Origin of the sequence: Delftia tsuruhatensis NBRC 16741 (assembly GCF_001571325.1) — a bacterium.
Classification (GTDB): Bacteria; Pseudomonadota; Gammaproteobacteria; order Burkholderiales; family Burkholderiaceae_C; genus Comamonas; species Comamonas tsuruhatensis.
Map to the genome: position 1 here is coordinate 1 of NZ_BCTO01000010.1, position 57141 is coordinate 57141.

The 57141-nt window shown below is 62.1% G+C and carries 47 protein-coding genes (1 of these 47 only partly in view); 31 read left to right on the forward strand and 16 right to left on the reverse strand.

All coding sequences use genetic code 11. The annotated features are described in order from the left end of the window. The first annotated feature begins 68 nt into the window (after positions 1-68). The 10 genes from DTS01S_RS03100 to DTS01S_RS03145 all read left to right on the forward strand — a co-directional run bounded on the left by DTS01S_RS03100 (position 69) and on the right by DTS01S_RS03145 (position 11715). On the forward strand, positions 69-2165 hold the full coding sequence (locus tag DTS01S_RS03100; protein ID WP_016450909.1) for a hydantoinase/oxoprolinase family protein: 2097 nt from the start codon (positions 69-71) through the stop codon (positions 2163-2165). Further along, complete coding sequence (locus DTS01S_RS03105; protein WP_043790064.1) at positions 2162-3952, forward strand: hydantoinase B/oxoprolinase family protein; 1791 nt, start codon at positions 2162-2164, stop codon at positions 3950-3952. Before DTS01S_RS03100 ends, DTS01S_RS03105 begins: the two co-directional genes overlap by 4 nt. Before the next feature lie 8 nt (positions 3953-3960). Then, entirely contained in the window at positions 3961-4338 is a 378-nt protein-coding gene (locus DTS01S_RS03110; protein ID WP_061287393.1) for a hypothetical protein, read from the forward strand. Continuing rightward, positions 4335-5432 carry a CobW family GTP-binding protein gene (locus tag DTS01S_RS03115; RefSeq protein WP_061287328.1) on the forward strand — a complete coding sequence of 366 codons (1098 nt, stop codon included), beginning with the start codon at positions 4335-4337 and terminating at the stop codon, positions 5430-5432. The genes DTS01S_RS03110 and DTS01S_RS03115 overlap by 4 nt, the downstream gene beginning before the upstream one ends. A gap of 46 nt (positions 5433-5478) precedes the next feature. Continuing rightward, a complete protein-coding gene (locus DTS01S_RS03120) occupies positions 5479-6477 on the forward strand; it encodes a Bug family tripartite tricarboxylate transporter substrate binding protein (RefSeq protein WP_061287329.1) in 999 nt (332 codons plus the stop codon). 72 nt (positions 6478-6549) lie between these two features. Continuing rightward, positions 6550-7668 (forward strand): porin, encoded by a 1119-nt coding sequence (locus DTS01S_RS03125; RefSeq protein WP_046239867.1) that lies wholly within the window; start codon positions 6550-6552, stop codon positions 7666-7668. 131 nt (positions 7669-7799) lie between these two features. Further along, on the forward strand, positions 7800-8780 hold the full coding sequence (locus DTS01S_RS03130; protein WP_061287330.1) for a quinone oxidoreductase family protein: 981 nt from the start codon (positions 7800-7802) through the stop codon (positions 8778-8780). Then, positions 8777-9772 (forward strand): LysR family transcriptional regulator, encoded by a 996-nt coding sequence (locus tag DTS01S_RS03135; protein WP_061287331.1) that lies wholly within the window; start codon positions 8777-8779, stop codon positions 9770-9772. The genes DTS01S_RS03130 and DTS01S_RS03135 overlap by 4 nt, the downstream gene beginning before the upstream one ends. Then, complete coding sequence (locus DTS01S_RS03140; RefSeq protein ID WP_061287332.1) at positions 9769-10659, forward strand: DMT family transporter; 891 nt, start codon at positions 9769-9771, stop codon at positions 10657-10659. Before DTS01S_RS03135 ends, DTS01S_RS03140 begins: the two co-directional genes overlap by 4 nt. An 84-nt stretch (positions 10660-10743) precedes the next feature. Further along, on the forward strand, positions 10744-11715 hold the full coding sequence (locus DTS01S_RS03145; protein WP_017405831.1) for a LysR family transcriptional regulator: 972 nt from the start codon (positions 10744-10746) through the stop codon (positions 11713-11715). A gap of 48 nt (positions 11716-11763) precedes the next feature. Here the strand turns inward: DTS01S_RS03145 and DTS01S_RS03150 are convergent, their stop codons facing one another. The 6 genes from DTS01S_RS03150 to DTS01S_RS03175 form a co-directional block, all read right to left on the reverse strand. Continuing rightward, positions 11764-14031 (reverse strand): xanthine dehydrogenase family protein molybdopterin-binding subunit, encoded by a 2268-nt coding sequence (locus DTS01S_RS03150; protein WP_061287333.1) that lies wholly within the window; start codon positions 14029-14031, stop codon positions 11764-11766. A 14-nt stretch (positions 14032-14045) separates the two neighbouring features. After that, positions 14046-14519, reverse strand: coding sequence for a (2Fe-2S)-binding protein (locus DTS01S_RS03155; protein ID WP_016450919.1), 474 nt, complete (start codon positions 14517-14519; stop codon positions 14046-14048). Between the two features lie 218 nt (positions 14520-14737). Continuing rightward, positions 14738-15940 carry a c-type cytochrome gene (locus DTS01S_RS03160; protein WP_061287334.1) on the reverse strand — a complete coding sequence of 401 codons (1203 nt, stop codon included), beginning with the start codon at positions 15938-15940 and terminating at the stop codon, positions 14738-14740. A 12-nt stretch (positions 15941-15952) separates the two neighbouring features. Next, entirely contained in the window at positions 15953-16774 is an 822-nt protein-coding gene (locus DTS01S_RS03165; RefSeq protein WP_016450923.1) for an ABC transporter ATP-binding protein, read from the reverse strand. Then, positions 16768-17823, reverse strand: a complete 1056-nt coding sequence (locus tag DTS01S_RS03170; protein WP_061287335.1) for an ABC transporter permease — start codon at positions 17821-17823, stop codon at positions 16768-16770. The genes DTS01S_RS03165 and DTS01S_RS03170 overlap by 7 nt, the downstream gene beginning before the upstream one ends. Continuing rightward, positions 17820-18926 carry an ABC transporter substrate-binding protein gene (locus DTS01S_RS03175; RefSeq protein WP_013800720.1) on the reverse strand — a complete coding sequence of 369 codons (1107 nt, stop codon included), beginning with the start codon at positions 18924-18926 and terminating at the stop codon, positions 17820-17822. Before DTS01S_RS03175 ends, DTS01S_RS03170 begins: the two co-directional genes overlap by 4 nt. A 218-nt stretch (positions 18927-19144) precedes the next feature. On the opposite strand from DTS01S_RS03175, the gene DTS01S_RS03180 reads away from it, so the two are divergent. The 7 genes from DTS01S_RS03180 to DTS01S_RS03210 all read left to right on the forward strand — a co-directional run bounded on the left by DTS01S_RS03180 (position 19145) and on the right by DTS01S_RS03210 (position 26008). Continuing rightward, positions 19145-20560 carry an O-acetylhomoserine aminocarboxypropyltransferase/cysteine synthase family protein gene (locus DTS01S_RS03180; RefSeq protein WP_061287336.1) on the forward strand — a complete coding sequence of 472 codons (1416 nt, stop codon included), beginning with the start codon at positions 19145-19147 and terminating at the stop codon, positions 20558-20560. A gap of 35 nt (positions 20561-20595) precedes the next feature. Continuing rightward, positions 20596-21699, forward strand: a complete 1104-nt coding sequence (locus DTS01S_RS03185; RefSeq protein ID WP_046237929.1) for an isopenicillin N synthase family dioxygenase — start codon at positions 20596-20598, stop codon at positions 21697-21699. Between the two features lie 47 nt (positions 21700-21746). Then, entirely contained in the window at positions 21747-22559 is an 813-nt protein-coding gene (locus DTS01S_RS03190) for a MetQ/NlpA family ABC transporter substrate-binding protein (RefSeq protein WP_012207412.1), read from the forward strand. Between the two features lie 13 nt (positions 22560-22572). After that, the gene (locus DTS01S_RS03195) at positions 22573-23739 is read left to right on the forward strand and encodes a methionine ABC transporter ATP-binding protein (protein ID WP_061287337.1); all 1167 of its coding nucleotides are present in this window, start codon (positions 22573-22575) and stop codon (positions 23737-23739) included. Next, positions 23717-24382: a methionine ABC transporter permease gene (locus tag DTS01S_RS03200; protein WP_013800725.1), complete on the forward strand. Its 666-nt coding sequence runs from the start codon at positions 23717-23719 to the stop codon at positions 24380-24382. Before DTS01S_RS03195 ends, DTS01S_RS03200 begins: the two co-directional genes overlap by 23 nt. 111 nt (positions 24383-24493) lie before the next feature. Continuing rightward, positions 24494-24982, forward strand: a complete 489-nt coding sequence (locus tag DTS01S_RS03205) for a VOC family protein (RefSeq protein WP_012207409.1) — start codon at positions 24494-24496, stop codon at positions 24980-24982. Positions 24983-25069: 87 nt separating this feature from the next. Beyond that, positions 25070-26008: a CysB family HTH-type transcriptional regulator gene (locus DTS01S_RS03210; RefSeq protein WP_013800726.1), complete on the forward strand. Its 939-nt coding sequence runs from the start codon at positions 25070-25072 to the stop codon at positions 26006-26008. Between the two features lie 21 nt (positions 26009-26029). On the opposite strand, the gene DTS01S_RS03215 is transcribed toward DTS01S_RS03210, so the two are convergent. From DTS01S_RS03215 to DTS01S_RS03235, 5 genes are all read right to left on the reverse strand, one after another. Continuing rightward, entirely contained in the window at positions 26030-26521 is a 492-nt protein-coding gene (locus DTS01S_RS03215) for a GNAT family N-acetyltransferase (protein ID WP_012207407.1), read from the reverse strand. A 72-nt stretch (positions 26522-26593) separates the two neighbouring features. Then, on the reverse strand, positions 26594-27694 hold the full coding sequence (locus tag DTS01S_RS03220; RefSeq protein ID WP_061287394.1) for a bifunctional nicotinamide-nucleotide adenylyltransferase/Nudix hydroxylase: 1101 nt from the start codon (positions 27692-27694) through the stop codon (positions 26594-26596). Between the two features lie 46 nt (positions 27695-27740). Then, entirely contained in the window at positions 27741-29441 is a 1701-nt protein-coding gene (locus tag DTS01S_RS03225; protein ID WP_061287338.1) for an NAD+ synthase, read from the reverse strand. Positions 29442-29490: 49 nt separating this feature from the next. Further along, positions 29491-30690: a nicotinate phosphoribosyltransferase gene (gene pncB, locus DTS01S_RS03230; RefSeq protein WP_012207404.1), complete on the reverse strand. Its 1200-nt coding sequence runs from the start codon at positions 30688-30690 to the stop codon at positions 29491-29493. A 56-nt stretch (positions 30691-30746) separates the two neighbouring features. Next, on the reverse strand, positions 30747-31571 hold the full coding sequence (locus tag DTS01S_RS03235) for a cysteine hydrolase family protein (RefSeq protein WP_061287339.1): 825 nt from the start codon (positions 31569-31571) through the stop codon (positions 30747-30749). Positions 31572-31883: 312 nt separating this feature from the next. Between DTS01S_RS03235 and DTS01S_RS03240 the strand changes: the two genes are divergently transcribed. The 11 genes from DTS01S_RS03240 to DTS01S_RS29385 all read left to right on the forward strand — a co-directional run bounded on the left by DTS01S_RS03240 (position 31884) and on the right by DTS01S_RS29385 (position 46721). Continuing rightward, a complete protein-coding gene (locus tag DTS01S_RS03240) occupies positions 31884-32255 on the forward strand; it encodes a DUF2304 domain-containing protein (protein ID WP_061287340.1) in 372 nt (123 codons plus the stop codon). Beyond that, a complete protein-coding gene (locus DTS01S_RS03245; RefSeq protein ID WP_061287341.1) occupies positions 32252-33721 on the forward strand; it encodes a mannose-1-phosphate guanylyltransferase/mannose-6-phosphate isomerase in 1470 nt (489 codons plus the stop codon). The genes DTS01S_RS03240 and DTS01S_RS03245 overlap by 4 nt, the downstream gene beginning before the upstream one ends. Before the next feature lies 1 nt (position 33722). Further along, the gene (locus DTS01S_RS29350; RefSeq protein ID WP_082774878.1) at positions 33723-34802 is read left to right on the forward strand and encodes a glycosyltransferase; all 1080 of its coding nucleotides are present in this window, start codon (positions 33723-33725) and stop codon (positions 34800-34802) included. A 135-nt stretch (positions 34803-34937) separates the two neighbouring features. Then, positions 34938-35756 (forward strand): ABC transporter permease, encoded by an 819-nt coding sequence (locus DTS01S_RS29355; protein ID WP_074931594.1) that lies wholly within the window; start codon positions 34938-34940, stop codon positions 35754-35756. Then, positions 35746-37131 (forward strand): ABC transporter ATP-binding protein, encoded by a 1386-nt coding sequence (locus tag DTS01S_RS29360; protein ID WP_074931597.1) that lies wholly within the window; start codon positions 35746-35748, stop codon positions 37129-37131. The genes DTS01S_RS29355 and DTS01S_RS29360 overlap by 11 nt, the downstream gene beginning before the upstream one ends. A gap of 1 nt (position 37132) precedes the next feature. Beyond that, a complete protein-coding gene (locus DTS01S_RS29365; RefSeq protein WP_082774879.1) occupies positions 37133-41950 on the forward strand; it encodes a glycoside hydrolase family 99-like domain-containing protein in 4818 nt (1605 codons plus the stop codon). A 35-nt stretch (positions 41951-41985) separates the two neighbouring features. Continuing rightward, complete coding sequence (locus DTS01S_RS30280) at positions 41986-43326, forward strand: hypothetical protein (RefSeq protein WP_139223785.1); 1341 nt, start codon at positions 41986-41988, stop codon at positions 43324-43326. A gap of 28 nt (positions 43327-43354) precedes the next feature. Then, a complete protein-coding gene (locus tag DTS01S_RS29370) occupies positions 43355-44449 on the forward strand; it encodes a DegT/DnrJ/EryC1/StrS family aminotransferase (protein WP_074931603.1) in 1095 nt (364 codons plus the stop codon). After that, a complete protein-coding gene (locus tag DTS01S_RS29375; protein WP_074931605.1) occupies positions 44449-45405 on the forward strand; it encodes a glycosyltransferase family 2 protein in 957 nt (318 codons plus the stop codon). Before DTS01S_RS29370 ends, DTS01S_RS29375 begins: the two co-directional genes overlap by 1 nt. Continuing rightward, positions 45383-46342 carry a WxcM-like domain-containing protein gene (locus DTS01S_RS29380; protein ID WP_074931608.1) on the forward strand — a complete coding sequence of 320 codons (960 nt, stop codon included), beginning with the start codon at positions 45383-45385 and terminating at the stop codon, positions 46340-46342. Before DTS01S_RS29375 ends, DTS01S_RS29380 begins: the two co-directional genes overlap by 23 nt. Then, positions 46332-46721: a GtrA family protein gene (locus tag DTS01S_RS29385; RefSeq protein WP_254787880.1), complete on the forward strand. Its 390-nt coding sequence runs from the start codon at positions 46332-46334 to the stop codon at positions 46719-46721. The genes DTS01S_RS29380 and DTS01S_RS29385 overlap by 11 nt, the downstream gene beginning before the upstream one ends. A gap of 14 nt (positions 46722-46735) precedes the next feature. Here DTS01S_RS29385 and cysN read toward each other — a convergent pair whose 3' ends face one another. Together cysN and cysD are read right to left on the reverse strand one after the other, a co-directional pair. Then, positions 46736-48625: a sulfate adenylyltransferase subunit CysN gene (gene cysN / locus DTS01S_RS03285; protein ID WP_061287349.1), complete on the reverse strand. Its 1890-nt coding sequence runs from the start codon at positions 48623-48625 to the stop codon at positions 46736-46738. Next, positions 48625-49563: a sulfate adenylyltransferase subunit CysD gene (gene cysD / locus DTS01S_RS03290; protein ID WP_217649256.1), complete on the reverse strand. Its 939-nt coding sequence runs from the start codon at positions 49561-49563 to the stop codon at positions 48625-48627. The genes cysN and cysD overlap by 1 nt, the downstream gene beginning before the upstream one ends. Positions 49564-50139: 576 nt before the next feature. On the opposite strand from cysD, the gene cysQ reads away from it, so the two are divergent. Continuing rightward, on the forward strand, positions 50140-50943 hold the full coding sequence (cysQ, locus tag DTS01S_RS29390) for a 3'(2'),5'-bisphosphate nucleotidase CysQ (protein WP_074931613.1): 804 nt from the start codon (positions 50140-50142) through the stop codon (positions 50941-50943). Then, positions 50936-51718 carry a sulfite exporter TauE/SafE family protein gene (locus tag DTS01S_RS03305; protein ID WP_061287353.1) on the forward strand — a complete coding sequence of 261 codons (783 nt, stop codon included), beginning with the start codon at positions 50936-50938 and terminating at the stop codon, positions 51716-51718. The genes cysQ and DTS01S_RS03305 overlap by 8 nt, the downstream gene beginning before the upstream one ends. Positions 51719-51721: 3 nt before the next feature. On the opposite strand, the gene DTS01S_RS03310 is transcribed toward DTS01S_RS03305, so the two are convergent. The 3 genes from DTS01S_RS03310 to metK form a co-directional block, all read right to left on the reverse strand. Further along, positions 51722-53566: a glycosyltransferase gene (locus tag DTS01S_RS03310; protein WP_061287354.1), complete on the reverse strand. Its 1845-nt coding sequence runs from the start codon at positions 53564-53566 to the stop codon at positions 51722-51724. Positions 53567-53578: 12 nt separating this feature from the next. Next, positions 53579-55585 (reverse strand): tetratricopeptide repeat protein, encoded by a 2007-nt coding sequence (locus tag DTS01S_RS03315; protein ID WP_061287355.1) that lies wholly within the window; start codon positions 55583-55585, stop codon positions 53579-53581. Positions 55586-55820: 235 nt separating this feature from the next. Then, positions 55821-57002 carry a methionine adenosyltransferase gene (metK, locus tag DTS01S_RS03320; protein WP_017403953.1) on the reverse strand — a complete coding sequence of 394 codons (1182 nt, stop codon included), beginning with the start codon at positions 57000-57002 and terminating at the stop codon, positions 55821-55823. A gap of 135 nt (positions 57003-57137) precedes the next feature. Here metK and DTS01S_RS03325 point away from each other — a divergent pair, with 135 nt between their 5' ends. Further along, positions 57138-57141 carry the beginning of a lysophospholipid acyltransferase family protein gene (locus DTS01S_RS03325; RefSeq protein WP_034364844.1) on the forward strand. 848 nt of this gene lie beyond the right edge of the window, so the window shows 4 of its 852 coding nt (coding positions 1-4); the start codon lies at positions 57138-57140; its stop codon lies beyond the right edge, outside the window.

Consider the following 57141-nt stretch of genomic DNA (forward strand, 5'->3'; position numbering starts at 1 on the left):
GGGGCACGCCGGTTTCAAGGACTGTGGGCGGCGCATGGCGCTGTGAATAACTGTCTCCGGAGAATTTCATGGATAACCAACAAGCGATTTCGCAGCGGCCCCGGCTGCGCATTGCCGTCGATATCGGCGGCACCTTCACCGACATGGCGGCGTTCGACGAGGCCAGCGGCCGGCTGCTGTTCGGCAAGGCCCTGTCCACGCATGGCGAGCTGGTCAACGGCATCCAGGCCACGATAGACAGCGCGGGCATCGACTGGCGCGACGGCCATCTGTTCCTGCACGGCTCCACCATTGCCATCAACACGCTGCTGGAGCGCAACGGCGCCCACACCGCGCTGCTGATCACCGAGGGCTTTCGCGACATCTACGAGATCGGCCGCGTGAACCGGCCCGATGCCTACAACCTGTTCTTCAACAAGCACCAGCCGCTGGTGCGGCGCTCGCTGCGCCATGAGGTGTCCGAGCGCCTGCGCGCCGACGGCAGCCTGCACAAGCCGCTGGACGAGGCGGCCGTGCGCGAGCTGGCCCGCGAGCTGGCAGGGCAGGGCGTGGAGGCCGTGGCCGTGCTGCTGCTGCACTCCTACCGCAACCCGGCGCACGAGCAGCGCGTCAAGCAGATCCTGCAGGAAGAGATGCCGGGCGCCTTTGTCTGCGCCTCGCACGAGCTGTCGCAGGAGTACCGCGAGTTCGAGCGCGTGTCCACCGCCGTGGCCAATGCCTATGTGGGGCCGCGCGTGTCGCAGTACCTGGGCCAGCTGGAGAACCACCTGGGCGGCAAGGGCTTCGAGGGCGACTTCTACATCGTGCAGTCCACGGGCGGATTGTTCCCGGTCGAGCATGCCAAGGTGGGCTGCGTGCGCATGCTCGAATCGGGTCCGGCGGCCGGCGTGATCGGCGCCCAGGCCATCTGTGCGCAACTGGGCATGGGCGACGCCATCGCCTTCGACATGGGCGGCACCACGGCCAAGGCCGGCGTGATCAGCGAGGGCCGGCCGCTGACCACGGGCTCGGCGCTGATCGGCGGCTACGAGCAGGCCCTGCCGATACAGATCCCGATGATGGACATCCACGAAGTGGGCACGGGCGGCGGCTCCATCGCCCGCGTGGAGACGGGCAACGCGCTGCGCGTGGGCCCGCAGAGCGCCGGCTCCATCCCCGGCCCCGTGGCCTATGGCCGTGGCGGGCTGGAGCCCACGGTGACCGACGCCAACCTGGTGCTGGGCCGGCTGGACGCGGAGCATTTCCTGGGCGGCGAGCTGCAGCTGGACATGGACGCCTGCCAGCGCCAGATGGCCGAGCGCGTGGCGACCCCGCTGGGCCTGGAGCCCACCGAGGCGGCCGACGGCATCCTGCGCATCGCCGTGACGCAGATGTCGCATGCCGTCAAGGCCGTGACCACCGAGCGCGGCCTGGATGCGGGCAGCTTCACCATGGTCGTCTACGGCGGCGCGGGGCCGCTGCACGCCTCGGCCATTGCGCGCGAGATCGGCATCCGCAAGGTGCTGATTCCCTATGCGCCCGGCTATTTCTCGGCCTACGGAATGCTGTTCTCCGACCTGCGCTACGACTACGTGCGCTCGGTGTTCCGCAAGCTGGGCGAGGTCTCCTTCGAGGAGATCGAGGCCGCCTACCAGAGCATGGAGGACGAGGGCCGCGCCGCGCTGGCGCAGTCCGGCATCGCGCCGGACGGCATCGTGATCGAGCGCGCCGCCGACATGCGCTACGTGGGCCAGGAGCATGCGGTGACCGTGGACCTGCCCATGGCCTTCTTCGAGGGCCGGGACCGCTCGGCCATCAAGCGCCAGTTCGACGAGCTGCACAAGGTGCGCTACGGCACCTCGGCCCCGCAGGAGCCGGCCGACCTCGTGAGCCTGCGCGTCACCGTGCTGGGCACGATGAAGAAACCGCCCAGGCACAGCGTGGAGCGCGGCAGTGCCGAGCCCAGCCGTGCCTCCGTGCGCACGGTCAAGCCCGTCTATTTCCGCTCCAGCGGCTGGGTGGACACGCCGGTGCATCTGCGCGAGCGCCTGCTGGCGGGCAACGAGATCGCGGGGCCCGCGCTGATCGAGGAACACGCATCCACCACCGTCGTGCAGCCCGGCGACCGGCTGCGCGTGGACGAACTGGGCAATCTGCAAATCGACATCGGGAGCGACCGCACATGAACCACCCCACTGACTCCAGGCCCGTCGATCCGGTCACGGTCGAGATCATCCGCAACGGCCTGTACGCCGTCACGGAGGAGATGAAGACCAACCTGACGCGCACGGCCTACAACCTCATCATCTACGAGGCGCTGGACTTCACGGTCGGCCTGTTCACGCGCGAGGGCGACACGGTGTCCATCGGCCTGGGCCTGCCCATGTTCATCCGCGGCATGTCGGAGACGGTCAAGGCCAAGATCCGCCATTTCGGCTACGAGAACATCCTGCCCGGCGACATCCTGGTCACCAACGATGCCTACACCACCGGCAGCCACCTGAACCACTTCACGTTCACCATGCCGGTGTTCCATGAGGGCCGGCTCGAAGGCTTCACCTGCTGCATGGCCCACTGGCTGGACGTGGGCGGCACGCTGGGCAACGTCACCACGGACATCTTCAGCGAGGGGATACAGATCCCCATCATGAAGTACCAGCGCCAGGGCGAGGTCAACCAGGACCTGATCGACATCATCGCGATGAACGTGCGCCTGGCCGAGCGGGCCCTGGGCGATCTGCGCGCGCAGATCACGGCCATCACCACGGGCGAGCGCCGCTATGTGGAACTGCTGCAGCGCTATGGCGTGGATGCGGTCAACGGCGCCATCGCGCAGATCATGGATTCCAGCGAGGCCGTGGCGCGCAAGAACACGCTGTCGATTCCCGATGGCGTGTACGAGGCCGAGTCCTTCATGGACGACGACGGGCTGGACATCGGCAAGCGCATTCCCATCCGCGTCAAGGTCACGGTGCAGGGCGACGAGATGACGGTGGACCTGTCGGATGTCTCCAAGCAGGTGCGCGGCTTCTACAACTCCGGCTTCACCACGGGCATCGCCTGCGCGCAGGTGGCCTACAAATGCCTCACCACGCCGACCGACTACCCGGTCAACGACGGGAGCTTCCGGCCGCTCAAGGTGATCATGCCCATGGGCACGGTGATCAGCGCCGAGAGGCCCTATCCCATGCGCGTGTGGATGACCTTCCCCATGACGGTGATCGACACCATCTTCAAGGCCCTGGCGCCGGCGATTCCCGACCGCTCCATCGCAGGCCACCATGCGGACCTGGTGTTTCCCAACATCCATGGCATCTCGCCCGAGGACGGGCGGCTGTTCATCGTCGGCATCGGCCCGCTGGGCGGCGGCTGGGGCGCCAAGAGCCGCGAGGACGGCGTGTCCGTCACCGTCTGCATCAATGACGGCGACACCCACAACAGCCCCACCGAGCAGCTCGAGGCCAAGTACCCGGTGCTGGTGGAGAAGTACGAGATCCGCCAGGACTCGGCCGGCGCGGGCCAGTACCGGGGCGGCCTGGGCGCGGAGATGGTGGTGCAGGCGCTGTCGCCCTTCACTGTCACCACGCGCATCGACCGCGTGCACTGCAAGCCCTGGGGCCTGGAGGGCGGCGGCGATGCCATGGGCAACGGCCTGGCCGTGCGCCACAAGGGCGAGTGGAAGACCGACCACGCCAACGCCAAGATCTTCAACGTGCGCCTGGAACGCGGCGATGCCTACCGCATGCTGTCGGGCGGCGGCGGGGGCTTTGGCGACCCGCTGGCGCGCGAACTGGACAAGGTGGCCGAGGACGTGCGCGAAGGCTATGTGAGCGCCCAGGTGGCCCGCGAGGTCTACCGCGTGGCGCTGGACAGCCAGGGGCAGGTGGACCACGAGGGCACGCAGGCGCTGCGCAGCGGCAGGTCTCCGTCGGCCGCAACGGCAACCTCGGCCGTGGCCTGGGACGGGCAGTGAGCACGGCCATGGCCTCCGACCACGCCCTGCAGGCCGAGCGGCTCTGGGACCTGTGGTGCGCCCTGGCGCTGCGCCATGTCGCCCTGGGCGGTGCCTGCGCCTGCGGGGCGGGCGGCATCAGCCTGCGGCTGGAGGACTTCGAGCTGGACATCGTGGACTACCTGCAGGACGGGGGCGAGCGCTGCGAGCAGCCCGAGGTGGCGGCCTGGTTCCGTGCCCGGCCCGCACCCGGGCAGGGCGCGCAGCCGCTGCGCGGCCTGCTCGATGCGCTGGGCTCGGACGAGGTGCCGCAGGCCGTGGCGCAGTGGGCGCTGGCGCGGCTGGAGCGCACGCTGCGCTCGTTTGCCGAGGTGCATGGTGGGGCACAGGGCGGGGTGGCGTCATGAGCGGGCATTTCTCCAGCCTGCTGGCCCTGCCCGAAGCGGCGGGCCAGCGCATTCCGGTCACCGTGCTCACGGGCTTCCTGGGCAGCGGCAAGACCACGCTGCTCAACCGGCTGCTGGCGCTGCCGGACCTGCACGGGACGGCCGTCATCGTCAACGAGTTCGGTGCGGTCGGCATCGACCAGGACCTGACCAGCCTGGCCTGCGAGGACACGGTGCTGCTGGCCAATGGCTGCCTGTGCTGCAGCGTGCGCGGCGATCTGGTGGAGGCGCTGGAGCGCCTGGCCCTGCGCGAACAGGGCGCGCCGCGCCGCGTGCTGATCGAAACCAGCGGCCTGGCGGACCCGGGGCCGATACTGCGCTCCTTCCTGGGCGAGCCCGCCGTGCGGGCGCGCTATGCGCTGGCCGGCGTGGCCTGCACGGTCGATGCCGTGCTGGGCAGCGCCACGCTGGCAGGCTATCCCGAAGCCGTGCGGCAACTGGCCGTGGCTGACCTGGTGCTGCTGACCAAGACAGATTTGCTGGGCGGCGCACAGCCCGCTGCGCAACTGCTGGCCCAGGTGCAGGCCATCAACGGCGAGGCGCCGCCAGGCATGGACCCCGCCCACCATGTGGCGCTGCTGCAGCGGCTGATGTCGGAAGGCGCGACGGGGCAGGAGGACGCCGCTGCGGGCACGCTCCAGGCACCCGGCTACCGGGCCATGGCTCCGGTGACAGCTCCGGTGACAGCTCCGGTGACAGCGCCGGCAGGCGCGCACCGCGACGGCATCTCGTCCTTTGTGCTGCAGCGCGACGAGCCCCTGCCCGCGCAGGCGTTTGGCGAATGGATGGACTGGGTCACGGCCATGCGCGGCGATGACCTGCTGCGCGTCAAAGGCATCGTGCACCTGCAGGAGCACCCGGACCAGCCCCTGGTCATCCATGGCGTGCAGCACCTGTTCGCCCCGCCGCAGACGCTGCCCCGCTGGCCGGGTGCCGACCGGCGCACGCGCATCGTCTTCATCACGCGGGGGCTGGATGCCCAGGCCCTGGACGACACGCTGAGCGTGCTGGTGCGCAGGCACAGGCGGCGCGCGCCGAATCAGGACCCGGGCTGAGCCACGCAACGGCCGGCCCATTTTCAAAAGAAACAGGAGACAAAGCATGAAAACTCTGACACGGCTGAAGGGGCCGGTGCTGGGCGCCTTACTGGGTGCGCTGGCTGCCTTGCCCATCGCCAGCATGGCCTTGTCCAGTGCGCCCGCCGCCTTTCCCGAGCCGGGCAAGATGGTCAAGGTCATCGTCCCGTTCGTGGCGGGCGGCGGCGTGGACAGCGCGGCGCGCCTGTTTGCCGAGCAGTTGCGCAAGCAGCTGGGCACGACGGTCATCGTCGAGAACCGCGTGGGCGGCAGCGGCGTGGTGGGCGGCCGTGCGGTGCTGGCGGCTGCCCCCGATGGCTACACCCTGCTGTTCTCGGCCGCCACGCATGTGCTGGCCAAGCAGGTATTGGCCCATCCGCCCTATGACCCGCAGACCGACTTTGTCCCCGTGGCGCGCGTGGGCGAGGCGCCGCTGATGCTGGTGATATCGCCGCAGCTGCCCCATAGCAAGCTGGGCGAGGTGCTGGCCGCAGGCGCCAAGAGCACGTGGACGGCGGCCATTCCCGCCGTGGGCGCACCCAGCCACCTGGCCACGCTGCTGCTGGCCCAGCAGGGCCGCATGCGCCTCGAGTACGTGCCCTACAAGGGCACGCAACCCGCGCTGGTGGATGTGGGCGGCGGCCATGTGGACCTGCTGCTCGACTCCATGGTCTCCGTGCTGCCCCTGGCCAAGGCCGGCAAGGTGCGGCCGATTGCCATCACCTCCGGCAAGCGCAGCCCGCTGGCGCCCGAGGTGCCCACCATGCAGGAAAGCGGCCTGCCGCGGTTTGCCTACACGTCCTGGTACGGACTGTGGGCGCCCAGGGACACGCCGGCCGACCGGGTGCAGCGGCTGAACCAGGCCTCCAACGCGGCGGTGGCCGAGCTGGCCAGGTCCGGCGCCTTCGCGAGCCTGGGCATCGACACGGTTTCGGAGAGCACCGAGCAGTTCAAGCGCTTCATCGCCGCCGATGTGGCGCAGAGCGCCGCGCTGCTCAAGGGCGCGGGCTTCAAGCCCGAGTAGCCGGGCAGACCCCGGCACACGCCCGAGAAAGAGCAAAGAGCAAAGCAAAGCAAAAAATCACAAGGAGACAACATGCAGGTTTTCATACGCCAGGCCCTGGCCGCCTCGCTGGGGCTGGCCGCCGCGCATGCGGGCGCGCAGTCCTCGGTATCGATCTCGGGCACCGTCGATGTGAGCGTCAGGCAGGTGCGCAACCAGGGCCTGGGCACGGTCACCTCGCAGGCCAGCGGCGCCAACTCCACCAGCAAGCTGGTATTGCGGGGGCAGGAGGACCTGGGCGACGGCCTGAGCGCGGGCTTCTACCTGGACGGCAGCCTGCTGGCCGACACCGGCGCCATGGGCGCCAGCGGCCCGTTCTGGGACCGGCGCTCCACGGTCAGCCTGGCCTCGCGCCAATGGGGCGAGCTGCGGCTGGGGCGGGACTGGGTGCCCACGCACCTGGTGTGGAGCGGCTTCGATCCGTTTGCCACGCTGGGCATCGGCAGCGCCAATGGCTTTCGCTCATTCACGGCTTCCCGCGCGCTGGGCCAGGCCTTCGGCACGGCGCCGGAGTCGCAGGCGGCCAATCCCACGCTGCGCGTGAGCAATGCGGTGGAGTATTTCCTGCCGGCCGGCCTGGGCGGGCTGCAGGGCGTGTCCGGCAGCCTGATCGCCACCTTGGGCGAGAAGGGCGCCACGGCGGCAGGCCAGACGCGCGGCAACGGCTTTCGGCTGGGCTGGGCGGGCGCGGGCTGGAACGTGGCGGGCGCGCAGTTCACCACGCGCAACACCCTGAGCGGCATCCATTTCAAGGACCAGAGCTACGGTGTCTCCTACGACTTCGGCTGGCTCAAGGCCAGCCTGGCCCAGCGCCGCTGGGTCCATGGCGTGGACCGCACGGTCAACACCCTGGTGGGCATGAGCGTTCCCGTGGGCAGCGGCGTGGTCAAGCTCAGCTACGTCAAGGCCGACCAGAAGGGCGCGACGGCGGCGCAAAGCGCCAGCGATGCCGACCTATGGGCGCTGGGCTATGTGCACTCGCTGTCGCGGCGCACGGCGCTGTACGCGCATGCGGCCCGCATGTCCAACCGCAATGGGGCGGCCTTCGCCATTGCCGGGGGTGCGGCTGTCAGCGGCAATCCGGCCGCGGCCAATTACTTTGGCGGGCGCGCCTCCACGGCCTTCGAGCTGGGCATCCGGCACGACTTCTGACGGGCAGCGTGGGCGGCGTGCGCGCTGGTTCGTGGTCATTGCTGCACCCCATGCAGCAGTGAACTGCACGCCGGCCTATTGCTGCCCTCAATCGCTTCTTCTACGCTGCACCCATTTCACGGAGCAGCGAGATGAATCCATTGATCAAGGTCCGCATGGACGCCGCAGGCACCCCCGACGCCATGCGCCTGGAGCCGGTCGAGGTGCAGGCGCCCGGCCCCGGCCAGGTCTGGCTGGAGCAGACGGCCATCGGCGTGAACCCGCTGGACGTGAGCCAGCGCAAGGGCGCTGTCGCCATCGCCTTTCCCTCGGGCCTGGGGCTGGAGGGCGCGGGGCGGGTGGCCGCCGTGGGCGAGGGCGTGACGAATGTGGCCGTGGGCGAGCGCGTGGGCTACGCCACGGGGCCGCTAGGCGCCTATGCCAGCGCCCGCCTGTATCCGGCCGAGCGCCTGGTGAAGCTGCCCGATGCGCTGCCTGACGACGCGGCGGCGGCCGTGCTGTTCAAGGGCCTCACGGCGCAGTACCTGCTCAAGACCACCCATGCCGTGGGCCCCGGCAGCCGCATCGTGATCTATGGCGCCGCCGGTGCGCTGGGCCAGTTGATGTGCGCCTGGGCCAGGCACCTGGGCGCCCTGGTGATCGGCGTGGTGTCCAAGGCAGCCAGCGTGGAGCGCGCGCGGGCGGCCGGCTGCGACGAGGTCTTCGTGTTCGACGCGGCCACGCTGCCGGGCCAGGTGCTGCAGGCCACCGGGGGCCTGAAGGCCGACGTGGTCTACGACCCCATCGGCCGCACGACGCTGGGCGCCTCGCTGGACTGCCTGCGCCCGCGCGGCCTGCTGGTGTCCTTCGGCGCGACCTCCGGCCTGCCCGATCCCATCTCGGTGGCCACGCTCAATGCCAAGGGCTCGCTGTTCCTCACGCGCCCCTCGCTGGCCGCGCACACGGCTACGGCGGCCGAGTACCAGGAGCGCGCACGGGACGTGCTGGCCGCCGTGGCGGCCGGCATCATCGTGCCCGGCGTCTGGCGCCGGTATGCGCTGGCGGAGGTGGCGCAGGCGCATGGCGATCTGGAGCAGGGACGCTCCCAAGGTGCGATCATCCTGACCCCATGAACCTTCTGGACAGCCAGCACGCCGATGAACTGGCGGCCCTGGTGGCGCTGCATGAACAAGGCTCCTTCGCTGCGGCGGGGCGGGCCTTGCTGCGCCATCCGTCCGTGCTGTCCAAACGCCTGAACGCGCTGGAGACCCGTCTGGGCGTGCGGCTCGTGGAGCGCAGCACACGCCATCTGCACCTGACCGACGAGGGCCTGCGCCTGGTGGACAAGGTGCGCCAGGCGGCCGGCCTGATTGCCGATGCCCAGAAGGAGGCCGCCCAGGGCGCCTCGCAGGCGCGGGGCAGGCTGCGGCTGTCGCTGCCGGCAGCGATGGGGAGGCGCTGGCTCAGCCCGCTGCTGGCCGAGTTTGCGCTGGCCCATCCGCAGATCGTGCTGGAGGTGGAGTATGCGGACCGCTTCGTGGACATCGTGGGCGAGCGCTTCGACGCGGCGGTGCGCATAGGCCGGCTGGCGGACAGCCGTCTCGTGGCGCTGCGGCTGGGCGGGCACCAGCGCATTCTGGGCGCCGCGCCCGCCTATCTGCAGGCCCACGGCACGCCGGTGCACCCCGAGGACCTGGCGGCGCACCGCTGCCTGGGCTTCACGGGACTGCAGTCGTTTCCGCAATGGGAGCTGGTGCACGGTGGCGCATCGGGCGATGTGCCTCAGGGCCAGGCCCGGCACACCGTGCTGGTGCGCGGCCCCATGGTCAGCAATGACAGCGAGGCCTTGCTCACGGCCGCCGTCATGGGGGTGGGCATTCTGGCCGGCGGCGACTGGCTGATGAGCGAGCACATGGCCGCAGGCCGGCTGGTGCGGGTGCTGCCGAAATGGCGCCTGGATGGCGCCTCGGGCATCTACTTCGTGCGGCCCTCGGCGGTGTTCAGCAGCGCGGCCATGACGGCGCTGCGCGACTGCCTGGTGCGGTGGTTTGCCACGCGCAGCCCCTGGCGCACGGGGCATGACACACTGGCGCCGCCCCCGCCCTTTTCCGCATCCGCTCCATGACCCAAAGACCCTCGCCGCCCGCCATGGCGGCCGCCTTGCTTCCCTGGCTGTTCGTGCTGCTGTGGAGCACGGGCTTCATCGGCGCCAAGTTCGGCCTGCCCTATGTGGAGCCGCTGACCTTTCTGACGCTGCGCTATGCCATCGTCCTGGTGCTGATGGCGGCGGTGGTCCTGGTGCTGCGCGCGCCCTGGCCACGGTCGGCACGCCAGTGGCTGCACATTGGCGTGTCAGGGCTGTTCGTGCATGGCGTGTACCTGGCCGGCGTGTTCACGGCCATCGCCCACGGCCTGCCTTCGGGCGTGACGGCCCTGGTGGTGGGGCTGCAGCCGCTGATCACGGCGCTGGTGGCCGGCACCTTGCTGGGCGAGTCCGTGCGGCCCCGGCAGTGGGCCGGGCTGGCGCTGGGCTTCACGGGCGTGGCCCTGGTGGTGGCGGGCAAGATCGCCTCGGTGCCGGTCCATGCCCTGCTGGCCATGCTGGTGCCGGCCGTGGTGGCGCTGGCCGGCATCACGGCCGGCACGCTGTACCAGAAGCGGTTCTGTCCCTCGTTTGATCTGCGCACGGGCTCGGTCATCCAGTACCTGCCCTGCCTGGTGGCGACGGGGGCGCTGGCCCTGGCCACGGAAACCATGCAGGTGCGCTGGAGCGGCGAATTCCTGTTCGCGCTGGGCTGGCTGGTGCTGGTGCTGTCCGTGGGCGCGGTCAGCCTGCTCAACCTGCTGATACGCCGCGGCGGCGCCGTGCACGTGGCCAGCCTGTTCTACCTGACGCCGCCGGCCACGGCCCTGATCGCCTGGGCCATGTTCGGCGAGACGCTGGGCGGCCTGGCGCTGGCGGGCATGGCCTTGACGGCAGCCGGCGTATGGCTGGCGCGCCAGGGGCGCTAGCTTGCCCCGCAAGCCGCGGGCAGGGCATGCGCAAAGGCGGGATACTGCGGCACTGTCAGCCCACGAATACCGGATTTCCGCACCATGCCCATCAATGAACTGCGCGCCATCGCCACCTTTGCCAAGGCGGTCGAGCTGGGCAGCCTGCGCCAGGCGGCGCTGTCCCAGGGCGTGAGCCCGCAGGCCGCCAGCCAGGCGGTGGCCCATCTGGAGCAGCACCTGGGCGTGCGCCTGCTGCACCGGACCACGCGCAGCCTGGCGCTGACCGAGGAGGGCCAGCGTTTCCTGCAGGACACCCAGCCGGCGCTGGCCGCGCTGGACCGCGCACTGAACCTGGCACGCGACAGCCGCGAGGGCATTGCGGGGCCGTTGCGCATCGTGGGCCCCAAGTCCTGCTTTGCGCCCGTGCTGATGCCGCTGCTCGATGAGTTCTGCCGCCTGCACCCGGGCATCGTCCCCGATGTGCGGCTGGACGACGGCATAGGCAACTGGGTGCTGGACCGGGTCGATGCGGGGTTTCGCATCGGCGCCTCGCCCGATGAAAGCGTGATCGGGCGGCGGCTGTTTCCCGTGCAGCTCATCGTCTGCGCGGCGCCGCAGTACCTGCAGCGCCATGGCGTGCCCCGGTCGCTGGACGAGCTGGCCGCGCACCGCTGCAGCATGTTCCGCCATGCGGCCACGGACACGGTGATGCCCTGGTACCTGCCGGTCGATGGCGAGCTCACGCACCGCTACCTGCAGCCGGCCCTGTCCACCAACGATGCCGAGCTGGAGCTGCATGCCGTGCTGGCCGGCCAGGTGCTGGGCCAGCTGTCCAACATCTGCGCGGCCGCGCACATCCGCGCGGGGCGCCTGGTGCCCGTGCTGCTGGAGCATGTCAGCGAGCACATCGGCCTGCATGTCTACTACGGCAGCCGCGACGCGCTGCCCCGGCGCGTGCGTGCCTTCATCGACCTGGCCGTGCAGCGGCTGCAGGACTGCCCGGACTATCTGCTGACCATGGAAGAACTGGAAAGGGCGGCGGCCACAGGTGCCGCCGCCCTTTCCGGGGGCTGACCGGGATCAGGTCCGGCCGCTCAGGCCAGATCGATCACTCCAGCGCGATCACGCCAGGTCGAACGGCAGCTTGCGCACGGGCTTGCCCGTGAGCTGCGCCACGGCGTTGGCGAAGGCCGGGGCCAGCGGCGGCAGGCCGGGCTCGCCCATGCCCGTCGGCGGCTCGGCGCTGGGCACGACGTGGACGGCGATCTCGGGCATGTCGGTGATGCGCGGCACGGCGAAGTCGCCGAAGTTGCTCTGCTCCACCACACCGTCCTTGAGCGTGATCGCCGCGCCGGGCAGGCACATGGACAGGCCCATCAGCGCCGCGCCCTGCACCTGCGCCTCGATGGTGCGCGGGTTCACGGCCAGGTTGCAGTGCACGCCGGCCGTGGCCTTGTGCAGCACCGGGCGGCCGTCCTTGACCGAGGCCTCCACCACATAGGCCACCACCGTGTCGAAGGACTCGTGCACGGCCACGCCCCAGGCACGGCCCGCGCGCAGCTGGCGCTTGCCGTAGCCGCTCTTGTCCACGGCCAGCTGCAGGGCCAGGCGATGGCGCGGGTGCTTGTCGCCGAACATCTGCATGCGGTAGGCCACGGGGTCCTGGCGGCTGCTGCGCGCGATCTCGTCGATCAGCGTTTCCATGACGAAGGCCGTGTGGGTCGATCCCACGCTGCGCCACCACAGCACGGGCACGTTGACCTTGGGGTGGTGCACGGTCAGGCGCATGGGCAGCGGATAGGGCTCGCGCATGCCCTCCACGGCCGTGGCGTCGATGCCGTTCTTGATCATGCCGCCCTCGAACATGGTGCCCGCCGTGATGGACTGGCCCACGATGGCGTGGTCCCAGGCCAGCACCTTGCCGCGTTCGTCGAAGCCGATCCTGGCGCGGTGCAGGTGCATGGGGCGGTAGTAGCCGCCCTTGATGTCGTCCTCGCGGCTCCAGACCATGCGCACGGGGGCGCTCAGGCCGGCGCGGCGCGCGGCCAGCGCCACCTGGCAGGCCTCGACCACATAGTCGCTGGTGCCCACGCCCCGGCGGCCAAAGCCGCCGCCGGCCATCTGCACGTGCACGCGCACCTGCTCGGGCTTGAGGCCCAGCACGCGCGCGGCGGCCATGCCGTCCACGCCCGCGAACTGCGTGCCCAGGTAGAGGTCGGCACCCGCCTCGCCGGTCTCGCCCATCTGCACCGTGCAGTTGAGCGGCTCCATGGGCGCATGGGCCAGGTAGGGGAAGCTGAACTCGGCCTCGATATGGCGCGGCGCCTTGTCCAGCGCCGAGATATCGGCGTCGAAGTGGCGCGCGCCGGGCTGCGCGGCCAGTTCGCGGTACTGGGCCAGCTGGCGTTCGCTGTCCACCTTCTCCACGGCGTCGGTGTTCCATTGCGCCTTCAGCGCCTCGCGGCCCTTGCGCGCAGGCCAGTAGCCGGTGGCGATCACGGCCACGCCTTCGCCGCCGCCGTCCACGGGCACGCGCAGCACGGCCTTGACGCCGGGCACGGCACGCGCCGCAGCGTCGTCCAGCGAGGCCAGCTGTGCCTTGAACACGGGCGGATGTGCAATCACCGCCGTCAGCTGGCCCGGCAGGTGCATGTCGATGCCGAAGCTCTGCTGGCCGCTGCTCTTGGCCCGGGCGTCGATGCGGCCCGTGGGCTTGCCGATCAGGCGGAAGTCCTTGGGATTCTTCAGCACGACGGTGGCCGGCACGGGCTGGGCCATGGCGGCCTGGGCCAGCTCGCCATACGACAGCTTCTTGCCATTGGGGCCGAGCACGAAGCCCTCGCGCGTGCGCAGCGTGGCGGCGTCCACCTTCCACTGCGCGGCGGCGGCGGCCACCAGCATGGCGCGCGCACGGGCGCCCAGCTCGCGGTACTGGGTGTAGCTGTGCTTGAGGGCGGTGGAGCCGCCCGTCATCTGGATGCCGTAGCGCGGATCGGCATAGGCCGCATCGTTGCCGCCCAGGCGGGCGCGGACCTTGCTCCAGTCGGCGTCCAGCTCCTCGGCCAGCACCAGGGGCAGGGCGGTGTGCACGCCCTGGCCGAACTCCAGGCGGTTGATGGCCACGGTGACTTCGCCGCTGGGCGAGATCTCCACGAAGGAGGCGGGCTGCTCGGTGGGCTTGAGGCCGGCGGCCTCGCCCTTGCCCGGCGCCTGCGCCATGGCGGGAAACACGCCCAGGGCCAGCGAACCGGCCCCGGCGATCTTGAGGAAGCTGCGGCGGGGGATCTGTGCAAGGGTGGGCGCGTCCGCGATGGCAGCAGCGGCCTCGTCACGGTCCAGGATGTGCTGCAGGGCGCGCGGCAGTTCGGCGGGGTTGAAGGTGGTCAGCATGCGGCGTTCTCCGTTCAGCCCAGGGTGCGCGCGGCATCGGCCACGGCCGCGCGGATGCGTGCATAGGTTCCACAGCGGCAGATGTTGCCGGCCATGGCCGCGTCTATCTCCTCGCCGCTGGGCTTCTTGCCCTTGGGCAGCGACTTGAGGAAGGCCGTGGCGCTCATGATCTGCCCGCTCTGGCAGTAGCCGCACTGGGCCACGTCGTGGCGCACCCAGGCATCGCGCACGGCGGTGCCCACGCGGTCGGAGCCCGAGGTCATGGCCTCGATGGTGGTGATCTTCTGGCCCGCGGCCGCCGAGATCGGCGTCACGCAGGAACGTATGGCCTGGCCATTCATGTGCACCGTGCAGGCGCCGCACAGCGCCGCGCCGCAGCCGAACTTGGTGCCGGTCATCTCCAGCGTGTCGCGCAGGGCCCACAGAATGGGCGTCTCGGGGTCCAGGTCCATGGAAACGGTCTTGCCGTTGATGGTGAGATCGGTCATCGCAGTCTCTCCTTGTTGTGGGGGCTTTTGGGGATGGGGTCCCGTGGGAGTGTCGCCGTCGCCCGGGCTTGAGGGAAGAGGGCGGATCCGTCGAGGCGCCGACTATAGAAAGGCCATGCCCCCGCCACTAGCCATGTTCCGCTTGAAAGATTGGCAAGAGCAAGTTGCGAATGCCCTGCAGATTCTGTGTGCCCGTGTTCCTCTGCCTCCGTGCAGGTTCAATGCACAAACCCACCCTTGATGAACCGCACGGGCTCGGCGTCCATGCGTGCAATCAGCGCGCCCAGGCCGTCGGCCACGGCGCCAGCGCCAGCGCCAGCGCCGGAGGTGGCCTTGGCCGCCGTGTCCGTGCGGCAGACCAGGTCGTCCTCCGACCAGCCCTGGGCGCCCGGACGCGATAGCGCGCGCAGCCAGCCGCTGCGGTCGCCCAGCCATTGCATGCCCTGCAGCTGCTCCGAGCCGCTGAGCAGGGCCATGGCCTGCCAGGCGCGCGGGTCGTTGACGGTGCAGTCCAGGGCGCTGGCGGCGCGGTTGCCGCCATCGGGTGACAGCTGCAGGCTGACCAGGCGCGGGTCTTCCTGCACCGGGCCGCTGCCTGCCACCACCCTCAGCCGCTGCTGGCGGCTTTGCCAGGTGCTCAGGCGGCGTGCGGGCTGGCCTGCGCACTGCACGGCCATGTCGGGAAGTCCCACGGGATAGGGCCAGTTGCCGGCGATCTGCAGCATCTGGCCTGCGGCGCGGGCCTTCATGAAGTCGATCAGGGCCCATGCGTCGTCGCTGGACAGCCGGTCGGCCTGGCCGTGTGCCCGTGCGCCGTCGCCAGACTCCACGGGGCGGCGGTCATGAAGAATGGCCCAGAGCAATTCCCCATCGGCGCGGCGCCACAGCAGCGGGCTGGTGAAGTTGGGGGGCCAGACCGGCTGGCTGGCGGCCAGCGGGCCGTGGCCCCGGCCATCGGCGCCGTGGCAGGCCGTGCAGTGCTGGGCATAGGCGGCGCCGCCGCGCGCAATGCTCTCCACGCTGAAGCCCGTGGGCGAGGCATGGAAGCTGGTGGCATGCGCGGGCACCAGGATCAGGTCGGCACGCGGCCAGGGGGCCAGCAGCAGGGCGAGCGCGGCCAGCGCGGTCAGCACCAGGGCCGGCAGGCGGATGCGGCGCAGAACCAGGACCAGCACCAGGGCCAGCAACAGCAAAACGATGGCGGTGGCCACGGCCGCCAGCGACCACAGCAGGCCCCGGGCCTGGCCCAGGTCGATCAGCAGGTTTTCGCCGGACAGGCGCAGGGCCCAGGGCCAGGCGGGCTGCCCATCCACCGTGCCGGCCAGGCCCAGGCCATGCAGCAGCTGCAGCAGGCCGACCTGGGCCTGCTGCATGGCGCCGATCAAGGGGTTGAGCCAGTCGGGGGAGTCGCTGCGTTGCATCGGAGGCGGGCGCTACCAGGTCTGGTCCAGGCCCAGGTGGCGCAGGGCCTCGTGGCGCAGCTCGGACAGGCGGGCATGGCCGCGCTGGCGCGGGTAGGGCAGGTCCACATCGATCTCGGCCACGATGCGGGCGGGCCGCTGGCTGAAGACCAGCACGCGGTGGGCCAGGAAGAGGGCCTCTTCCACATCGTGGGTGACCAGCAGCACGGAAAAGCCTGCGCGCTGCCAGATCTTGAGGATCTCGCTTTGCATGGCCAGCCGCGTCAGCGAGTCGAGCTTGCCCAGCGGCTCGTCCAGGATCAGCAGGCGCGGGTCGTTGACCAGGGCGCGCGCCAGGGCCGCGCGCTGGGCCATGCCGCCCGACAGCTGGTGGGGATGGCTGTCCGCGAAATCCTCCAGTCCCACCAGGCGCAGGGCCTCGTCGATGCGGTGGGCCTGGCTGTCCAGCAGGCCGCGTGCCTGCAGGCCCAGGGCCACGTTGCCGCGCACCGTGCGCCAGGGAAACAGCGTGGGGTCCTGGAAGACAACGATGCGCGAGGGATCGGGCTCGGTGATGGCCGTGCCGTCCTGCGCCACGGCGCCGGCCGTGGGCGCGTCCAGCCCGGCCACCAGGCGCAGCAGCGTGGACTTGCCGCAGCCGCTGGGGCCCAGCAGGGCCACGAACTCGCCGGGCCGCACCTGCAGGCTGACCTCGTCGAGCACCTGCAGCGCGCCCTGCCCCTGGCCGAACCAGTGGCTGACGGCCTGCACATCGATGGCCGCCCCGGCTAGGGCCGCCCCGGCGATGGCGGGCGTGGCTGCGGCGTTGGCGGCGTGTTCTGCGGCAATCACCATTTGACGGTTCCCTTCTGCCACGACAACGTGCGGTCGCGCACGGTGAACAGCAGCGTGATCAGGCCCGAGCACAGCACGGCCATGACCAGCAGCGCCGTGTACATGTTGGCGTAGGCTGCCCAGCCCTGGGCCCATTGCAGATACCAGCCCAGGCCGGCCTTCACGCCCATCATCTCGGCCGTGATCAGCACCGAGAACGAGGCGCCCAGCCCCATGAACAGGCCCACGAAGACCTGGGGCAGGGCGGCCGGGATGGCCACGCGCAGCACCAGGAACCAGGGCGATGCGCCCAGCGTGCGCGCCACGTCGTAGTAGCTCTTGCTGACCGAGGCCACGCCCGACCAGGTCAGCACGGCCACCGGAAAGAACGTGGCCAGCGCCACCAGGAACACGGCTGCCGAGTAGCTGGACGGCGCGAAGAAAAAGGCCAGCGGCAGCAGGGCCGAGGCCGGCACCGGCCCCAGGAAGCGCAGCAGCGGATGCACCCAGTAGCCCGCGATGCGCGACCAGCCTATCCACACGCCCGTGAGAAATCCGATCACCGCGCCGAACACGATGCCGTTGAGCAGCAGCCGCAGCGAATACAGCGTGGACAGGCCCAGGCGCTGCCAGTCCTCATGGACCACGTCGATCAGGCTTTGCGGCGGTGCGAAGAACGGCGGCGGCAGCGCGCCGAGCTTGGCCGTCAGCGTCTCCCACAGCGCCAGCAGCAGCGGCGCGGCCACCAGCCAGGCACCGGCCGGGCGCAGCCAGCGGTCGATGCGCCGTACGCGCCGTGCGCCTCGTACAGGCAGCACGGCCGATGCCAGCAGCAACAGGGCCACGGCCAGGGCGGCAATGCCGAACTCCTGCGTGAATGCCCATTCGCTGAAGCCGATCTCCTTGTTGGGCCACAGCAGGGTCAGCATGCCCAGGCCGGCCCAGGCGGCGGCGGCCAGCAGGCCGGTTCGCCAGGGGCCTGCCTTGCGCGAGTCCTGCGCCTGTTCCCGTTCCAGGCCGGGTGCGGCATCCGTGGCGCCCAGGCGCCAACGTGGTCTTGCGGTGCTCATGCGAGGACGTCCAGCGTGATGTGGCTGGCAAAGCGGCCAGGGTCGGTCTGCTTCTTGAGCACGCCGGCCGTGCGGAAGTCGGCCGCAAAGGCCTGGACCTCGTCGCGCAGCGGCTTGCCGTGCGGATGGTGCTTGAAGGTCAGCTCGGCCAGCAGGCGCTGCAGGTCCTCGACGGGCACCTTGGGCGAGTACTTGGCAAAGATCTTCGCCGTTTCATTGGGGTTCTCGGCGATGTAGTCCGAGGCCTGGGTCAGCGCGCGCACCACGCTGGCCGCTGCGGGCTTGTTGGCCCGGGCGAACTTTGCGCCTGCGCCGATCACGCAGCAAATGCTTTCGGCGTACTCGTTCTTGGCGCTGTTGCCCAGTTCGAGGAAGGTGCCGGGGTTGCGTTTCTCGATCAGGTAGAGATTGGGGTCGCCGTCGGCGATGGCCTGGATCTCGCCCTTCTTGGCGGCCACATCCAGCAGGTCGGCCGGGTAGACGCGCCATTCGATGTCCTTGTCCACATCCAGGCCGCGCTTGGCCAGGTGGATGGAATAGAACTGCTTGGCCGGGCTGTTGAGATCGGCCACGCCGATGGTCTTGCCCTTGAGCGTGCTGGGGTCCAGCGTGACGCCGGCCGACTTCAAGCCGACCAGGCGCAGGCAGCCGCCATGCACGCTGCCGATGAGCTTGACATCCAGCCCCGCCTCCAGCGGCTTGATCCAGCGGTGGATCAGGCCCGCGCCCGCATCGGCCTTGCCCGTGGCCAGCGCCTCCAGCAACTGGTCGGCCGAGCCGCCCCAGTTCAGCAGCTCCACGTCCAGGCCGTTGCGCTCGAAGAAGCCGCGCTCCAGCGCCACGGGAATGGGCGAATGGCAGAAGCTGGCCTGGCTCCAGGCAAAGGTGATCTTCTGGCGCGGCTGCGCCCCGGCGCGGCCGCTGAACCAGGCGGCCGATCCCAGCGCGCCGGCTGCGGCGCCGGCGCGGATCAGGGTGCGGCGCGAGAGCGAGGGCTCGGTCGCCTCGGGAGCATCGAGCGCCCCGAAAGCACCGCAATCGGCGCCATGGGCGCAGCGGCTGTCCTGGGTCCTGTCGATCTCGGTCTGGGTCTTGCGGGTCATGGAACTCCCTCCAAAGCAGTTTCGGGACTGCCGATGCTGTCCGCTGAGTGCCGTGTTTCCAACGACGCAAAACGCGCATCCATATGTGCGTGGCAACTAGGAAGGGCGCGGCCCGGCGACATGCGCAAACCGAATAAGCGAACGCGTTTTTCTTCGTAGTGCGCAGGGCGCGGGCTTCGAATAATGGGCTGCATCGACCATTCATACGGAGTCCATGCATGACCTCAGCGACCGGCACCGAGTCCGCCCCGCACGACGCAGCCAGCGATGCGCTGTGGCAGCAGGACACCCAGGCCCTGCACGCCGGCTACCGGGGGCGCGAGCAGCAGCGCAGCGCGGCCGTGCCCATCTACCAGAGCACCTCCTTCGTGTTCGACAGCGCCCAGCACGGCGCCAACCTGTTCGGCCTGGTGGAGGAGGGCGATGTGTACTCGCGCACGGCCAACCCCACGCTGGCGGTGCTGGAGCAGCGCATTGCGGCTCTCGAAGGCGGCGTGGCCGCGCTGGCCCTGGCCTCGGGCATGGCCGCCATCGACGTGGCGCTGGCCACGCTGGCCAGTGCGGGCGACCATGTGGTCGTGGCCTCGCAGCTGTATGGCGGCACGCACAACTTCATCGCCCATGTGCTGGCCTCGCGCGGCGTGCAGAGCACGGCCGTGGCCAAGGATGATTTCCAGGCGTTGCGCCGGGCGATAGGGCCGCGCACCAAGGCCGTGTTCGTGGAGTCCGTGGGCAATCCATCGGGCGGCATTGCCGACCTGCGCCAACTGGCCGACATCAGCCGTGCGGCGGGCGTGGCGCTGGTGGTGGACAACACCGTGGCTTCGCCGCTGCTGCTGCGGCCCTTCGACTGGGGCGCCGACATCGTCGTGCATTCGGCCACCAAGGCCATTGGCGGACACGGCAATGTGCTGGGCGGGCTGATCGTGGACAGCGGCCGCTTCGACTGGGTGGCGCACGCGGGGCGCTACCCGCAGTTCAGCGCGCCCGAGCCGGCCTACCAGGGCTTTGTCTTCACCGAAAAATTTCCCGACCGCGCCTTCATCGCGCGGGCCCGTGCCGTGCTGCTGCGCAACTGCGGCGCGGCGCTGGCGCCGCACAGCGCCTTCTTGCTGCTGCAGGGCCTGGAGACGCTGGGCCTGCGCCAGGAGCGCGCCAGCCGCAACACGCTGGCCGTGATCGATTTCCTGCAGCGCCATCCGCTGGTGGAGCGCATACACCACGCCAGCCAGAGCGGCCACGCCGACCACGCGCTGGCCCTGCGCCAGCTGCGCGGCGGGCATGTGCCGGCGCTGCTGGGCTTCGAGCTGCGCGGCGGCCGGCAGGCGGCACGCGCCTTCTATGACGCGCTGCGCCTGTTCCTGCGCCTGGTCAACATCGGCGACAGCAAGTCGCTGGCCGCCATTCCTGCCGAGACCACGCACAGGCTGCTCAGCGACGAGGAGCTGGCGCGCGTGGGCATTGCGCCCGGGCTGGTGCGCCTGTCCATCGGCATAGAGCATCCGCAGGACCTGCTGGCCGACCTGGCGCAGGCGCTGGAGCAGGCGCAGGGCCATGCGGTGTTGGCTGCCGAACGCGGACAAGACCGCGAACAAAACCGCGAACAAGACCGCGATCAGCGCCTGGCGGCCTGAGCGCCCCTTCCTTCCCACTTTCCTGGCAGCACAGCATGAGCACCTTGACAGCATCCACCCTCGACGCGCCCGCCGCCACAGCGGCAACTCCGGCCCTGCCAGTCATCGATCTGCAGGCTCTGCGCGACCCGTCCACGCAGGCCCAGGCGCTGCGCCAGCTGGCGCGCACGGCACGCGACACCGGCTTCTTCTACCTGGAAGGGCACGGCATAGGCCGGCAGGCATGGCAGGGCATACAGCGGCGCGCGCGCGAATTCTTTGCGCTGCCGCTGGCGGACAAGCAGGCGCTGGCCATTGCCAACACGCGGCACTTCCGGGGCTATACGGCCGTGGGCATGGAGATCACGCGCCAGCGGCCCGACCAGCGCGAGCAGATCGACCTGGGCGAGGAGTCGCCCGAGATTCCCGCAGGCCCCGGCGTGCCGGACTGGAAGGGGCTGCAAGGCCCCAACCAGTGGCCGCAGGCCCTGCCCGGGTTCCGCGAGGAGGTGCTGGCCTGGCAGGCGGCAGCGCATGGCGTGGCGCTGGAGCTGCTGCGCCACTTCGTGGCCGCGCTGCAGCTGCCCGAGGGCGCGCTGGACGCCCTGGTCAGCGGCCTGCCTGCGCACCGCATCAAGATCATCCACTACCCGGGCAGCGAGCTGGGCGCAGCAGGCCAGGGCGTGGGCGCGCACAAGGACGGCGGCCTGCTGACCCTGCTGCTGCAGGACGAGGTGGGCGGGCTGCAGGTGGAGACGCCGGCCGGCTGGGTCGATGTGCCGCCGCGCGACGGGGCCTTCGTCATCAACATCGGCGAGATGCTGGAGCTGGCCACCAACGGCTATCTGCGCGCCAACGTGCATCGCGTGCTGGTGCCGCGCGCGGGCGTGCAGCGCTACTCCATCGCCTACTTCCTGGCGCCGCGCCTGGACCTGGGCCAAGTCCCGCTGCTGACCCTGCCGCCCGAGCTGGCCGTGCTGGCCACGGGGCCGCAGAGCGACCCGGACAACCCGCTGTTCAGCCATGTGGGCGAGAACGCGCTCAAGGGCCGCGTGCGCTCCCACCTGGATGTGGCCCAGCGCTTCTATCCCGAGCACTTCGCCCGCCTGCAGGCCCAGGCCCGCGCGGCCGGCCGTGAGCTGCACCCTGGTGCCTATTGATCGATTCCTGTTGATCGGTGCCTGTTGATTCTTGAAAGGACTGTGCGATGGACAAGCGAGTATTTCTGCGGGGACTGGCGGCGGGGGCCTCGGTGGCGGCGATGTCAGGCGCCATCCGGGCCGCGCAGGCCGGCCCGCTGCGCGTGGGCGTGCGCGGCGGCGTGGACGAGGAAATCTGGGAAGTGGTGACCCGCGTGGCACGCGAGCAGGGTCTGCAGGTCAAGCCCGTGGTCATCAGCGGCGCGGCCAGCCCCAACGAGGCGCTGAACAACGGCGACATCGAGGCCAACTCCTTCCAGCATGTGCCGTTCCTGCGCGACCAGAACCAGCAGCGCGGCTACCGGCTGGTGGCGGCCGGCGACACCTACATCTCGCCCATCGCCTTCTATTCGAAAAAGCACAAACGCCTGGCCGACCTGCCCGCTGGCGCGCGCCTGGGCATTCCCAACGATCCCAGCAACCAGACGCGCGCGCTGGTGGTGCTGCAGGACCAGGGCATCCTGAAGCTGCGCGAGGGCTTCGACCCCTTCAAGGGCACGGCGGGCCTGGCCGACATCGCCAGCTACCAGAAGAAGGTGCAGCTGGTGGAGGCGGCCTCGGTGGTGCTGGCGCGCTCGCTGGACGATCTCGATGCCTCGGCCATCGTCAACAGCTTTGCCTACCAGGCGGGGCTGATCGCCACGCGCGATGGCATTGCCGTCGAAAGGCGCGAGCGCAATCCCTACGTGAACATCATTGCAGTGCACGAGCGCGACCGCGCTGCGCCCTGGGTCGCGGCCCTGCTGCGCGCCTACCAGTCCGAGCCCGTGCGCCAGTTCATCGTGAGCAGGTACCAGGGCTCGGTGCTGCCGGCCTTCTGAGGCGTGTAAGGCAATGAAGGTGGAACAGGCGGCGGCCGGCGAGCCCCATGCAATCGATGCGCTGCAGCGGCCGCACATCGTCTTCGAGGGCGTGCGCAAGCACTACCCGGGAACGGGCAGGGGCGCGGGAAGGAGCGCGGGCGAGCCCGTGCACGCACTGCAGGCGCTGAGCTTCGAGGTGGCGCGTGCCGAGGTGTTCGGCATCATCGGCCGCAGCGGCGCCGGCAAATCCACGCTGCTGCGCACCATCAATGCGCTGGAGCGGCCCAGCAGCGGCCGCGTGCTGGTGGACGGCACCGATGTCGCCACGCTGGACGAGGACGCGCTGGTGGCGCTGCGCCGGCGCATCGGCATGATCTTCCAGCACTTCAACCTCCTGTCCTCGCGCACGGTGTACGAGAACGTGGCCCTGCCGCTGCAGGCCGCGGGCTGGCGGCCCGCGCTCGTGCGCGCGCGGGTGGACGAGCTGCTGGCCCTGGTGGGGCTGGCGGACAAGAGCGGCGCCTATCCGGCCCAGCTCTCGGGCGGGCAAAAGCAGCGCGTGGGCATTGCGCGCGCGCTGGTGCACGAGCCCGAAATCCTGCTGTGCGACGAGGCCACCTCGGCCCTGGACCCCGAGACCACGCAGTCCATCCTGGAGCTGCTGCGCGAGATCAACCGCAAGCTGCGGCTGACCATCGTGCTCATCACGCACGACATGGCCGTGATCCGCGAGGTCTGCGACCGCGTGCTGGTGCTGGACCAGGGCCGGCTGCAGGAGATCGGCGAGGTCTGGCAGCTGTTTGCGGCACCGCGCTCGGAGGCGGCGCGTGCGCTGCTGCGGTCGCTGCGGCAGGCCTTGGCGGCGGACCTGGAACTGGTGGCAGAGGCCGATGGCCCGGAGGCCGTCGCCGTGCTGGCCATCGGATGGGCCGACGGCGGCAGCCAGCAGGGCCTGCCGCTGGCGCAGCTTCAGGTGCTGGGCCCGCGTGCCCGTTTGTTGCAGGGAGGCCTGGACTGCATGCGCGGGCGTTCGCAGGGCCGCCTGCTGGTGGGCGTGCCGGTGCAGGATCTGCCGTCGGCACCCCCGCCGCTTTCACCGCTTTCACCCCTTTCACCGGCCGCGCTGTCTTCCCTTCAACAGGCGCTGGGCGCCGATTCACTGCAACTGCTTGGCCATGTCCCTGCCCCCGCTCGATAAATACCTGCAGGCCTTTCTGGAAACCCTGCTGATGGCGGGCGCGTCCTCGCTGATCGCCATCGTTGCCGGGCTGGCGCTGGCCATCGTGCTGCACACCACGGCGCCGGGCGGGCTCTATGCCAGGCCGCGGCTGTACCGGGGGCTGTCGGCGGCGGTGAACATCGGCCGGGCCATTCCCTTCATCATCCTGCTGGTGGCCCTGCTGCCGGTGACGCGCGCCATCGTGGGCACCACGCTGGGCACTTGGGCGGCGGTGGTGCCGCTGTCGGCCAACCTGATCCCGTTCTTTGCGCGCATCGCCCAGGTCAGCCTGGGCGAGGTGGACGGCGGCCTGGTGGAGGCGGCGCGCGCCATGGGCCTGCGCCGCCCGCAGATCGTGCGCCAGGTGCTGCTGCCCGAGGCGCTGCCGGGCCTGATCGGCGGGATGACCGTGAGCGTGATCGCCATGGTCAATGCCTCGGCCATGGCGGGCGCCGTGGGGGCGGGCGGCCTGGGCGACCTGGCCATCCGCTACGGCTACGAGCGCTATGAGACGCGCGTGATGTTCGAGGTCATCGTCATCCTGGTGGCCCTGGTGTCGGTGCTGCAGTTCGGCGGCGAATGGCTGGCACGCCGAGCCGACCACCGGCGTTCGATCTCTTGAGATGATTTGGAAATAACAGACTGAATTTTTATTATTTTTGGTTTTTTCGACTTGTCTCGACAATGGCCTGCAGCAGCATTCGGGCTGCTGATTCTTTTCCGAGACGCTTCGATGACCCACACCACACGCCCCGCCTGGCCTTCCCCTCTTGCCGGCCGCACTGCCATGAAGCCGGGCGTGGCCATCGTCTGTGGCGTCCACCATGTCCAGCTGTCCTTCCCGGCGCGCGCCCAGGCGGCCATGGAGCGCTTTTATGGCGAAGTGCTGGGCCTGTCTGCCCTGACCGTTGCCGGGCGTCCGGGCCTGAGCTTTCTGGCCGGCGGTCAGCGCATCGATCTGGTGCCCTACAAGGGGCAGTCCGGCGGCACCGAGCGCGCGGCGGGCAACCTGGTGCACCTGGCGCTGACGGTCAGCGACGTGGATGCGCTGCGCCAGCAGTTGCTGGTGCACGGCGGCCTGGCGCTGGAGGTGGCGCCCGTGAGCGAGGGCCGGCGCTGCTATGCGCGCGACCCCGCAGGCAATCTGATCGAGCTGCTGGAGCTGCCCCGCGAGGCAGCGGCCGATGCCCCGGACGAGCCGGCCGTGGCCTGTTCGGCCTGAAAGCCTCTCGCCGTCCCCTCTCTCTTTCCTTCCTGCTTTTGCCTTCCACAGGCCCGGGCCGCACCGGCCCCGGGCGGAGCCTTGCCCATGAACTTCCAGCAACTGCGCTATGTGCGCGAAACCGTGCGCCGCGGCTACAGCCTGACAGAGGTGGCCCACACGCTGCACACCTCCCAGCCCGGCGTGAGCCGTCAGATCCGCGAACTGGAGGAAGAGCTGGGCGTGGAGATCTTCATCCGCGCAGGCAAGCGGCTGACCGGGCTGACGCCGCCCGGCGAGGCGCTGCTACCCATCGTCGAGCGCCTGATGCTGGAGGCCGACAACCTGCGCCGCGTGGGCGCCGACTTCAGCGCCAGCGAGCAGGGCCGGCTGTCGATTGCCGCCACCCACTCCCAGGCCCGCTATGCGCTGCCCCATGTGGTGCGCGACTTCCGCCAGCGCTATCCGCAGGTGCGCCTTCACCTGCACCAGGGCTCGCCCGAGCAGGTGGCGCAGATGCTGCGCAGCGGCGAGGCCGACATCGGCGTGGCCACCGAGGCGCTGGCCGGCTATGAAGGCCTGGTCGCGCTGCCCTGCTACCGCTGGACGCACGGCGTGGTCGTGCCGCCCGGCCACCCGCTGCTGCAGTCGCAGCAGGCGCTGACGCTGGAGGCGCTGTCGCGCTTTCCCATCATCACCTACGAGCAGGGCTATACGGGCCGCGCCCACATCGACGAGGCCTTTGCGCGCGAGGGCCTGGAGCCCGACGTGGTGCTCACGGCCATGGACGCCGACGTGATCAAGACCTATGTGGAGCTGGACATGGGCGTGGGCATCGTCGCCTCGGTGGCGCTGGATGCCGAGCGCGACCAGGGCCTGCGCACGCTGGACGCCGGCCACCTGTTCGAGGTCAACACCACGCGGCTGGGCCTGCGCAAGGGCGCCTGGCTGCGCGGCTATGCCTATGCCTTCATCGAGACCTTCGTGCCCACGCTGACGCGCGAGGTGGTCGAGCAGGCCGTGCGCCAGGGCGTGGAGCCCGAGTAGGCAGACGAAGGGGGCCCGGCCTCAGCCCGGCTCGCGCGCCATCTCCAGCAGGGTGTCGCCCGTCACGCGGTAGCGGATCCACTCGGTCTGGGGCAGGGCGCCCAGGCGGTCGTAGAACTCGATGGAGGGCAGGTTCCAGTCGAGCACGCTCCACTCGAAGCGGCCGCAGTCCTTCTCGACGGCGATCTGCGCCAGGCGGCGCAGCAGCGCCGTGCCCGCGCCCAGGCCGCGCGCCTCGGGCGTGACGTAGAGGTCTTCGAGGTACAGGCCGTGGCGGCCCTGCCAGGTCGAGTAATTGAAGAAGTAGACCGCAAAGCCCACGGGCTGGTCGCCATGCAGGCAGATCAGGCCGAAGACGGCGGGGTTGTCGGCAAACAGGGTGCGCTTCACATGCTCTGGCGTGGCCAGGACTTCATGCTCGGCTTTCTCATAGACGGCGAGTTCGCGCACGAAGCGGACGATGAGCTCGGCGTCATCGGGGGTGGCGGGTCGGATCTGTAGGGTGGTAGTCATTCAAACGCGGGGGAACACGGGAAGCCCGGAAAAACGGTATTGCGGCGCAAGATGGCGCCGCAATCTCCGGTTTTAGCCGATTTTCACGCCCGTGTCCGCCAGGGGCAGGAACTGGCGCAGGATCTGGAAGTGGTCCTCGAAGAACGCGCTTTCCATGGCGGGAAGGTCGCAGACGGCCACCCAGCGCGCCACTGCCGCATCGTCGCCGCCCTGCACGGGCGGCAGCGAGGGCAGCACGCCCAGGTCCAGGTAGTGCACATGGGTGATGGTGCGCCCGCGCAGGCTGCGGTCGGGGTGGTCGAAGACCTGCACGGACTGCAGGGCGGCCTGCAGGTCGGCCTCGCTGAGCGTGGAGCAGGTCTCCTCGCGCAGCTCGCGCAGGCAGGACTGCCACAGCGTGTCGCGCGGCTCCAGGAAGCCGCCCGGCAGCGCCCACAGGCCCAGGCCCGGGGCATGGGCGCGGCGTATCAGCAGGATGTGGTCCTGTTGCGCGCCTTCGTGCGGCACGCGGCAGCGCAGCAGCGCGTCCACGGTCACGAAGACGGGCGGGTAGGGCGCCGCAGCCCAGGCCTGGCGGTACCGGGCCAGCATGCGCCATTCCTCGCACATCTGCGCATGGACGGGCGTGGTGGCCCATTGGCGCAGGAACTGCAGGGTGGCGGGCGGCACCTGGGCGGCCAGGGCCTCGAAGTCCACGCCGGATTCGCCGAAGTAGATGTCGCGCAGCGGCGTGGCGTCGAACTGGCCCAGGCGCGGCAGGCTGATCAGCTGCCAGCGCGGAAAGCGCGCCAGGTAGCCGCTGGTCGCGTCCTTGAAATGGCCGACCAGGGCCACGCTGGCGCCTTCGGGCACGCAGGACTGCACGGCCTGCTGCACTGCCTGTACCCACAGCGGCTCGTTGTAGTAGTCGCGCACGGGCACGCAGTGCAGGCGGGCCGCGTCCGCGGGCGGCAGCGCCTCGCGCAGCATCTGCGCGCGCTCCTGCCAGCTGAAGGGATTCTTGGGATTGGGCGCCTGCCAGGCGCTGCCCAGCACGACGACGATCTGCTCGGCACGCTCCAGCGCCGCGCGCAGCAGGGCCATGTGGCCGTTGTGCAGCGGCTGGAAGCGCCCGATCAGCACGGCGGTGTGCACGCGCTCGCTGGTGGCCGGGGTTTCGGGGGGGGCGTCCATGGCGGCAGTCTCTTGCATAAACAGGCTCGGTGGCTTCACTTTGGCTTCATTCGTAGTGGGCGGCAATGGGCATCTGGCGGCCGGTGCCGAAGGCGCGCGGGCGCACGCGCAGTATGGGCGGGGCCTGGCGGCGCTTGTACTCGCTGCGGAAGATCATGCGCTTGACGCGGTCAACCAGCTCGGCCCCGCCGGGTTGGCCCAGCAGCTGGGTCACAAAACGCTCAGCCGTGCCGTACTCGGCGGTGGACAGGTGCCGGCCCTCGATGGCGTATTTGAGGATTTCGTCCAGCACCGCATAGGGCGGCAGGCTGTCCTCGTCCTTCTGGTCGGGCGCCAGCTCGGCCGAGGGCGGCTTGTCGATGATGGCCTGGGGAATCAGCTCGCGGCCCGCACTGTGGTTGATGTGGCGAGACAGCTCGAAGACCTCGGTCTTGTAGAGATCGCCCAGCAGGCCCAGGCCGCCGTTGGTGTCGCCATACAGCGTGCAGTAGCCCACCGAGATCTCGGATTTGTTGCCCGTGGTCAGCAGCAGGTGGCCGAAGGCGTTGGAGTACTCCATCAGCGTGGTGCCGCGGATGCGTGCCTGCAGGTTCTCCAGCGGCAGGCCCTGCAGCGGCTGGCCGAAGCTGGACTCGAACTGGCGCGCATAGCCGTCGACCAGCTCGCGTATCGGGTGCTCGTGCAGCGTGATGCCCAGGTTGCGGCACAGGATCACCGAGTCATCGACCGAGCCGCTCGACGAAAAGCGCGAGGGCATGGTGACGGCCACCACGTTGTCCGCGCCCAGGGCCTCGGCGGCCAGGGCCAGGGTCAGCGCGCTGTCTATGCCGCCCGAGCTGCCGACGACGGCGCGCGTGAAGCCGCAGCGGCGCGCATAGTCGCGCAGGCCCAGCACGATCTGGCGGCGGTAGAACTCCATGGTGGGCAGGCCTGCGGCCGGCACGCTCATGCAGGGCTGGCCGGCTGCGTCGAGGAAGCGTCCGTCGTCGAACTGCAGCGTGCGCAGGTCTTCGACAAAGCGCTCGGCCTCGAAGACCACGCCGCGCCCGGGCTCCACCGCGAACGAGGCGCCGTCGAACACGATCTGGTCCTGGCCGCCGATCTGATTCACATAGAGGATGGGCAGGCCGTGGCGCGTGGCCGCCTGGCCGAAGATCTCGTGGCGCTGCTCGCGCTTGCCCAGGTGGCTGGGGCTGGCGTTGATGCTGACCACCAGGTCGGGCGCGGCGTCGGCCATGCGCGCGAAGGGGTTGGTGGCGTAGTCGGCACCGGCGTCGTTCCAGCCGTCCTCGCACACCAGAAAGCCCACCTGGGCCTGGCCTATGCGCAGCACCTTGGCCGCGTCGGGGCCGGGCTCGAAGTGGCGGCGCTCGTCGAAGATGTTGTAGGTAGGCAGCAGCTGCTTGTCGTAGCGCAGGCGCACGGCGCCGTCCTTGAGCACCAGCAGGCTGTTGTGCAGCGGCTTGCCCGGCCCGCTGGCGCGCGTGGGCGCGCCGATGACCCAGTGCAATTGCGGCCACTGGCGCGTGGCCTGCAGCAGCTGCTGCAAGCCTTGCTCCAGGCGTTCGCGAAAGGCGGGCTCGTCCAGCAGGTCGCCAGGGTAGTAGCCGCACAGCGACAGCTCGGAAAAGACCAGCAGGTCGGCCTGCGCGCGCGCGGCGCGGGCAGCGGCCTCGGCCATGCGGGCCACGTTGCCGGCGATGTCGCCGACGGTGGGATTGAGTTGGGCGATGGTGATGCGCAGCATGAATGGAGCCTTGGCGGTGTCAGGCGGTGTCAGGCGGTGTCGGGCGGTGTCAGACGGCGACAGGCTGGGCCAGGCCGAAGACCTGGCGCAGATAGGCCAGATAGGTTTCGTCGTTGCACAGCGTCTTGCCCGGCGAGTCCGAGATCTTGGCCACGGGCTGGCCGTTGGCGTGGGTGAGCTTCATCACGATGTTGATGGTTTCCAGCCCCATGTCGTTGGTCAGCCGCGTGCCGATGCCGAAGCCCAGCTGTATGCGGTCGGCAAAGCGCTGGTACAGGGCCAGGGCCGTGTCCAGGTCCAGGCCGTCGGAGAACACCAGGCGCTTGGCCTGGGGGTCTATGCGCAGCTTCTGGTAGTGGGCGATGGCCTTCTCGCCCCAGGCATACGGGTCGCCCGAGTCGTGGCGCAGCCCGTCGAAGAGCTTGGCGAAGTACATGTCGAAATCGGCCAGGAAGGCATCCATGCCCACGGTGTCGGTCAGGGCCACGCCCAGGTCGCCCCGGTACTCCTGCACCCAGTCCTCCAGCGCGGCGATCTGGAAGTCGCGCAGGCGCACGCCCTGGGCCTGGTAGCTCTGCAGGTACTCATGGGCCATGGTGCCTATGGGCACGATGCCGAAGTCGCGCGCTAGCAGCACGTTGGACGTGCCCTTGAACCACTGCGCCGTCTGCGTGGCAAAGGCCTGGACCACCTCGCGCTGCCAGGCGCCCGAGAAGCGCCGGCGCACGCCGAAGTCGAACAGCTCGAAGGGATTGCGCAGCCTGGCCTCGCAGGCCAGGTGGCGCAGGCGCTCGATCTTGCCGGCCAGGCGCCTGCGGCCTTCGGCCAGCGCCGCCTCGGCGTCGAAACGCCGGAAATACAGCTCGTTGACGATGGCCAGCACATAGATCTCGAAGCCCATCACATGGACCTGGGGGCCCTTGGCCTCGATGTGCAGGGTGTCGCCATCGGCCCAGGCACGGATGAAGGCGCGCTGGAACTGGAAGATGCGCAGAAAGTCGATGAAGTCGCTCTTCATGAAGCGCAGCCCGCCCAGGTAGGCCAGGTCTTCGGGCGTGAAGCGCAGCGCGCACAGGGCGTCCAGCTCGCGCTCCACCTCGGGCAGCAGCTCGGCCAGCGGGAAGGCCGTCTTCGTGCGGCAGACGAATTCGTATTCGGCCTCGGTCTGGGGATTGCGGTGCAGCATGGCCTGCCACATCGTGAATTTGTAGAGATCGGTGTCGAGCAGGCTGGTGATGATGGGAGCCATGGTGCGATGCTGGGGAAACAGGAAAGGGGGCTGCGTGCGGGAAGGCGGTCCGGCCCCTACAGGTGGAGTTCTTGGCTGGAGGCCAGCCGCAATCCGCGGGCCTGCATGGCTGCCAGAAAATCATGGTGCGCAGACTCGAAGCCCGGCACCGGGCTCATGGCGTCGTGCATCAGCACGATGCGCTCAGGATGGGGAAGGTGCTCGACCAGATGCTCGACCGTGGAGCGCACGCAGTGGCTGCTGGCCTCGCCAGCAACGACCAGCAAGTCGGCCCGGTCCAGCCGCTCCAGCAAGGCAGTGTTCAGCAAGGTCGCCGGATCGGCCGGGTCCGGCACCTCGGCCTGCAGGGCGCTGTAATGCTCGGTCCAGGGATTGAGCCCCTTGAAGACGTTGTACACGGCGCGCTGGCGCTGCTGCTGCCAGTCGCCGCAGGCCGCCAGCACATCGGCATGGATACCGTGGCCCCAGCTGCCCACCTCGCAGTGCACGGGCCAGACCATCAGCGTGTAGCGGCTGTTGGCTTCGAGTGCATCCAGATATTCCAGGCTGCGCTGCAGCGCCCCGGCGTTGCGCGGCCGGAACACACCAACTCGGACCTGCGCAGCCGTGATAGGGGTGAACGGCACTACCTCGCTGCCATCGCCCTGCTGCCAGAAGGCGGGGTGGGCAATGTCATAGCGCTGGTGCGAGTCCAGCGTCACCGTGATGGCGTCCAGCCGCTCGCCTTCACGCCGGATCCACTGGGCCAGGCGCTGCATGTCGGCATGGGCGCCCGCCACGGGAAGGCTGGGGCGTAGTCCGCCAGGACACCAGCCCTCAGGCAGATCGCAGAAGTCGTTCTGGGGGTCTATGACCAGGAGCTGGGTGGTGGCAGATGGCATGGGTGAGTGCACGAAAGCAACAGCGCGGGCCTGTATCAGGTGAGTGCTTCAGTGTAGTGCTGCGGGAGCCCGGTCTGCTTTCAGGGCTGATCCTGCAAGTGCCCTGATTTTGGCAAAGCAGGTCGCAACTCCCTGTCAAGGGCAGGGAGGAACAAGCAGGGCCAGCTCCTTCAGAACATGATGCGGAACCTACAATGGGAGGTTTTACGTATTTCGCTGGCGGTTTGGCCTGTTTCAAACCGCCATTGCGCTGCTTTCAGGCGTGCCCTGCATCAACCGAATGGATTCATTCGGTAGCTTTTGATTATCAATATGGCATCCCTTCAGGTAACAACGACTTTCATGGGTGTAGGGTTGGCCGCGCTGATTCTGTACCTGATTCGGCGCGACCACCTCTACCTCATGCACGGGCTGTTCTGGGTCGTCGTTGCCGTGGCTGCCGTCGTACTCGGCGTCTGGCCCGGGATGATCAACCGCCTGGCAGCGGTGCTGGGCATCAGCTATCCACCGGCCATGCTGCTGCTGCTGGCCAGCATCGTCCTGCTCATCAAGGCCTTGCATGCCGACATGGTCAACACCCGCATCGAGCGTGATGTGCGGCGGTTGAACCAGCGATTGGCGATGCTGGAGGCTGATGCTGAGGACATGCGACGTTCAGTGGAACCTGGTCAAGCGTCGCTATGAGTGCATTGCTGCTGAGTGTTGTCCTTTGTGGTGGTTCTGGCACGCGGCTGTGGCCGCTTTCGCGTGAGACCTATCCCAAGCAGTTCCTCGCGCTGACGGACGAGATCACCATGTTGCAGCATACGGTCGTCCGCCTGAAGGGTTTGGCAGACCGCATACCGCAGGCGCCCAAGCCCCTACTCGTTTGCAACGAGCAGCACAGATTCCTGGCAGCGAGCCAACTTCTGCAAATCGGCTTGGAACAGTGCCCCATCTTGCTGGAGCCCGCTGGGCGCAATACCGCGCCAGCGCTTACTCTGGCTGCATTGCAGGCCAGTGTGGAACACGACGATCCTGTTTTGTTGGCAATGCCAGCGGACCATATGATCACCGAATCTGGTGCCTTCCATGCTGCAGTTGAGCGTGCCTATTCTGCTGCGATCCGTGGATGCATGGTGACTTTCGGAATCGTTGCTGTCCGGCCCGAGACGGGTTATGGATACATCCATTACGGGCAGTCCGACGAGGCTGGGCTGCATGCGGTGCAGGGTTTCAAGGAAAAGCCCACTGCCGCGCAGGCGCGGTGCTATCTCGATGCCGGCGATCATCTGTGGAACAGTGGACTGTTCATGGTGCGAGCCAGCGTATGGCTGCGTGCCATCGCCGCTTGCAGGCCCGACATTCTTGAGGCCTGCAGTGCTGCCATGCGCAGTGCTTGCCGGGACGTTGACTTCATCCGTCCGGTCGCCGATGCGTTCCTGTCCTGCCCGTCCGACTCCATCGACTATGCCGTCATGGAGCGCCTGCCGATAATGCCCTCGCTTGGAATTCCTGCTCTTGTGGTGCCTCTTGACGCTGGATGGTCCGATTTAGGGGCTTGGGACGCCTTGTGGGATGTGCATGACAAGGACGAAAGTGACAACTCGCTGAGCGGCAATGTCCTTCAACGCCATTGCGATAACTCCTTGCTGATGTCCAGCAGCCGTTTGGTGGTGGGCGTAGGCCTCGAAAACATGGTGGTGATCGAAACACCGGACGCCGTACTCGTTGCCGACAAGCGGCAAACACAGGAAGTCAAGCAAATGGTCACCTTGCTGGCGGATAGTGAAAACGGGCGAACCTTCACCCACTCTCACCGCAAAGTGCATCGCCCATGGGGCTGGTATGACAGCTTGGATCGTGGCGAACGCTTTCAGGTCAAGCGCATCGTCGTCAATCCCGGGGCCAGCCTGAGTTTGCAGATGCACAACCACCGCGCCGAGCATTGGGTTGTTGTGAAAGGCATGGCTGAGGTCACGCGTGATGAACAGTGCTTCTTTCTGAATGAAAATGAGTCAACCTACATTCCGCGGGGACATAAACACAGATTGAGAAATCCCGGGAAATTTCCATTGGAAATAATAGAGATCCAGTCTGGAGATCTTCTGAGCGAAGATGACATAGTTCGTTTCGATGATGCTTACGGCCGTGTAACCAGGGGCCGCTGAAATGATAAGTAAAATAGAAGCCTGTCAGGTCGAAGATCTTGAAGAGGTAGTCAATCATTGCAAAGAAGCAGGGGGTGGCGCTGGTATTGGGTTGTTGCTCATTAACTTCAATACTGCCGTTCAGACCATACGTTGTCTGGAATCGATTTTAAATTCCAGTCTCATGCCCGACAGGATCCTGCTTCTGGATAATGCATCAGAGATAAAAGATTTCAATCTGTTGGTGCAGCACTGCAATTCCCGTTTTATTCCAGGGTTGAAACTGTATAGATCATCAATCAATATTGGTTTTGCACAAGGAAGCAATCTGTTGATCGAGCTGGCATTGCGGGATGAAACCTGTGACAAGATCGTACTGCTCAACAACGATGCCATCGCGGAAAAAGAAATGCTGCATCGTCTGTGCGAGGCTCTGAGATCGCCGGGGAGAATAGGTTTGGCTGGTGGCCGTATGCACAGGCTTTCTCATCCTGAGCAGGTTGATACTCTTGGGATATCAATATATGCGAGCCTGATGCCCGCGGACAGAAAATCCCTGGATGATGGATACATAGGACCCACAGGCGGCTGCTGTATCTTGACCAGGGAAATGCTGGAAGATAGCAGATCTGTTTTTGGCTATTATTTTGATCCTCGCTTTTTTTGTTATTGTGAGGATACGGATCTGGCATTGCGATCTCTTTTGCTTGGATATAAGCCTGCCTATATAGATGAGCTGTTGGCGTTACACGAAGGGCAGGCGAGTAGTGGGAAAGTAAACAATTTTGTGGCTTACCATGGCTTGCGCAATGTGTTCTGGATGCATATCAAGCTTATGCCGCGTGCCCTGTTGTGGAAACACGGAATTCTGATTCTATTGGCCCATTTTTTGACAGTGGGAAGGCATTCCGTCAATGGAAGGTTCGGGCTGTTGATCAACATCTACAAGGATGTTTTTGGCAGGATGCCAGAGTTCTGGTATGAGCGTCGAAGAATAAAGAACTACATGAGAGAGAATGGGCATGTCATCGATTCGCTGCTAACGCCACGGTTCTATAGAAAAGGGTATGCACGCCAGTTATGGAAATCTATGCGGGGCTGATCCCTTAAGCTGATTTTCTTGAGTTGAAATAATTTGGGTTCATGAGTCTATTTCATGAAGGCGGGTGGAAATGTTTGGTAAAAAATCAAAGATGGTCAAGAAGGCACTGGTTGCTGGTTGGAAGGTGTACTCCTGATGCAGCATTTTTCAGTCAGCCCAACGGAAATGGTAGCCAGCCTCTGGCGGCATAGGGAACTTGTCTATGCGTCTGCCAAGCGCGAGGTGCTAGGAAGATACCGCGGCTCCGCTTTGGGGTTGCTGTGGTCCTTTTTCAACCCGATTTTCATGCTGGCGGTATATACATTTGTTTTCAGCGAAGTATTCAAGGCGCGGTGGAATCCTGGGAGTGAGTCCAAGACGGAATTTGCCTTGGCATTATTCTCTGGATTGATCATTTTTAATCTGTTTTCCGAATGCGTTAACAGAGCACCCAATCTTGTACTGTACAACCCCAACTATGTGAAAAAAGTTCTGTATCCGCTTGAGATATTGCCTTTTGTTGCGTTTCTATCTGGTCTCTATCACGCCTTGGTCAGTCTGGCTGTATGGATGGTTGCTTATCTGATATTTTTTGGGATACCTCATCCTACAGTGCTGCTGTTGCCGCTGATTATTGTTCCATTCGGACTTTTCATTATGGGGGTCAGCTGGGGACTTGCTTCCTTGGGCGTATTTTTACGAGACGTTTCCCAGTTTATTGGCGTATTGACCATGGTCTTGATGTTTCTCAGTCCTGTCTTCTATCCGGTGAGCTCATTGCCAGAAAACTATCGTCACATCCTCTATATCAACCCTTTGACCATAGTGATAGAGCAGACTCGCGATATTCTTTTCTGGGGAAAGCTACCCTCTGTTACATCCATGTTGATTTACTGGGTTGGCTCCATTGCTATTGCCTGGTTGGGCTTTGCTTGGTTTCAGAAAACAAGAAGGGGTTTTGCGGATGTTCTCTGAAAATGCCATCGAAGTCCATGATTTGAGCAAGTGCTATCAAATCTACGATACTCCGCGTGACCGCCTGAAGCAATTTCTCCTTCCTTCATTGAGAAGATCTGTTGGGCTTAAGGAAGAAAGGTATTTTCGTGAATTCTGGGCATTGAGAAACGTCAATTTCTCAATAAAAAAAGGGGAGACTGTCGGGATTGTCGGAAAAAACGGCAGCGGGAAATCCACATTGCTGCAGATCGTATGTGGAACGCTGGCTGCTACGACTGGGAGAGTGGAAACAAATGGCCGTATTGCCGCGCTGCTGGAATTGGGGGCCGGATTTAATCCGGAATTCACGGGGCGGGAGAATATCTACCTGAACGGCTCTGTTTTGGGTTTGAGTCGGCAGGAAATTGAAAACCGTTTCGACGAAATACAGTCTTTCGCAGATATTGGGCAGTTTATAGATCAACCGGTAAAAACCTACTCCAGTGGCATGGTTGTGCGCCTGGCATTTGCAGTCGCCATCAATGTCGATCCCCAGATCCTGGTGGTGGATGAGGCGCTTTCGGTGGGCGACGAACTTTTCCAGCGCAAATGTTTTTCCAGGATAGAAGCCATCAGAGCTGCAGGTGCCACAATTTTGTTTGTATCGCACTCTGGCGGAACAGTGGTGGAATTGTGTGATCGCGCAATCTTGCTGGATGGTGGTGAGCGCATTGCCATGGGGATGCCCAAGAAGATTATTGGACGGTATCAGAAACTTTTGTATGTGCCGGAGAATCGTCGAAACGAGATACGAGAAGAAATACGGCGGGAAGATGCCGTTGGGGCGGTGGAAATGGAGAAATCCAGAGAAGCTCCAGTGGTTGACATTGAAGAAAGCCAAATCGAACCTGCTGAACTGCCTGAAAGCTACGACCCTGCGCTCAAGCCCGTAAGCACCATTTCCTATGGTTCTTATGGAGCCTTGATCGAAGATCCTGCTATATATTCACACGGTGGAGAACTTGTTAATAACCTCAATAGAGGGAAGAGCTATTTTTACCGCTACAAGGTCGGGTTCAGTCAATCAGCCAGCAATGTCAGATTCGGCATGATGATAAAAACGACAAATGGTATTGAACTGGGTGGAGGGGTATCGGCCGCCTCCAATAGGGAAAGCCTGGCATTTGTGGAGGCAGGATCTACTTTCAATGTGGAGTTCGAGTTTTCCTGCCAGCTGAATTCGGGAGTTTATTTTTTGAATGCGGGTGTGGTTGGAGAGCTGAATGGCAGCGAAACATATCTGCATAGATTGGTCGATGTCGCAATGTTCCGTGTGCTATCGGAGACGAACAATCTCGCAACGGGGGTTGTTGATTTCTCTTGTACACCAAATATAGAATTTGAGAATAATTAATATGCCAGAAGCAATGAAGCGTGTTGAAAGCCAGCAAAAGCTTGTGATCGTCCTCGGTATGCATCGCAGTGGGACTAGCGCTATTACGAGAGGCCTCAAGGTCATTGGTGTGGAGCTAGGCGATAGGCTGGAGCCGCCAGCTGCAGGAATCAACGACAAAGGATATTGGGAGGATATGGATCTGGTGGCTCTCAATGTCGAGATGCTCGATGTCTGTGGGCGGAGTTGGCACAGCTTGGATCCAATACAAGAAGCGGACGTAGAGGTTCTTCTTGACCGTGGCTATATTCTGCGAGCGATTGAACTGTTGCGCAGCAAGATCCTGGAAAACCGGAGCTTTGGCTTCAAGGACCCTCGTACCGCAAAGATGCTTCCCTTCTGGGCACATGTCTTCGAAGCGGGGTCTTTCGACGTGCGATATGTATTGGCCGTCCGAAATCCATTAAGTGTAGCCAAGTCGCTCGGGAAGCGGGATGGTTTTGATCAGAGTAAATCCTATCTGTTGTGGGCCGAGCACATTCTGACAAGTCTTTCCAACGTCGGAAATTGGCCGGTGCTGGTGATGGACTACGATGAACTCATGCTGAAGCCTGACGAGCAGTTGGGAAAGCTTGCGCGCTGGATGGGTGCAGAAATCGATTTCAAGGAGTTGGAGTCTTATCGTGAAGAATTCCTGGACGAGCAGCTGAGGCACTCCCGCTTCAGTGCCAGTGACGTTTACTCGGATATGGCCGCGCCCGGATTAGTGCACGATATTCACCGCCATCTGGACAATATAGGAAAAGGATTGGCATCGGTTGATGATCTACGTCAATCCGGGGTGCTGGAAAACTGGTTGCTGGAATTCAATCGCATGCGGCCGGTGCTGAAGATGGTTGACAGATTGCATGGCCGTTTACAGGAGAAAGAAAAAAAGATCTCACACGCTGGCAATGAAGTCGTGGAGAGAGAAAGAATGATCGCCGAAAAAGATCAGCAGATTCTCGAGAAGGACCAGCTTCTCATCGAAAATGACCATCGGATTCTTCAAAAGGATCATCAGATTGTCGACGCGGGCAGCCAACTGTTGGACAGGGATAGAAAGATACTGGACCTCGACAACAGGCTTATGGAACTGACCAAGCAGATCGTAGATAGGGACATACAGCTTGCAGAACAGCAAAAACTCATCGCTGGAAGGGATCAAAGCGTAGTTGTTGCCGACAAGGGACTGGACATTGCCAAGGCCACAATCGATGAACTGAACGAGAGGGTTGCCGGCCTTGAATTGCTGCTGGCGCGCTCGAATACTGAGGTGGAGCAGCAAAGAAGGGACTTGATGGGTCTGATCGCCGCATTGGAGGCAATGCGCTCCAGTGCCAGCTGGCGCTGGACGGCTCCGCTCAGGCGCATCCTGAGCAGCTTGCTGCGTGTCCAGCATGTGCTGCACATCCTTCCTAATGTCATCAAAGCAGGTGGCGGCGTGGTGGGCACAGCGCGCACCGCTGCTGCAGTCCTCGGAAACGAGGGTGCTGAAGGCGTGCGCAAGCGCCTGGCACTGGTTTCCAGGGAGGTAGAAATTGCCGAGCAGATCGAGGCGGCCGATAGGGTTGAGGCTGTGGCCTCGCGAAATGAAGTCACCCGGTTGCTACCAGTCCCCTACTATGTAGATCCTCGGCTGGATGAGCAGCGCTCCGAGTCATTCAAATCCCTTCGCGTCGCTATCCATCTGCATGTATTCGAGATAAGTGCATTGGAAGCGGCGGCTAAACGCCTGTCGGTGCTTCCTTGCCAATTCGACCTATATGTGTCTATAGCACCAGGCTTGGAGTTGCTGGAAGTCCTTGCACGCCTGCGCGAATTTCTGTCGCCAAGTCAGAAAGTCGTGGGTCGAACGACGACCGGGTTTACCCAACCTTTGGCAGCCATGATCCTGGAGTTCGGAGCTGAATTATCGGGGTACAGGATTGTGGGGCATTTTCACGCGGGAGGTGGCCCAGGACACGATGGTGCATTGGCTCGTCTGCTGGGTGGTGAAAATTCATCGAATGGAAGAGTTGCGCATTTTCTGGAGTTACTGCAGGAGAAGGCAAAAATTGTCTTTGCAGGATCACCAACAGTGGATGAAAAAGCAAAGCAGGAATGGCATGTACTGGGTACGGTGGCAGAGCGTCTGCTGAAAGAGCATGGCCAAGCTCCTATGGGCAATGTACAGCCTTTCTTGGTTCCAACGGGAGTCATGTTCTGGGCACAGACTGAAAACCTGAGGGATTTCCTGAAGTTGCCCATTGATTCCAAAGATTTCTCCGAAGTCTTGGCATCTGGGCATGGTAGTGGAACACTTGAATACCTACTCCCTGTACTTGCGAAAAATGGATCTGGAAAGTATATTTTTCTTGAAGAAGGGGATTCGATCAAGGATTACGGGCATTATGAAGCCTGCCTGGATTATAGTGAATCCATTGTATATAAGGACGTAAAAGTCCTTGCTTACTATCTTCCCCAATTTCATCCGATTCCTGAGAATGATGAGTGGCATGGGAAAGGGTTTACAGAATGGACAAAGGTAAGGGCCGCCAATCCTCTATTTGAAGGTCACTATCAGCAGCATATACCGCACCCCGACTTGGGTTACTATCTGCTGGATGGCCCCGATACCTTGCGTCGGCAGGCTGAACTGATGAAGAAGTCTGGCGTCTATGGTCAGGTCTTCTACCATTATTGGTTTGCCGGAAAGATGATTCTGGAGCAGCCCGCTCGTATGCTGCTGGCCCATCAGGATGTGGCCATGCCATTCAGTTTCTGCTGGGCGAATGAAAACTGGACCAGGCGATGGGATGGGAATGAGAAGGAAATCCTGCTTGGGCAGAATTATTCAGCCGAGGATGCGCGTGCCTTCATGGAATACCTGATTCCATTCTTCAAGGATCCTAGGTATATCCGAGTGAACGACCGGCCCATGCTTTCAATTTATCGGCCATCCTCCATCCCGAATATAGATGAATATCTGGAGGTCTGGGCCGAGGTCTGTGCCGAAGCGGGCCTGCCCAAGCCCTATGTCGTCGCTGTTCTGACGCGTGGAGCTACCGATCCCAAGGATTTCGGCATGGACGCTGGAACCGAGCGTGTTCTCCATGACTGGACTGATGGCGGTGCACCGGAAATAAAACAGAGCCTGAAAAAATACTGGCCTGTCAATGGGAGCGTACTTTCCTATGATGACGTGGCTAACTTCTACATGGGGCAGACGGAGAAAAAGGACTTCAAGTATTTCCGCTCCATAGTGCCTATCTGGGACAACACCGCTCGATATGGTTCCGAAGCACTGCTGTTGCATGGCAGCACGCCGGAGTCTTTCCAGAAATGGATGGAAAGCACTATCCAGTACACAGTTTCTACACTGGAACCATCGGAACAATTCATCTTCGTCAATGCATGGAATGAGTGGGCAGAAGGTGCCCATCTAGAGCCAGACACACGCTATGGATACAGCTATTTGAATTCAGTGGGGCGTTCACTCTCTGGAATTCCCTATGAAAGTCAGTTGAACTATAACGCGGTACTTCCAGAAAATCTGCGGATTCATATCCAGTTCTCAGAGAATGCAAAGAATCAGATGCGTATGTGTCAACGTGTGCGCGACCGGATATCTCACAGCTTGGCGCGTTCCACGATTTTCGGTCGATTTGAAGTAACCGGTGATGTTGGTCTGGCATCTCTAGGTATGCCTTTCATGAAGGAAAGGTCGCCCGCAAATGCGGATGTCATCGTCAGGATAGATAAGGCATGTATCTTCAGTGTTCAGGTGCTCGAAAAGATGATTTCCACAGCCTGGGGACTGAGGGCCTCCGTGGTACCCAGTAGCTATGGAGATCATCATCATCTTTTTGCGGTGGCGAGTAACGGCGCTGCAAAGTCCTCGGCCATCTATCATGCTCCGATTAGGATTGATCTGACTCAGAGTATTAGTGAGCTTACTCCATCTGTCAGAGTGCGCACTGATGCTTGGTGTTTTGAAATTAAGCCAGATACATTAAGTAAGGAAGATTTTCCAAAGGTGACTACCATTGTACGGATCCACAAATCCGCTGATTTAGGAGAGCTGGATAATGCGTTGGCTTGCTTGAATGCCATGTGGAATTGTACAGTTCTACCTTTCATAGCTGCCCAGGATTTTGATGAATTTAAGACTGCTGAGTTAGAAAATATCACTAAGAATTTCCGATGGGCAGACGGTGTTGAACCTATTGTTGAGCACTATAAAACGGATTCAGCGATAAAGGACCTTCGTTCCACGATGTTGAATGAGTCGTTGAAGAAGGTTACAACCCGGTATTGCGCTTTCTTAGATTACGATGATCTGTTATTTCCTAGCGCCTATGCTAATCTTATTGATCGGATAAAGAAACAGAACAAGGCAGTTGCATTTGGACGAGTATTCTCTACCAGTTGCAAGTCAAGCGTCAAGGTTCTTGAGAAGCGTCAAAAATCTTTTGAATATGGGTCTTCATATGAGGATTTTGTCGGATGCAATCATGCTCCTTTGCATAGCTTTCTGCTAGATAAGAGTAAGTTGAATATATCTGATATAAACTATTATCCCGATCAGAGATATATGGAGGATTATTTTCTAACTTTGCAGATATTCAATAAGGAAAATTCTGATTGGGATGGTCTTTCTTTGAATATATATGTGGGTGATTACATCCATAGCTCTGATCGGGAGCATACTTTGGCGATTAATAACGCAGAAGTGCGTCAGGCGCTACTTTCAAACTCTGAATATATTGTCTGTGAGAACAGGATAAATGTATTGAGAAAATCACTTCAGTCTGTATAGTGATATTTTTACAGAACTCATATAATTGATTTGGAGTGGCAGTGATTTTTAGAACTTATCGAAAAAATATCGTCCTGTTTTTTATTGCTTTTGCGGGGATGTTTTATTTTTGTCAGATGATGAATATCCGGACTTTCCCAGGGGATGCACAGGAAGTCTGGAATCTGGCTAAGAATTATTATATTGAAGGTCGATCTCCTTCATATGTGGAATATAGAGGTGCATTTACCTTTGTGTTCTACCATGCATTGCATTTTGTCTGCGATATCGTTGGGGTGGATAGTATTTTCGGCCTGCAAATACTCAATTCAATAATATTTGCGATATTGACGGTCGTATTGTTTCCGTATGTCTTCTCGATTGCTTTGCGTAAAAAAATAGGATGGTTGAGTACGGTAGTTTTCGCTATTATTGTTTTTTATTTTTTTCGGAGTTATTTTCTCTATCCATTGACGGATTTTCCCTCCTTCACGTTTTTGCTGGCTGCCATTGCCTGTATCTTCTGGCCTAAGGGTGGGCATGTGAAAGTATTCATATGCCTGCTTTCTGCCGGAATCTTGTTCAGTTTTAGTGTGATGATGAGGTTTTCGTACGTTGTAGCATTTCCAATTCTCTTGGCTATGTGCTATGTGACGATGAAATCAAACGGCATAACAATTGTGCGGGGAATTACTTTGCTATCTGTGGTGATTTCCGTGAGCGCATCTCTGATGATGATTAATGCCAGTTCGGAGGATGGAAACCATGGGCTATTAACTAGACAATTGCATGGAGGGATGAAATTTCAGAAAGTGGAGTGGAATGCTGGAGACTCACTATATCCAGGTCAAATGTGGTTCAAAGAGAGGCGTGGAGAAGAAATTCTCAGGACTGAAGGAATGCTTGGCGGTGGTCATTTCTCTGTGTTAGAGTATTTCAAGCTGTTTTTGAAGTACCCCATGGATATGGTCACTATCAATCTGAAACACTTGCTCGGGGGGCTTGATGTTATTTATCACTCAGTTTATATATTTGATATGCACGAATCACGTGTAATAAAATCTTTATTGAATTATTCTTTGATTTTTATTGCAATGGTTCTTATCTTTCTTAAATGGAGTGATTGGTGGCATGATGGAAAGATGATGATATTCCTAGTTTTTGCGCTAGGGATACAAAGTCTTTCTGCAATCCCTTTTATTGGTGAAGTAAGATTTTTCATGCCATTGATTCTGACTTTTTTTGCTATGGCAGTTTTTGACTTCTCTTCGGGATTAACTATTGTAAAAACGAACCGACTTTATTTTTCATGGATAGCATTTGTTTTAATGTATTTTGTTATTTCATCAATGTTTTTTGAGAGTACGGAAAAGGTTGTTCTTTTGAATATTCTGTAATTTGTATCTTCATTTTTAAATAGTGCATATGAATATCAATGATTTGAAAAAACGGTTCGAATTAAATGGCCCAGCTATTTCCGAGGCCGTTGGTCGCGTTATTGCTAGTGGTTGGGTGGTGCTTGGACCAGAGGTGGAGAAGTTCGAAGCCGAATTCTCTGAATACATTGGAGTTGAACATTGCGTTACGGTTGCAAACGGTACCGATGCACTTGAGCTAGCTTTGAAGGCTTTGCTTGTCAAGACAGGCGACAAGGTTGCTACAGTCGCGAATGCGGGTATGTATGCGACTACTGCAATGTTAGCGATCGGCGCCGAACCTGTATTTATGGATGTGGATATATCCACCCAGAATGTTTCTCTGGCCGAGGTAATACGTGCTGTTGAACAGGGAGCCAAAGCCGTAGTGGTGACACATCTCTATGGTGTCGTCGTGCCAGAAATAAGGCAGATTGTGGAGTTCTGCAAGCTTCGAGGTGTGGGGCTGCTGGAGGACTGTGCGCAAGCCCACGGTGCGAAGATAGGCGGCCTACATGCGGGGAGTTTTGGTGATGCCGCTAGCTTCAGCTTCTACCCCACCAAGAATCTAGGAGCTCTTGGAGATGGTGGAGCGGTGGTGACCAGCCGTCTTGATGTGGCTGAAAATCTCAGGCTTCTGCGCCAATATGGCTGGACATCCAAATATCACGTTGGATGCGCGGGAGGGCGAAATAGTAGGCTTGACGAAATGCAGGCAGCCATATTGAGGACTTTCCTTCCTCATCTTGATGAGGCCAATGCTAGGCGCCGTCATATCGCCAATCGCTACGCGATGGAGCTTTCTCATCCTTATATAAAAGTCCTACCTAAAATTGAGGAAGAATCCGTAGCCCACTTGTATATCATCCGTGCCGGCAGTCGAGATGATTTGCGAGCCCATCTCAAGATGCAGGGGATATCTTCCGATGTCCATTACCCAATTCCAGACCATAGGCAAGCGATATTTGACGGGAAATACAAAAATATAAGCCTAAGAAATACAGAGATCCTGGCGAAGGAAATTCTCACACTCCCTTGCTATCCTGAAATGAGCGAAGGCGATATTTCTACAGTGGTTACGGCCGTCAATTCATGGGAACCGTGATGTTTTCTGTCATCATTCCTGTTTATAAAAATGAAGAATCGATTCCGCGGCTTTTAAAGGCCCTGTCGAAAATTTCCGATGACATGAATGGTGGAATGGAGGCGATTTTTGTTGTCGACGGTAGTCCAGATCGTTCCTTTGAGCTTCTTCGCGACGCATTGCCAAAGCTTGGGTTTCCTGCTCAGTTGCTAGCCCATTCTCGGAATTTTGGATCATTTCCAGCAATTAGGACGGGACTGCAGGCTGCTACAGGTGATTTCTACGGAGTGATGGCAGCGGATCTTCAAGAACCTCCTGAATTGATGCTTGAATTTTATTCCGCCTTGAAGGCCGATGAATGTGATGTAGCGGTGGGAACGCGCTTGAGGCGAAATGATCCACTCAGTTCACGGATCACTTCAGGGTTGTTCTGGAAAATGTACCGCAGGCTTGTCGTACCGGAGATGCCAGAAGGTGGAGTGGATATATTTGGTTGCAATAAGCAGTTCAGAAATCATTTGTTGAATTTGAATGAGTCCAGGTCATCTTTGATTGCCTTGATATTTTGGCTGGGTTTCCGTCGGAAATTGATGGGCTATGAGAGATTGGTTAGACAAGAAGGGGTTTCTGGTTGGACTTTTAGAAAGAAGGTTGATTATATGCTGGATAGCATATTTGCCTTTACTGACTATCCAATTAGGTTGCTGATGCGTCTGGGTTTTCTGGGTTGTCTGATATCAATTGTGCTTGCAGCCATTATTCTTATAGGACGAATAACGCATCAAATTTCAGTGCCTGGCTATGTTCCTACTATGCTGGTCACGCTCTTCTTCGGTGCCCTCAATATTTTTGGCCTGGGCGTGGTCGGGACATATGCCTGGCGTGCATATGAGAATGGGAAAAACAGACCATTATCGATTATTTCCATTAAGATAGATAATTTTAAGGATCAAAATGAAGAGTATAAAAATTCATAATACGGCTGAGGTCCATTCAAAAAACATTGGTGAAGGATCATCCATCTGGCAGTCGGTGATAGTCTTGAAGGGAGCTATTATTGGCCGAGATGTCAATATTTGTGCTCAATGCTTTGTCGAAGATGATGTAATCATCGGAGATCGAGTAACGGTGAAATCCGGTGTTTACTTGTGGAATGGCGTTCGGCTGGACGACGATGTCTTTGTCGGTCCTAATGTTACTTTTACCAATGACAAATTTCCACGATCCAAGCAGTATCTTGAGGCGCCTTTGCTTACCCAGGTGGAGAAGGGTGCATCAATTGGCGGCGGTGCCGTGATCTTGCCTGGAATTGTCATCGGACGCGGTGCCATGGTGGGGGCAGGGGCTGTGGTGACAAAATCCGTGCCTCCATATGCCGTGGTAACAGGCTCTCCTGCTCGTATCGTTGGCTATGTGGAAAATTCCAGTTTGTCCAAACCAGCAGCCAAAACGAGTGGTGTTCCCGTGCCTGAACAGGCCAATTCTCATGAAAAACTTGGAATAGGTAATGTGGCGCTGCATAGGATGAAATCCGCCCAGGACATGCGAGGAAGTTTATCTGTTGGTGAATTTGAGAAAGATATTCCTTTTCCGGCTAAGCGCTATTTCCTGGTGTTCAGTGTTCCCAGCGAAAAAACCCGAGGTGAGCATGCGCACCGAGAATGCCATCAATTCCTGATTTGCGTGAAGGGAAGCTGTGCTGTCGTTGTGGACGATGGCCGATCTCGTTGTGAAGTACTGTTGGATTCACCGGATTTGGGGCTGCATCTTCCTCCGATGACTTGGGGTATACAGTATAAATACTCGGCTGACGCGGTATTATTGGTCTTCACTTCGCATTATTATGATTCGAACGACTATATAAGAAATTATGCGGAATTTCTCAGCTTAGTGGGAGAGGCGAGTGCTTCTTAAGAAAATTCTTGAGAAACCAGTTTTGAGATTTTTGATAGGTGGAGTAATTAATACTGGATTTAGTTACTCTTGCTATCTGTTATTGAGAATGGTGATTTCGTATCAGCCGGCATATGCGATTGCTTACGCATTGGGTATTGTGTTTTCCTATTGGTTCAATGCGCGGATGGTTTTCTCTGTTCAGATGAGTTGGGGCGGATTTTTCACTTATCCATTAGTGTATTTTGTGCAATATGCATTATCGGCATTGTTGTTGGAATTGATTGTTGTCAAGCTATCGATCGAAGATTATTTGGCGCCACTGATTGTCACTGTTCTTGTGGTTCCCTTAACATTCATTTTGAGTAAAATAATTATTACTTGGAGGGTGAGAAAATAGCAAAAGCTTGGTGTTTAGGGCATTGTTTTTTGTATTATGAGATCTGTTGACTCTTGAACGGATGTTGACTCGCTGTTGAGTGTCATGAAAGGGGTCGTCGGAATTTCATAAGGGCTGCTAATGCCTGTCATATTGGGTAGCTTCCCTTCTCTGGCCTTTTTATAGAGACCTTTGGGATCCCTTTTCTCGCAGGCATCTAGGGACGCTGACAAAAATATCTCAAAGAAATCCTTTTCGCCAATCAATTGCCTTGCCATCTCCCTTTCTGCACGAAATGGGCTGATGAATGCTGTGATGACGATCATCCCGGCATCCATCATCAGTTTTGCCACCTCGGCAACTCGCCTGATATTTTCTACCCGGTCCGCATCGGTGAACCCAAGGTCCTTGTTGAGACCTTGGCGGACATTGTCACCATCCAAAATATATGTGCGTTTTCCCTGGGAAAATAGTTCTTTTTCCAAGGCATTGGCCAGGGTGGATTTCCCCGATCCCGAGAGACCCGTGAACCAGATCACTTTCCCACTATGCCCGTTGAGCCTTTCCCTGTCCTGACGCGTGATGCTTAGTGCTTGTCTGTGCACATTCTGGGCGCGGCGCAGGCTGTGGTGTATCAAGCCTGCGGCTACGGTGGCATTGCTGAAGCGGTCCACCAGGATGAATGCACCCAAGGTACGGGAATGCTTGTAGGTATCGAAGGCCAATGGGCGAGTCAGGGCCAGATTGCATACGGAAATGTCGTTGAGTTTCAACTGCCGGCATGACTCATGGGCCAGGCTATTGATTTCCACCCGATATTTGATCGTTGTTATGGATGCTCCGGTCCACTGGTTTGACAGCTTGAGGTCATAGTTGCGTCCCACGAGTCCCGCATCCTCATGCATCCAGACAAGGGTGGCTTCAAACTGGTCAGTTATCTCCAGAGACGCATCCGGCGCAGTAAACATGTCACCCCGCGAGGCATCTACTTCCCTGTCGAGCACTAGTGTCACGGCGTCTCCTGTGCCTGCGTTTGGTAGGTCTCCGTCGAAGGTCACCAGCCTATCGATTTTGGCCGTCTGCCCGGATGCGCACACACGCACGCTGTCCCCCACGGAGATTTGTCCGCCGGCCACCGTTCCGCTGAAACCTCGAAAATCCGCATGCGGCCTGTTCACCCATTGCACCGGAAAAACGAACCGTGTATCCATTGGTCGTGATATGGCCGCGGTTTCCAGATAGCCAGCAAGTGTGGGTCCGGAATACCAATGCATATTTGCTGACCTACTGATTACGTTGTCTCCACCCAACGCACAAATTGGTATCGTTGACACGCTTTCAAAACCAAGTTTGTCGGAGAGCTGCTTAAAGCTGCTTGTAATTTGCTGGAAAGTCTCGGCGCGAAAGCTGACGAGATCCATTTTGTTGATGGCAACGGCTACATGACGTATACCCATCAGAGATGCTATATAGGCATGGCGCCTTGTCTGCGGGACAACACCTTTTCTCGCATCGATGAGTATGATGGCCAGATCGGCAGTGGAGGCCGCTGTGACCATATTACGCGTATATTGCTCATGGCCCGGTGTGTCCGCTACGATGAATTTTCTGCGCGCAGTCGAGAAGAAGCGATAAGCAACATCGATAGTGATGCCTTGTTCGCGTTCGGCAGTTAGACCGTCGACGAGCAGGGCAAAATCTAGCTGCTCTCCCTGCGTTCCGTACCGCTTGGAATCTGCTTGCAGAGTTGTCAATTGATCATCGAATATCTGCTTAGAGTCGAAAAGCAGGCGCCCGATCAAAGTGCTTTTCCCGTCATCGACGCTGCCGCAGGTGATGAATCGCAACAGATCTTGCTGGTTCTGGGTGTCAATCCATTCGTGGAGCTTGACCTGAGATGGGCCTTGTTCTTGTTTTTTCGACATCAGAAGTATCCTTCCTGTTTTTTTCTTTCCATGCTTCCTGCGCTGTCACTATCAATTTTTCGGCCCTGGCGTTCTGATTGCCTGGATTGGATCAGCTCGAGCAGAATGTCTTCTATGTTTTCCGCTTCCGATTCCACAGCGCCTGTCAGTGGATAGCAGCCTAGCGTCCGGAAACGAATTTTTCTGATCTGTATGGATTCGCCTTCAGTGAGTCGACACCGATCGTCATCGACCATCATGATCATCTCAGGCCGCACCAGCACGGCCCTGGGCTTGGCGAAATACAGTGGAACAACGGGGATATTTTCCTGGTAGATGTACTGCCAGATATCCAGTTCAGTCCAGTTGGACAAAGGGAAGACTCGTATGCTTTCACCTGGGTTCTTGCGGGCGCTGTAGAGATTCCAGAGCTCTGGCCGTTGACTCTTGGGGTCCCAGCGGTGGGATGGACTTCGAAAGGAGAAAATCCGTTCCTTGGCTCTGGATTTTTCCTCGTCGCGTCTTGCTCCTCCAAAAATTATGTCGAACCGATGCTGATCTATTGCCTGCTTCAGTCCTTCTGTTTTGGTGATATCGGTGTGCAGGGCAGAGCCATGGTCAAAGGGATTGATATTCTTGTGTATGGCTTCTGGATTGATATGCACCAGAAGCTGCATCCCGCTTTCGCGCGCCATACGTTCCCTGAACATATACATTTCCTGGAATTTCCACCGTGTATCCACGTGGAGCAGAGGAAAGGGGGGCGGAGCTGGGAAAAACGCCTTGCGGGCCAGATGCAGCATCACGCTACTGTCCTTGCCTATGGAATAGAGCATGGCGGGGTTCTGTGCTTCGGCCACCGCCTCGCGCAGGATGTGGATGCTTTCTGCTTCAAGGTGTTTCAGATGCGGGCTACCACAAGGGCGCGGACGTCGTGGCCTATCGTCGGGATAGGGCAGGGCATGGTAGGCGTGCTCGACCCAACAGGTGCCTGCCGGCTCGGGTTGACCACGCAAGAAGCCGACCAGCTCGCCGTGGGGGAAGAGCGTGATGGACTTGCCCAGGTGTTGCTGAAGGCGGGCGATGGCTCCGAGTACGGCAATGGGACTGCATACGGGCAGCGGCAACCAGAATCTGCCTCCCCTTGCATCATTGAGATGCAGGCAGGGCTTGCCGCCCGGCAACGGGGCCAGTTGGGCGAATAGCACGCGCTCTCGTTTTTTACGAGCCTGTTCCAGGGCCCATACGATGACCAGGTTCTTCGCAGCCCGTCCCAGCTCATCCCGCAGGCCGGTTGCATCTAGTTCATGCGGGAGGAAATCCATCGATTGCAGGCGTCGCTCGGCAGTTCGCTTGGTGTCAGCCAAGCCGAGGCCGCGCAGGTGCTCATAGGCGGTCTGGGTATCCCAGACACGCTCATGCTCCAATCCTTGAAGCGAAGATGATTTTGTCGCATTTTGCATTTTTCTGGGATTTTCGCTGTGTTGACCAGTTGATGTGTTATATTTTTTTGTGTTTAAACGTATTTTTACATTATGCGTCAACTCGAGGTCGAGAGGTTGCTACCACGGGTCGTGGAGCTGGCATGCCGGGCTGGCGAGCAGGTCATGGCGGTGTACGAAGAGGGACGGCTTGAACTGCAGAGCAAGGCAGACAGCAGTCCCCTTACGCGGGCCGATATCGCTTCGCACCAGTGCTTGGCCCAGGGGTTGGCAGATTTTGGGCTGGGCTGCCCTGTGGTCTCGGAAGAGGATGCGGTCTCTGTGAGCGAGCGCTGCGATCAGGGCCATTTCTGGCTCCTTGATCCCCTGGACGGCACCAAGGAATTCATCGCCCGCAATGGAGAATTCACTGTAAATGTTGCCTTGATCGAGGCTGGACGGCCGGTGCTCGGTGTAGTGGTAGCTCCCGCTTTGGGCCAGATCTATTGGGCCGCCAAGGGGCTGGGCGCATTCCGCTCCGTATCTGGTGTGGTGGACCGCATCCACGTTTCCAGGGCCTTAGCGGATGGATCCGCTGCGGCGCCGTTGCGTGTCGTGGTCAGCAAGAGTCATCTGGATGAAGATACGCAGGCTTTCATAGGTAACCTGGGTCGAACAACTCTGTTGCAGGCCGGAAGTTCTCTGAAATTCTGTCTCGTGGCCCAGGGACTGGCCGATGTGTATCCGCGTCTGGCTCCCACCTGCGAATGGGATACGGCGGCCGCCCAGCTGATTCTTGAAGAGGCCGGAGGAGTCGTGATCGATCTGGAAGGTAAATCCTTGCGCTACGGGAAACGGGAGGTGCTCAATCCCTCCTTCATCGGTGCCTGCTCGCGGGATGTAATTCCTCATGCTTGACGGCGCCTACGTGTTGGCCGGTGCGCTGACGGGGGGTGTGGTCGGGCTTACCGGTGTGGGAGGCGGCGCGCTCATGACGCCCGTGCTGCTGGTCTTCTTTGGCGTGGCGCCAGCGACTGCAGTAGCCACGGACCTGTGGTTTGCTGCAATTACCAAGGTGTTTGGCGCTGGAGCCCACCATTCCGCCGGCAATGTGGACTGGCAGGTTGCCCGCCGTCTGTGGTTGGGCAGCATTCCTGCGGCGCTGGCGGCTATGGCATGGGCGCATGGGGGGCACGCTTTTGCAAGGCTGGATGGGCTCAGCCGCCTGATAGGTGTAGCTGTGCTGCTGACCAGTCTGGGCCTGGTGTTGGCTCCTTGGCTGGCGCGAAGACTGGAAAATGGGTGGTCCGGGCGGCCAGTCAGACGGCCAGTTCGCGCCCAGGCAGCACTGACGGTGCTGGCGGGCGCATTGGTAGGTGTCTGCGTTTCCCTGACATCCGTGGGCGCGGGCGCGCTGGGTAGTCTGGCACTCATGTGCCTGTATCCCCTGCGCATGCACTCCCACCGTCTTGTTGCCACGGATATCGTTCACGCCATCCCCCTGGCTTTGGTCGCCGGTACTGGCTATCTGCTGGCGGGCATGGTTGACTGGCCTATGCTCCTGAGCCTGCTGGTGGGCTCCGTTCCGGCCGTGCTGGTCGGAAGCCGCGCGGCGGCGAAGCTCCCGCCTCGCCTGCTTCAGCTGTGCCTGGCTTCAGTGCTTCTGGTTGTGGGTCTGAAGGTGATCGTCTGAAGGCTAGATCCGGGGCTGAACACTGCGCCGGCCATGCGCAATGCTGAGAAGTGATGATACGGCGGCGTAACGGACGGCGTTGGCCCAGGAGCGGAAGATTTTCGACCGGTCTGTTCTTGCAGTGTGCAGCGGCAGAGCCACTTCGGCGATTTCCAGGCCTTGCCTGCGCATGAGCAGCAAAGTCCCGATGTCCTGGTAGTCGAGCATTGTGGCTTCGGTGGAGGTCGCAACCTCCAGTGCCTGCCGGTTGTACAGCCGGAACCCAGACACAAAATCCCGCAGTCCAAACCCCGTCAACCAGCGAAACCACTGCCACGCGATGCGGCGCACCAGGCTGTTGCGCTCCGCGAAGTAGGCTACGACCATGTCCGCCTGCTGGCGTTGTGCCAGCAGCGTGGGCAGCTCCTCCACCTCATAGCGACCTTCAGCGTCGATGGTGACGACTGTCTGGAACCCATGGGTCTGCGCATAGCGCAGGCCGGTCTGCAGGCTGCCCCAATTGGTCATTGCCAGCAAGGGGCGCAGCACCCTGGCACCGCATTGCTCGGCTTCATGGCAGGTAGCATCCGTGCTGCGGTTGTCCACGACGAGCACGCTGGCCTCGACCAATGCATGCACGCGACGTATCAGGTGCGCAATCTCGGCTTCGTTGTTGCGCGTGGAAATGACAACCAGCAAGTCCTGGCGTGCTCTTGCCGGGCGGGTGTCGGGTGCCAGGCTGCGGTAGTGGCGCGCCACGCTTCGTTCACAGGGGCCGATGCTGAAAAACCGATGCAAGGCCTTGTGGCCCGATTGGCCCAGTCGTTGCCTGAGGGCCGTGTCGTGCTGCAGGCGAGCAATGCTGCTGCGCCAGGCATCAATGTCTTCAAACGGTACATGCAGGCCGGCGTGTGAGTGGGCGACCACCCAGGGCATGCCCGAACCGGGAAGGTCGGTGACCAGGCAGGGCTTGCCGTGCAGCATGGCCTCCAGCAATACGATGCCGAAAGCTTCCGTGCGTTCGCGCGAGGCAAGACAGAAGATGTCGCATTCTGCAAACAAGGCATGTTTTTCCTCGTCCGATACCGAGCCCATCAGTCGCACGCAGACCTGTCTGCCCTCTGGAGTGCATTGGCGTATCAGCTCTTCCAGGGATGCTCGCAGCTCTCCTTCTCCCGCGATCAGCAACTCCACGCCTGGCATGGCCGAGGCGGCTCGGATCAAGGTCTCGAAGCCTTTGTAGTAGGTCAATCGGCCGATGGACAACAGGCGCAGCCGGGTGTCGGGGCGCCAGCCTTGGCCGTGCTGCAGCGGTGCTGGTGCGGGAATGGTTTCGAGGTTCAGGCCCAGCGGAACGATCTCGCATTTGCTGCGCCAGGTACGCAGGGCATTGCTGGCCTCAAGATAGGGTGGCGACGTTGCGAATACCTGTTGGGCGCGTTCCAGCAAGGCCTGCTCGAACGGCCGGTACAGCATGTAGGCCAATGCCACGGACCACTTGATGTTGGACACCACCACATCGGAGTGCCAGTGGATGACCCAGGGCACGCGCCGCGCGATGGGCAGGGTCAGTGCCCAAAGCGCCGAGTTGTTGGGCAGATGCAGGTGCAGTACGTCGGGCTGAATGCGTTCGATGGCGCGGCCCAGTGCGCGCCGGAATCCCATGGCCATGGGGGCATAGACCAGATTGAATTGAACGGGCACGCGTTCCAGCCAGGCGGGATCATCTGGCTCCGGATCACCATGGACCAGGGCATGGGCATCGACACCCTGGCGTCGTTGCTCGTGTATCAGGTCGGCCAGAAAGACTTCCATGCCGCCCCGGTAGGGAGGGAAGAATTTACCGACGTGAAGTATGCGCAGGGCCATGGCGGACAGCGCCTACTTCGTCGTCTGAGGCTTTGCGGTAGCCGGGCTCAGCTGATTGCGGACCTGCCGGTACTGCGGATTCTGTGGCTCCAGGCGTATTGCCTGATCCAGACTCTTCAGTGCTTCCGGCAGGTTGCCCAGGCCGTGATAGGCCATTGCACGCCCGTAGAAAGCGGGCGCGCTGGGGCTGCGAGCAACCAGTGGTTCCAGCAGCTCTTTGGCTTGAGCGCTATCACCCTGGCCGACAAGGGCCAGCCCCAATCCGACGATCAGGCGAGGGGCGTTTGGCGAGGTCTGCAGCAGAGTTCGGAAGTCGTCGGCTGCAACTTTGTATTGCTGCGCACCTATGGCCGCCTCTGCGCGTTTCAGGCGCAGCGTCTGCTCCATTTGCTTGGCGTTGGCACTGTCTTCAGTGGGCTCGCCCAGGGCGCGCGAGTATTCCTCGAATGCTGCGCGCAACTGGCCTGTGGCCATCAACGCTTCGGCTTTCTGGTAGTACAGGGCTTGGCCATTGAAGCCTTTGGCCTGGGCTGCGGCAAAGGCATTGAGGGCTTCGGGGAATTTCTTTTGCTGGGACAGAACGGCACCCATATTGAACAGCGCATTACCGCCCAAGTCTCCAAGTGCGTTGGCCGTGGCGAAGTCTTGCAGCGCCTGGTCGAGCATGCCCTTGTCTGCGTGTGCTGTTCCTACGTTCAGGAAGGCACGGCCACGTCCCACGGCATTGGCGGGGGCTTTTTTGTCGATTTTTTCAGCGGCATCGGCCCAGGATGTGCCTGCATCCTGCAGAGAGAGCACGCGTTCGAAAGCGAGGGCTCCGAACACCACGCCGATGACGATGCCGACGATGTAGAGGGTGCGTGGCTTGACCCCCGTCAGCGCAATGGCCGCCAATCCCGGGATGGCCACAGCCCACAGATAGCTGCGATACAGCACGAAGGGGTCCTGCAGCCAGACCGTGGCGAATTCGGTCGCATACCAGAGCAGGGGAAACAGGAGGCAGAGCGCGACCAGGCCAATGACACCGGGACGCCTAAGCACGGCCCAGATTGAGCAGGCCAGCAGGGCCAGGTAACCGAGCGCGCCGGCCAGGTGCCAGATCGAGCCGAAGCCGAGAGGAAATGCCGGTCTCAGGTCGATGGACATCCAGCCCACATAGGGAACGATCCACAGAAAGCCATAGGCAAAAAACAGGGCCGCTTCATTGAGGATGCTCAGGGGATAGATCTGTGAGGTGATCCCGGGCCGAAGGGCTTCCAATTGCCTTGCATAGCCTTGGGATTGCTCGTCGAAAATCTGGCCCACCAGACTGCCGAAGAAATGAAAGACTGCCGCCGAGGCAACGGCCAGCAGCAGCAAGGCCATTCCCACAATGACCATGGCAGCCTTCAGGCCGGGGCGCCGCACAAAGATATAGAGCGGCACCACCATGGCGACCGTCAGAAAGGCATGCTCCTTGGACAGGATGGCGAGCACATAGCAGATCAATGCCGCGATATGCCAGAGGGCTCGCCCGCCCTGAAGCCCGCGCACAAAGGCCCAGCATGCCAGAACGGCAAAGAGCGTTGCCATGACGATGGATCGCTGCACCAGGTATCCAACGGCGTAGACCGCGACGGGGTTGAGCGCGAAAAGGACCAGGCCCAGTTGCAGGGCTGCATCGCGCGACGCGTGGAAGTGGGGTTGCTCCTCGATGTCGTGCGGAAAGCGCGTCTGTGTCAGCAGTGCCTTGAACAAGGCATAGAGAGCCGCCACGGTCGCGAGATGCAAGGCGATATTGAAGACACGCTGCTTCCACCAGCCGTCTCCGAAAATCTGTTCGACCCAGACGAAGCTGCCATACGACAGCGTGCGCTGCTTGAAGTCCAACAGGCGGCCATAGTTGCCGAAAATCGTTCCATCCGTCAGACGCATATCGTCGAACAGCAGCCCGTTGTTCAGGCCGGGCAGATACACCCCCAATATGGCCAGCAAAAGAAGGGCACTGAACCAGTAAATCGCTTTGGAGGGGGCAGCCATTGCTTCTTGTCTTGTCTCGGATGTGGCGGAACTTGGAATGGTGGGCCGGGAAATGGCCGCTCTTGGGAAGAGCGCAGGCAGTTTACCAGCCGAGCAACCCGCTACCGCAGCCTGCTGCGCCGGTTTGACGTGAGTGTTGTGAGAAGGCTCGAGATGAAAAAAGCCCCATGCTGCGTCAGGCGCGGCATGGGGCCGGGAGGCCATCAGATGGGCGTGAACGCCCCTGGCATTTTGCTTACAGGCCAGCCGCAGCACGCAGCGCCGCTGCCTTGTCCGTCCGCTCCCAGGTGAACTCGGGCTCTTCACGGCCGAAGTGGCCATAGGCAGCGGTCTTGCTGTAGATCGGGCGCAGCAGGTCCAGCATCTGGATGATGCCCTTGGGACGCAGGTCGAAGTGGGCGGCCACCAGCTTGGCAATCTCGGCGTCGGGGATGACGCCCGTGCCTTCGGTGTAGACCGTGATGTTCATCGGGCGTGCCACGCCGATGGCGTAGGCCACCTGGATCTGGCACTGGCGCGCCAGGCCGGCGGCCACGATGTTCTTGGCCACGTAGCGCGCGGCGTAGGCGGCGCTGCGGTCCACCTTGGTCGGGTCCTTGCCGCTGAAGGCGCCGCCGCCGTGGGGGCAGGCACCGCCGTAGGTGTCGACGATGATCTTGCGGCCGGTCAGGCCGCAGTCACCCTGGGGGCCGCCCACGACGAAGCGGCCCGTGGGGTTGATCAGGTACTTGGTGTCCTGCAGCCACTCGGAGGGCAGCACGGGCTTGATGATTTCCTCGATGATGGCTTCGGTGAAGCTGGACTTCATCCTGGTGGCCGATTCCGACTGGTCGGGGCTGTGCTGGGTGGACAGCACCACGGTGTCGATGCTGTGGGGCTTGCCGTCCACGTAGCGCATGGTCACCTGGCTCTTGGCGTCGGGGCGCAGGAAGGGCAGGCGGCCGTCCTTGCGCAGCTGGGCCTGGCGCTCGACGAGGCGGTGCGCGTAGTAGATGGGCGCGGGCATCAGCTCGGGTGTCTCGTCGCAGGCGTAGCCGAACATCAGGCCCTGGTCGCCGGCGCCGGTGTTGAGCTCGTCATCGCTGGCCTTGTCCACGCCCTGGGCGATGTCCTGGCTCTGCTTGTCGTAGGCCACGAGCACGGCGCAGCCCTTGTAGTCGATGCCGTAGTCGGTGTTGTCGTAGCCGATGCGCTTGATGGTGTCGCGTGCGACCTGGATGTAGTCGACGTTGGCGCCCGTGGTGATCTCACCTGCCAAAACCACCAGGCCCGTGTTGGTCAGTGTCTCGGCCGCCACGCGGCTGTACGGGTCTTGGGCGAAAATGGCGTCCAGGATCGCGTCAGAGATCTGGTCGGCCACCTTGTCCGGATGGCCTTCAGAGACGGATTCCGAGGTGAAAAGAAAATCGTTCGCCATGTGAATAAACTCCTTGGTTGCAGCTTTTTTTGATGGGCGTTGCCCAAGCTGCAGGAGCCCTGGCGAACGCTTTAGCAGACTTGTTTTACGTCGCTCTGCAAGTTGCTCAGTTAACTCAGCGACCCGCACATTTTAATGC

What these genes read in the sequence shown, in the direction of transcription:
- DTS01S_RS03100 (WP_016450909.1), top strand. Translation starts at nt 69, where the DNA reads ATGGATAACCAACAAGCGATTTCGCAGCGGCCCCGGCTGCGCATTGCC.
- DTS01S_RS03105 (WP_043790064.1), top strand. Translation starts at nt 2,162, where the DNA reads ATGAACCACCCCACTGACTCCAGGCCCGTCGATCCGGTCACGGTCGAG.
- DTS01S_RS03110 (WP_061287393.1), top strand. Translation starts at nt 3,961, where the DNA reads ATGGCCTCCGACCACGCCCTGCAGGCCGAGCGGCTCTGGGACCTGTGG.
- DTS01S_RS03115 (WP_061287328.1), top strand. Translation starts at nt 4,335, where the DNA reads ATGAGCGGGCATTTCTCCAGCCTGCTGGCCCTGCCCGAAGCGGCGGGC.
- DTS01S_RS03120 (WP_061287329.1), top strand. Translation starts at nt 5,479, where the DNA reads ATGAAAACTCTGACACGGCTGAAGGGGCCGGTGCTGGGCGCCTTACTG.
- DTS01S_RS03125 (WP_046239867.1), top strand. Translation starts at nt 6,550, where the DNA reads ATGCAGGTTTTCATACGCCAGGCCCTGGCCGCCTCGCTGGGGCTGGCC.
- DTS01S_RS03130 (WP_061287330.1), top strand. Translation starts at nt 7,800, where the DNA reads ATGAATCCATTGATCAAGGTCCGCATGGACGCCGCAGGCACCCCCGAC.
- DTS01S_RS03135 (WP_061287331.1), top strand. Translation starts at nt 8,777, where the DNA reads ATGAACCTTCTGGACAGCCAGCACGCCGATGAACTGGCGGCCCTGGTG.
- DTS01S_RS03140 (WP_061287332.1), top strand. Translation starts at nt 9,769, where the DNA reads ATGACCCAAAGACCCTCGCCGCCCGCCATGGCGGCCGCCTTGCTTCCC.
- DTS01S_RS03145 (WP_017405831.1), top strand. Translation starts at nt 10,744, where the DNA reads ATGCCCATCAATGAACTGCGCGCCATCGCCACCTTTGCCAAGGCGGTC.
- DTS01S_RS03150 (WP_061287333.1), bottom strand. Translation starts at nt 14,031, where the DNA reads ATGCTGACCACCTTCAACCCCGCCGAACTGCCGCGCGCCCTGCAGCAC.
- DTS01S_RS03155 (WP_016450919.1), bottom strand. Translation starts at nt 14,519, where the DNA reads ATGACCGATCTCACCATCAACGGCAAGACCGTTTCCATGGACCTGGAC.
- DTS01S_RS03160 (WP_061287334.1), bottom strand. Translation starts at nt 15,940, where the DNA reads ATGCAACGCAGCGACTCCCCCGACTGGCTCAACCCCTTGATCGGCGCC.
- DTS01S_RS03165 (WP_016450923.1), bottom strand. Translation starts at nt 16,774, where the DNA reads ATGGTGATTGCCGCAGAACACGCCGCCAACGCCGCAGCCACGCCCGCC.
- DTS01S_RS03170 (WP_061287335.1), bottom strand. Translation starts at nt 17,823, where the DNA reads ATGAGCACCGCAAGACCACGTTGGCGCCTGGGCGCCACGGATGCCGCA.
- DTS01S_RS03175 (WP_013800720.1), bottom strand. Translation starts at nt 18,926, where the DNA reads ATGACCCGCAAGACCCAGACCGAGATCGACAGGACCCAGGACAGCCGC.
- DTS01S_RS03180 (WP_061287336.1), top strand. Translation starts at nt 19,145, where the DNA reads ATGACCTCAGCGACCGGCACCGAGTCCGCCCCGCACGACGCAGCCAGC.
- DTS01S_RS03185 (WP_046237929.1), top strand. Translation starts at nt 20,596, where the DNA reads ATGAGCACCTTGACAGCATCCACCCTCGACGCGCCCGCCGCCACAGCG.
- DTS01S_RS03190 (WP_012207412.1), top strand. Translation starts at nt 21,747, where the DNA reads ATGGACAAGCGAGTATTTCTGCGGGGACTGGCGGCGGGGGCCTCGGTG.
- DTS01S_RS03195 (WP_061287337.1), top strand. Translation starts at nt 22,573, where the DNA reads ATGAAGGTGGAACAGGCGGCGGCCGGCGAGCCCCATGCAATCGATGCG.
- DTS01S_RS03200 (WP_013800725.1), top strand. Translation starts at nt 23,717, where the DNA reads ATGTCCCTGCCCCCGCTCGATAAATACCTGCAGGCCTTTCTGGAAACC.
- DTS01S_RS03205 (WP_012207409.1), top strand. Translation starts at nt 24,494, where the DNA reads ATGACCCACACCACACGCCCCGCCTGGCCTTCCCCTCTTGCCGGCCGC.
- DTS01S_RS03210 (WP_013800726.1), top strand. Translation starts at nt 25,070, where the DNA reads ATGAACTTCCAGCAACTGCGCTATGTGCGCGAAACCGTGCGCCGCGGC.
- DTS01S_RS03215 (WP_012207407.1), bottom strand. Translation starts at nt 26,521, where the DNA reads ATGACTACCACCCTACAGATCCGACCCGCCACCCCCGATGACGCCGAG.
- DTS01S_RS03220 (WP_061287394.1), bottom strand. Translation starts at nt 27,694, where the DNA reads ATGGACGCCCCCCCCGAAACCCCGGCCACCAGCGAGCGCGTGCACACC.
- DTS01S_RS03225 (WP_061287338.1), bottom strand. Translation starts at nt 29,441, where the DNA reads ATGCTGCGCATCACCATCGCCCAACTCAATCCCACCGTCGGCGACATC.
- pncB (WP_012207404.1), bottom strand. Translation starts at nt 30,690, where the DNA reads ATGGCTCCCATCATCACCAGCCTGCTCGACACCGATCTCTACAAATTC.
- DTS01S_RS03235 (WP_061287339.1), bottom strand. Translation starts at nt 31,571, where the DNA reads ATGCCATCTGCCACCACCCAGCTCCTGGTCATAGACCCCCAGAACGAC.
- DTS01S_RS03240 (WP_061287340.1), top strand. Translation starts at nt 31,884, where the DNA reads ATGGCATCCCTTCAGGTAACAACGACTTTCATGGGTGTAGGGTTGGCC.
- DTS01S_RS03245 (WP_061287341.1), top strand. Translation starts at nt 32,252, where the DNA reads ATGAGTGCATTGCTGCTGAGTGTTGTCCTTTGTGGTGGTTCTGGCACG.
- DTS01S_RS29350 (WP_082774878.1), top strand. Translation starts at nt 33,723, where the DNA reads ATGATAAGTAAAATAGAAGCCTGTCAGGTCGAAGATCTTGAAGAGGTA.
- DTS01S_RS29355 (WP_074931594.1), top strand. Translation starts at nt 34,938, where the DNA reads ATGCAGCATTTTTCAGTCAGCCCAACGGAAATGGTAGCCAGCCTCTGG.
- DTS01S_RS29360 (WP_074931597.1), top strand. Translation starts at nt 35,746, where the DNA reads ATGTTCTCTGAAAATGCCATCGAAGTCCATGATTTGAGCAAGTGCTAT.
- DTS01S_RS29365 (WP_082774879.1), top strand. Translation starts at nt 37,133, where the DNA reads ATGCCAGAAGCAATGAAGCGTGTTGAAAGCCAGCAAAAGCTTGTGATC.
- DTS01S_RS29370 (WP_074931603.1), top strand. Translation starts at nt 43,355, where the DNA reads ATGAATATCAATGATTTGAAAAAACGGTTCGAATTAAATGGCCCAGCT.
- DTS01S_RS29375 (WP_074931605.1), top strand. Translation starts at nt 44,449, where the DNA reads ATGTTTTCTGTCATCATTCCTGTTTATAAAAATGAAGAATCGATTCCG.
- DTS01S_RS29380 (WP_074931608.1), top strand. Translation starts at nt 45,383, where the DNA reads ATGAAGAGTATAAAAATTCATAATACGGCTGAGGTCCATTCAAAAAAC.
- cysN (WP_061287349.1), bottom strand. Translation starts at nt 48,625, where the DNA reads ATGTCGAAAAAACAAGAACAAGGCCCATCTCAGGTCAAGCTCCACGAA.
- cysQ (WP_074931613.1), top strand. Translation starts at nt 50,140, where the DNA reads ATGCGTCAACTCGAGGTCGAGAGGTTGCTACCACGGGTCGTGGAGCTG.
- DTS01S_RS03305 (WP_061287353.1), top strand. Translation starts at nt 50,936, where the DNA reads ATGCTTGACGGCGCCTACGTGTTGGCCGGTGCGCTGACGGGGGGTGTG.
- DTS01S_RS03310 (WP_061287354.1), bottom strand. Translation starts at nt 53,566, where the DNA reads ATGGCCCTGCGCATACTTCACGTCGGTAAATTCTTCCCTCCCTACCGG.
- DTS01S_RS03315 (WP_061287355.1), bottom strand. Translation starts at nt 55,585, where the DNA reads ATGGCTGCCCCCTCCAAAGCGATTTACTGGTTCAGTGCCCTTCTTTTG.
- metK (WP_017403953.1), bottom strand. Translation starts at nt 57,002, where the DNA reads ATGGCGAACGATTTTCTTTTCACCTCGGAATCCGTCTCTGAAGGCCAT.